This is a genomic window from Spirosoma lacussanchae (assembly GCF_005870035.1).
Taxonomy (GTDB): domain Bacteria; phylum Bacteroidota; class Bacteroidia; order Cytophagales; family Spirosomataceae; genus Spirosoma; species Spirosoma lacussanchae.
In genome coordinates this window covers 1-57347 of sequence record NZ_SWJG01000010.1, presented here as the reverse complement: position 1 = coordinate 57347, position 57347 = coordinate 1, and the positions used below count along the sequence as shown (strand labels likewise).

General features: G+C 53.7%; 56 protein-coding genes (1 of these 56 running past the window's edge). 32 read left to right on the top strand and 24 right to left on the bottom strand.

Translation table 11 applies throughout. The features are described from left to right. Positions 1-110, top strand: the final stretch of a protein-coding gene (locus tag FBR45_RS23355) for an MBL fold metallo-hydrolase (protein WP_138506872.1). It extends 712 nt beyond the left edge of the window; only the last 110 of its 822 coding nucleotides appear in the window; the start codon falls outside the window, past its left edge; its stop codon occupies positions 108-110. A gap of 16 nt (positions 111-126) precedes the next feature. Here the strand turns inward: FBR45_RS23355 and FBR45_RS23350 are convergent, their stop codons facing one another. From FBR45_RS23350 to FBR45_RS23335, 4 genes are all read right to left on the bottom strand, one after another. Then, on the bottom strand, positions 127-906 hold the full coding sequence (locus tag FBR45_RS23350; RefSeq protein WP_138506870.1) for a 3-hydroxyacyl-CoA dehydrogenase: 780 nt from the start codon (positions 904-906) through the stop codon (positions 127-129). 135 nt (positions 907-1041) lie between these two features. After that, positions 1042-1734, bottom strand: a complete 693-nt coding sequence (locus FBR45_RS23345; RefSeq protein WP_138506868.1) for a YjjG family noncanonical pyrimidine nucleotidase — start codon at positions 1732-1734, stop codon at positions 1042-1044. Between the two features lie 69 nt (positions 1735-1803). Beyond that, the gene (locus FBR45_RS23340; protein ID WP_138506867.1) at positions 1804-2109 is read right to left on the bottom strand and encodes a (2Fe-2S) ferredoxin domain-containing protein; all 306 of its coding nucleotides are present in this window, start codon (positions 2107-2109) and stop codon (positions 1804-1806) included. Between the two features lie 111 nt (positions 2110-2220). Beyond that, entirely contained in the window at positions 2221-3264 is a 1044-nt protein-coding gene (locus FBR45_RS23335) for a class I SAM-dependent methyltransferase (RefSeq protein ID WP_138506865.1), read from the bottom strand. A gap of 229 nt (positions 3265-3493) precedes the next feature. Here FBR45_RS23335 and FBR45_RS23330 point away from each other — a divergent pair, with 229 nt between their 5' ends. Beyond that, positions 3494-4018, top strand: a complete 525-nt coding sequence (locus FBR45_RS23330) for an RNA polymerase sigma factor (protein ID WP_138506863.1) — start codon at positions 3494-3496, stop codon at positions 4016-4018. A 7-nt stretch (positions 4019-4025) separates the two neighbouring features. Here FBR45_RS23330 and FBR45_RS23325 read toward each other — a convergent pair whose 3' ends face one another. Both FBR45_RS23325 and FBR45_RS23320 read right to left on the bottom strand, forming a co-directional pair. After that, positions 4026-4718: a hypothetical protein gene (locus FBR45_RS23325; protein ID WP_138506861.1), complete on the bottom strand. Its 693-nt coding sequence runs from the start codon at positions 4716-4718 to the stop codon at positions 4026-4028. 97 nt (positions 4719-4815) lie between these two features. Further along, entirely contained in the window at positions 4816-6267 is a 1452-nt protein-coding gene (locus tag FBR45_RS23320) for a Gfo/Idh/MocA family protein (RefSeq protein WP_138506859.1), read from the bottom strand. Between the two features lie 66 nt (positions 6268-6333). On the opposite strand from FBR45_RS23320, the gene FBR45_RS23315 reads away from it, so the two are divergent. Beyond that, entirely contained in the window at positions 6334-7266 is a 933-nt protein-coding gene (locus FBR45_RS23315; protein WP_138506857.1) for a sugar phosphate isomerase/epimerase family protein, read from the top strand. Positions 7267-7270: 4 nt separating this feature from the next. Here the strand turns inward: FBR45_RS23315 and FBR45_RS23310 are convergent, their stop codons facing one another. The 3 genes from FBR45_RS23310 to FBR45_RS23300 form a co-directional block, all read right to left on the bottom strand. Next, on the bottom strand, positions 7271-7780 hold the full coding sequence (locus FBR45_RS23310) for a hypothetical protein (RefSeq protein ID WP_212748650.1): 510 nt from the start codon (positions 7778-7780) through the stop codon (positions 7271-7273). 127 nt (positions 7781-7907) lie between these two features. Further along, entirely contained in the window at positions 7908-9449 is a 1542-nt protein-coding gene (locus FBR45_RS23305) for a YifB family Mg chelatase-like AAA ATPase (protein ID WP_138506855.1), read from the bottom strand. A gap of 113 nt (positions 9450-9562) precedes the next feature. Beyond that, on the bottom strand, positions 9563-10630 hold the full coding sequence (locus FBR45_RS23300) for a nucleoside hydrolase (protein ID WP_246082356.1): 1068 nt from the start codon (positions 10628-10630) through the stop codon (positions 9563-9565). 54 nt (positions 10631-10684) lie between these two features. On the opposite strand from FBR45_RS23300, the gene FBR45_RS23295 reads away from it, so the two are divergent. From FBR45_RS23295 to FBR45_RS23275, 5 genes are all read left to right on the top strand, one after another. Beyond that, a complete protein-coding gene (locus tag FBR45_RS23295; RefSeq protein ID WP_138506853.1) occupies positions 10685-11857 on the top strand; it encodes a glutathionylspermidine synthase family protein in 1173 nt (390 codons plus the stop codon). Between the two features lie 18 nt (positions 11858-11875). Continuing rightward, entirely contained in the window at positions 11876-12325 is a 450-nt protein-coding gene (locus tag FBR45_RS23290) for a GNAT family N-acetyltransferase (protein ID WP_138506851.1), read from the top strand. Between the two features lie 90 nt (positions 12326-12415). Next, a complete protein-coding gene (locus tag FBR45_RS23285) occupies positions 12416-14275 on the top strand; it encodes an outer membrane protein assembly factor BamB family protein (protein ID WP_138506849.1) in 1860 nt (619 codons plus the stop codon). Positions 14276-14615: 340 nt separating this feature from the next. Continuing rightward, the gene (locus tag FBR45_RS23280) at positions 14616-17423 is read left to right on the top strand and encodes a response regulator (protein ID WP_171044951.1); all 2808 of its coding nucleotides are present in this window, start codon (positions 14616-14618) and stop codon (positions 17421-17423) included. Positions 17424-17457: 34 nt separating this feature from the next. Beyond that, complete coding sequence (locus tag FBR45_RS23275) at positions 17458-17805, top strand: DoxX family protein (RefSeq protein WP_138506845.1); 348 nt, start codon at positions 17458-17460, stop codon at positions 17803-17805. On the opposite strand, the gene FBR45_RS23270 is transcribed toward FBR45_RS23275, so the two are convergent. The 3 genes from FBR45_RS23270 to FBR45_RS23260 all read right to left on the bottom strand — a co-directional run bounded on the left by FBR45_RS23270 (position 17802) and on the right by FBR45_RS23260 (position 21891). Continuing rightward, positions 17802-19913 carry a penicillin-binding protein gene (locus tag FBR45_RS23270; protein WP_138506844.1) on the bottom strand — a complete coding sequence of 704 codons (2112 nt, stop codon included), beginning with the start codon at positions 19911-19913 and terminating at the stop codon, positions 17802-17804. The genes FBR45_RS23275 and FBR45_RS23270 overlap by 4 nt on opposite strands. Continuing rightward, the gene (locus FBR45_RS23265) at positions 19903-20304 is read right to left on the bottom strand and encodes an FtsL-like putative cell division protein (RefSeq protein ID WP_077922533.1); all 402 of its coding nucleotides are present in this window, start codon (positions 20302-20304) and stop codon (positions 19903-19905) included. Before FBR45_RS23265 ends, FBR45_RS23270 begins: the two co-directional genes overlap by 11 nt. Before the next feature lie 93 nt (positions 20305-20397). After that, positions 20398-21891: a M28 family peptidase gene (locus tag FBR45_RS23260; RefSeq protein WP_138506842.1), complete on the bottom strand. Its 1494-nt coding sequence runs from the start codon at positions 21889-21891 to the stop codon at positions 20398-20400. A 192-nt stretch (positions 21892-22083) separates the two neighbouring features. On the opposite strand from FBR45_RS23260, the gene FBR45_RS23255 reads away from it, so the two are divergent. Beyond that, positions 22084-22845, top strand: a complete 762-nt coding sequence (locus FBR45_RS23255) for a hypothetical protein (protein WP_138506840.1) — start codon at positions 22084-22086, stop codon at positions 22843-22845. A 155-nt stretch (positions 22846-23000) separates the two neighbouring features. Beyond that, entirely contained in the window at positions 23001-23444 is a 444-nt protein-coding gene (locus FBR45_RS23250; RefSeq protein ID WP_138506838.1) for a nuclear transport factor 2 family protein, read from the top strand. Positions 23445-23448: 4 nt separating this feature from the next. Here FBR45_RS23250 and FBR45_RS23245 read toward each other — a convergent pair whose 3' ends face one another. From FBR45_RS23245 to accD, 3 genes are all read right to left on the bottom strand, one after another. Continuing rightward, positions 23449-24261 carry an enoyl-CoA hydratase/isomerase family protein gene (locus tag FBR45_RS23245; RefSeq protein WP_138506836.1) on the bottom strand — a complete coding sequence of 271 codons (813 nt, stop codon included), beginning with the start codon at positions 24259-24261 and terminating at the stop codon, positions 23449-23451. Between the two features lie 301 nt (positions 24262-24562). After that, on the bottom strand, positions 24563-25540 hold the full coding sequence (locus tag FBR45_RS23240; RefSeq protein ID WP_138506834.1) for a radical SAM protein: 978 nt from the start codon (positions 25538-25540) through the stop codon (positions 24563-24565). A gap of 37 nt (positions 25541-25577) precedes the next feature. Then, positions 25578-26420, bottom strand: a complete 843-nt coding sequence (gene accD / locus FBR45_RS23235) for an acetyl-CoA carboxylase, carboxyltransferase subunit beta (RefSeq protein ID WP_138506831.1) — start codon at positions 26418-26420, stop codon at positions 25578-25580. Between the two features lie 208 nt (positions 26421-26628). Between accD and FBR45_RS23230 the strand changes: the two genes are divergently transcribed. From FBR45_RS23230 to FBR45_RS23130, 21 genes are all read left to right on the top strand, one after another. Then, entirely contained in the window at positions 26629-28107 is a 1479-nt protein-coding gene (locus FBR45_RS23230) for a UDP-N-acetylmuramoyl-L-alanyl-D-glutamate--2,6-diaminopimelate ligase (RefSeq protein WP_138506829.1), read from the top strand. A gap of 102 nt (positions 28108-28209) precedes the next feature. Next, on the top strand, positions 28210-29418 hold the full coding sequence (gene mraY, locus FBR45_RS23225; RefSeq protein ID WP_138506827.1) for a phospho-N-acetylmuramoyl-pentapeptide-transferase: 1209 nt from the start codon (positions 28210-28212) through the stop codon (positions 29416-29418). A 124-nt stretch (positions 29419-29542) separates the two neighbouring features. Continuing rightward, entirely contained in the window at positions 29543-29986 is a 444-nt protein-coding gene (gene rplM, locus FBR45_RS23220; RefSeq protein WP_077922525.1) for a 50S ribosomal protein L13, read from the top strand. An 11-nt stretch (positions 29987-29997) separates the two neighbouring features. After that, entirely contained in the window at positions 29998-30384 is a 387-nt protein-coding gene (gene rpsI / locus FBR45_RS23215; RefSeq protein ID WP_077922524.1) for a 30S ribosomal protein S9, read from the top strand. Positions 30385-30537: 153 nt separating this feature from the next. Next, positions 30538-31383: a 30S ribosomal protein S2 gene (gene rpsB / locus FBR45_RS23210; protein WP_077922523.1), complete on the top strand. Its 846-nt coding sequence runs from the start codon at positions 30538-30540 to the stop codon at positions 31381-31383. 199 nt (positions 31384-31582) lie between these two features. Next, a complete protein-coding gene (tsf, locus tag FBR45_RS23205) occupies positions 31583-32416 on the top strand; it encodes a translation elongation factor Ts (RefSeq protein WP_138506825.1) in 834 nt (277 codons plus the stop codon). 137 nt (positions 32417-32553) lie between these two features. Further along, positions 32554-33105 carry an RNA polymerase sigma factor gene (locus FBR45_RS23200; RefSeq protein ID WP_138506822.1) on the top strand — a complete coding sequence of 184 codons (552 nt, stop codon included), beginning with the start codon at positions 32554-32556 and terminating at the stop codon, positions 33103-33105. Between the two features lie 177 nt (positions 33106-33282). Next, a complete protein-coding gene (locus tag FBR45_RS23195; protein WP_138506820.1) occupies positions 33283-33876 on the top strand; it encodes an RNA polymerase sigma factor in 594 nt (197 codons plus the stop codon). Between the two features lie 22 nt (positions 33877-33898). Continuing rightward, positions 33899-34102 (top strand): hypothetical protein, encoded by a 204-nt coding sequence (locus FBR45_RS23190; protein ID WP_138506818.1) that lies wholly within the window; start codon positions 33899-33901, stop codon positions 34100-34102. After that, positions 34099-34923 (top strand): mechanosensitive ion channel family protein, encoded by an 825-nt coding sequence (locus tag FBR45_RS23185; protein WP_138506816.1) that lies wholly within the window; start codon positions 34099-34101, stop codon positions 34921-34923. Before FBR45_RS23190 ends, FBR45_RS23185 begins: the two co-directional genes overlap by 4 nt. A 55-nt stretch (positions 34924-34978) precedes the next feature. Next, complete coding sequence (locus tag FBR45_RS23180; RefSeq protein WP_138506814.1) at positions 34979-35929, top strand: DUF3078 domain-containing protein; 951 nt, start codon at positions 34979-34981, stop codon at positions 35927-35929. Positions 35930-36013: 84 nt separating this feature from the next. After that, positions 36014-36334 carry a large conductance mechanosensitive channel protein MscL gene (gene mscL / locus FBR45_RS23175; RefSeq protein ID WP_138506812.1) on the top strand — a complete coding sequence of 107 codons (321 nt, stop codon included), beginning with the start codon at positions 36014-36016 and terminating at the stop codon, positions 36332-36334. A gap of 266 nt (positions 36335-36600) precedes the next feature. After that, positions 36601-36933, top strand: a complete 333-nt coding sequence (gene mscL, locus FBR45_RS23170; protein ID WP_138506810.1) for a large-conductance mechanosensitive channel protein MscL — start codon at positions 36601-36603, stop codon at positions 36931-36933. Between the two features lie 88 nt (positions 36934-37021). Beyond that, positions 37022-38377 carry a UDP-N-acetylmuramoyl-L-alanine--D-glutamate ligase gene (murD, locus tag FBR45_RS23165; RefSeq protein ID WP_138506808.1) on the top strand — a complete coding sequence of 452 codons (1356 nt, stop codon included), beginning with the start codon at positions 37022-37024 and terminating at the stop codon, positions 38375-38377. A 37-nt stretch (positions 38378-38414) separates the two neighbouring features. Next, positions 38415-39536, top strand: a complete 1122-nt coding sequence (locus tag FBR45_RS23160) for an FtsW/RodA/SpoVE family cell cycle protein (protein WP_077922514.1) — start codon at positions 38415-38417, stop codon at positions 39534-39536. A gap of 61 nt (positions 39537-39597) precedes the next feature. Beyond that, positions 39598-40692 (top strand): undecaprenyldiphospho-muramoylpentapeptide beta-N-acetylglucosaminyltransferase, encoded by a 1095-nt coding sequence (gene murG, locus FBR45_RS23155; protein ID WP_138506806.1) that lies wholly within the window; start codon positions 39598-39600, stop codon positions 40690-40692. Beyond that, positions 40689-42074 (top strand): UDP-N-acetylmuramate--L-alanine ligase, encoded by a 1386-nt coding sequence (murC, locus tag FBR45_RS23150; protein ID WP_138506804.1) that lies wholly within the window; start codon positions 40689-40691, stop codon positions 42072-42074. The genes murG and murC overlap by 4 nt, the downstream gene beginning before the upstream one ends. A 37-nt stretch (positions 42075-42111) precedes the next feature. After that, complete coding sequence (locus FBR45_RS23145) at positions 42112-42885, top strand: cell division protein FtsQ/DivIB (protein WP_138506802.1); 774 nt, start codon at positions 42112-42114, stop codon at positions 42883-42885. Then, positions 42882-44297, top strand: coding sequence for a cell division protein FtsA (ftsA, locus tag FBR45_RS23140; RefSeq protein ID WP_138506800.1), 1416 nt, complete (start codon positions 42882-42884; stop codon positions 44295-44297). Before FBR45_RS23145 ends, ftsA begins: the two co-directional genes overlap by 4 nt. 86 nt (positions 44298-44383) lie before the next feature. Beyond that, positions 44384-45841, top strand: coding sequence for a cell division protein FtsZ (ftsZ, locus tag FBR45_RS23135; RefSeq protein ID WP_138506798.1), 1458 nt, complete (start codon positions 44384-44386; stop codon positions 45839-45841). Between the two features lie 76 nt (positions 45842-45917). After that, on the top strand, positions 45918-46616 hold the full coding sequence (locus FBR45_RS23130; protein ID WP_138506796.1) for a DNA alkylation repair protein: 699 nt from the start codon (positions 45918-45920) through the stop codon (positions 46614-46616). Between the two features lie 239 nt (positions 46617-46855). On the opposite strand, the gene FBR45_RS23125 is transcribed toward FBR45_RS23130, so the two are convergent. Continuing rightward, positions 46856-48988, bottom strand: a complete 2133-nt coding sequence (locus FBR45_RS23125) for a S9 family peptidase (protein WP_138506794.1) — start codon at positions 48986-48988, stop codon at positions 46856-46858. A 138-nt stretch (positions 48989-49126) separates the two neighbouring features. Here FBR45_RS23125 and FBR45_RS23120 point away from each other — a divergent pair, with 138 nt between their 5' ends. Further along, positions 49127-49807: a DUF3431 domain-containing protein gene (locus tag FBR45_RS23120; RefSeq protein WP_138506792.1), complete on the top strand. Its 681-nt coding sequence runs from the start codon at positions 49127-49129 to the stop codon at positions 49805-49807. 129 nt (positions 49808-49936) lie between these two features. Here FBR45_RS23120 and FBR45_RS23115 read toward each other — a convergent pair whose 3' ends face one another. From FBR45_RS23115 to FBR45_RS23080, 8 genes are all read right to left on the bottom strand, one after another. Next, on the bottom strand, positions 49937-51424 hold the full coding sequence (locus FBR45_RS23115; protein WP_138506790.1) for a xylulokinase: 1488 nt from the start codon (positions 51422-51424) through the stop codon (positions 49937-49939). Between the two features lie 136 nt (positions 51425-51560). Further along, positions 51561-52064 (bottom strand): ATP-binding cassette domain-containing protein, encoded by a 504-nt coding sequence (locus FBR45_RS26790; protein WP_262709542.1) that lies wholly within the window; start codon positions 52062-52064, stop codon positions 51561-51563. Further along, positions 52048-53748: a peptidase domain-containing ABC transporter gene (locus FBR45_RS23105; protein WP_138506786.1), complete on the bottom strand. Its 1701-nt coding sequence runs from the start codon at positions 53746-53748 to the stop codon at positions 52048-52050. The genes FBR45_RS26790 and FBR45_RS23105 overlap by 17 nt, the downstream gene beginning before the upstream one ends. Continuing rightward, entirely contained in the window at positions 53745-54083 is a 339-nt protein-coding gene (locus FBR45_RS23100; RefSeq protein WP_171044949.1) for a peroxiredoxin family protein, read from the bottom strand. Before FBR45_RS23100 ends, FBR45_RS23105 begins: the two co-directional genes overlap by 4 nt. A gap of 154 nt (positions 54084-54237) precedes the next feature. Then, complete coding sequence (locus tag FBR45_RS23095; protein WP_138506782.1) at positions 54238-54819, bottom strand: hypothetical protein; 582 nt, start codon at positions 54817-54819, stop codon at positions 54238-54240. Between the two features lie 41 nt (positions 54820-54860). Next, entirely contained in the window at positions 54861-55571 is a 711-nt protein-coding gene (locus FBR45_RS23090; protein ID WP_138506780.1) for a hypothetical protein, read from the bottom strand. Positions 55572-55624: 53 nt separating this feature from the next. Continuing rightward, a complete protein-coding gene (locus tag FBR45_RS23085; RefSeq protein WP_138506778.1) occupies positions 55625-55825 on the bottom strand; it encodes a hypothetical protein in 201 nt (66 codons plus the stop codon). A 386-nt stretch (positions 55826-56211) separates the two neighbouring features. Continuing rightward, a complete protein-coding gene (locus FBR45_RS23080) occupies positions 56212-56904 on the bottom strand; it encodes a hypothetical protein (protein ID WP_138506776.1) in 693 nt (230 codons plus the stop codon). Between the last annotated feature and the right edge of the window lie 443 nt (positions 56905-57347).

The following is a 57347-nucleotide window of genomic DNA, read 5'->3' as shown; positions in this document are numbered from 1 at the left end:
GGGCCGCCGGCCTGCGAGAAACGTGGTGGCTACGGGCGTTTACCTCCAACGATGTAAGCGCCTATTACCTGATCCAGTCGATCCTGACTGATGCTGAAAAACCGCTGTAGCACTGACCGCGTCTGCTTATTTCGGCGCCATCCGGATTGCACCGTCCAGCCGGATCACTTCGCCGTTTAGCATTGGGTTTTCGAGTATGCTTTTGACCAGCATGCCGTATTCGGCCGGGCGACCCAGCCGCGACGGAAACGGTACCTGCTGACCCAGCGACAGCCGCGCTTCTTCGGGCAGACCCAGGAGGAGGGGCGTTTCGAACAGGCCCGGCGCAATGGTCATCACCCGAATGCCGGAGCGGGCCAGGTCGCGGGCTATGGGTAAGGTCATCCCCACAATTCCGCCTTTCGACGCCGAGTAAGCGGCCTGCCCCATCTGCCCGTCGTAGGCGGCTACCGACGCTGTGTTAATGATGACGCCCCGCTCTCCTTCGGCATTGGGCTCGTTCTGTTCTATGGCCAGGGCCGACAGCCGGATAACGTTGAACGTGCCGATGAGGTTGATGGCAATCGTTTTCTGAAACACGGCCAGCGAATGGGCACCATAAACGCCGTCTACTTTCCCCAGCGTTTTACGGGCTTCGACAATACCCGCGCAGTTGACGTTGATATGCAGCCCGCCGAAGGTCTCAATAGCGAGGTTGATGGCCGTCTGCACATCGGTTTCACTGGTAACGTCGGTTTTCTGAAACCGGGCAGTATCGCCCAGCTCATCGGCCAGGGCTTTGCCGCGCTCTTCGTTGAGATCTACGATAATAACGTTGGCGCCGTTGGCTGCCAGCATCCGGACCGTAGCTTCGCCCAGACCAGAAGCGCCCCCCGTAACGAGCGCCGTCGCGTGTTGTATCGTCATGTTAGGTATGTTGATTTGTATTGACTGTGGTTTATTGCCGAAGTAGCTATTGCTCGCTGTATTAACGGGACACGGACCACGCCGACCACGCGGACGGATGGTATAACTACTAAGCCCGAAGCGACGGTTTTTGCATTACAAAATAGCCAGCAGCTCTTTCCAGTGTTTGATGTCGTAGGTTGGCTGGTCGTCGACGATCAGGCCCTGCTGGTTGTAGAATACCGTATCCAGGCCAACGCCTTTGGCCCCCATGATATCGGCCTCGTAATTGTCGCCGATCATCAGACTTTCTGAAACATGGGCGCCAGCGGCCGACAGGGCATACTCGAATACCAGCGGATCGGGTTTTTTAGCGTTGGCGGTTTCGCTGGTAACGACTAGCGTGAAGTAATGGGCAATTTCGGCGCTGTCCATCTTCACGGCCTGGATTTCGGCAAAGCCATTGGTAATGATGTGCATGGTATACCGACCTTTCAGGTACTCGAGAACTTCCCGTGCCGAGTCGAGCAGGTGGGGCTTGCGCGGTAACAGCCGCAGGTACTCGGCGTTCAGGTCGTATTTAACCGCCGATGCATCGATACCCAGCGACTGGTACACCAGCGGAAACCGGTGCTGGCGGATGTAGCCGTGCTCAATCAGATTCCGGTCGTAGTCGGCCCAGAGTTTTTTATTAACCGCAATGAAATGACGGCTAAACTCCTCGGCCGACGAGATACCTACCTCGGCCAGCTGAAAGGTATCGTATAACTCAGTCAGCGACTCGGCCGAGTTGCGGTCAAAATCCCAAAGCGTATGGTCGAGGTCGAAAAAAAGATGGCGATATTTCATAAAAGCAAAAGCAGGCCCAACGAGGAACCAGCTGCGATAGATCGGTTCGGGAGAGGGAGTCTGCCAGGGTTAGAAGTCCAGCTTGAGCCGCTCTACGGGCTGGTCATTGACCAGATGACTCTCTACTATTTCTGCTACGTCGGCCAGTTGCACGTTGCCGTAGTAAGTACCTTCGGGGTAAACAACCAGCGCCGGACCAAAGGCGCAGGCGTCGAGGCAACCCGCCCGCTGCGCCCGGATGTCACGCTGTAGGCCGCGCTGGGTCAACTCCTGCTTAAACGCTTCTACCAGGGCCAGGCCATGTTCGGTACCGCAGCTTTTCTTGGGCGCATCTTTCTGGTTGGTGCAGATGAAGACGTGTTTTTTGAATTTCATGGGTAAATCTTGTTTTGAATGAATGCGTATCTGTACCGCTGCCGGTCAGGTTGTGAACTGCGGCAAAGTTCCGAAACTTTACCTGAAGTTAGGCCCGCTGCCGACGGGTCTTTATTTCTTCGCAACGACCATGGCCCGGCCGGGAACGGTGCGGTACCGGACAACCTTGTGTGGTTTGAGACCGGCTCGCTGCTGCCATTCGCTGATTTCATCGATTGAATAGTTGCCCGCTGTGCTGCTGAGGCCGTAAAAAAGATCGGTGCTGCTGCCGAGCAGTTCGGGCCTGGCACCGGTTTCGGGCCGGATAAACTCGTTGACAATAAAAACCCCACCGGGCCGCAGCGCCCGCGCTACTTTGTCGGCCACCTGCTGATTCTGTTCCGGCGTAAAGTGGTGGGCCAGGCTCGAGAGCAGCACAATGTCGTACTGCGCATCGCCAAAATCGTCGGTGAGGGCGTTGCCGGGCCGATGCCGGACGCGGTCGCCCATGTTTTGTCGGGCCAGCAGGGGAGCGGCCTGGTCAATGGCCTCGGGCAGATCGAGAATAACCGAGCTAAGCCCTGACAGCCGCCGACACAAAGCCGCCGAGTGCTGCCCGTGTGAGCCGCCAATATCGAGCATGGTGCGGGCATGTTTGGGGACGGGTGCCCGACGGCCAAACTCGGGCGCTTCGGTATTGCTGGCGGCAACCATCGCTTCCTGATAATAGCGCCATTGTTCGGGCGTCAGTTTGTCGTGGTAATGAACTCCTTCGCCCGTTTCGAGGTAGGTACCCAGCTGACTCATCCAGTCCCAGACGACCCGGTTGTTGAAAATCATCATGCCGTAAACCGACCTTGGGTCATCTTTGAGCGCAAACCGCCGGGCCATGCTGGTCAGGCTGAACAACCCATCCTGGTAGGTGAAATAGCCCAGGGCCGTCAGCAGGCCCAACAGTTCGCCCAGGGCTTTTTTGTTGAGTCGTAGCTCGGAAGTCAGGCTGTCGAGCGATTTTGGCCCGTTCTTTGTAGCTTCAAATACGCCCTTGTCAGCGGCTTCGAGCACGGCTTTGGCCAGTACCGGCATGATCTGAACGTGCAGAATGGGAACCGCAACCAGGTTAGCGCGCAGGGCAAACCACTCAAGCGGGTTCTCGGGAGAAATGGTAAGTTGCATGTAAGGGTATGCTGTATAAAGATACAACCCAGAAAGCAGGCATACGGCCCGGATTGCCAGCTTATTTTTTTAATGAAAGAAGGAAGCTAGTATATAGGTCGAATATGATTAACCTTGTAAAACCTTTCCATTCATACTTAGTTTACTGGTAGCTACATATGACTGGGAAAGGGGCGATAAGTTGATTATTCGGCCTTTTTGCGAAAAATAACCTCAACAACGTACCCCAATGCTGTCACCTGTCTTACGATCGAAGGAGTTTGCGCTGGTTAGCGAACTGAAGACCGGCAAGACGGAAGCGTTTACCCGTTTGTACGATCAATACGCCCCTGTACTGCTCGGCGTGATCAACCAGATCGTGTGCGATGATCAGAAAGCGGCTGGGCTGCTGATTGAAACGTTTACGGATATCCGTTCCGCTATTGAGACCTACCGCCCCGAAAAGCAGCCGTTCTTTGTCTGGCTCCTGACCCGGGCCCGGCAAACGGCAAACGATGCGGTGGCCACTCAGAAGTCCGCCCCTCAGGCTACTATTCAGTTGTCGGCCAGCGGCTCGGTTGCGGTTACCCAACCTGCTCACTCGTTTGCCAAGTCTGTAGCGGTGGCCCAGAGTCCGGAAGAAAAACAAAAGCAGTTTCTAAACTCAGTACTGTTTGGCAATTGTACCCCCGAAGAAGCCGCCGGGTCGGTGGGCTTGCCCGTTGCCAGTGCCCGCCAGCAGCTTCGGGACGCATTGCTGAAGCTCCGCCGGTGAGCGGCTCTCATCGACGTACTTCTTTATACAACGACGCCCAGGCCTGGTTCAGCGCCTGCTCAATCTGTTGCCAGTCGGTTTCGGTGGCCCCGCCCGCCTGCTGCCCTGCTTCATCACACAGGCGCATGGCTTCGGCCCGCTGCCGGGCATAAAGGCCAAACACGGCAGGCGGCTGGTTATACTGAACGGCGGCCGTCTGCGCGAGCGCGTCGGCCAGATCGGCGTAGGTGTAGCGATCGCGCTGCCGGTGTACGATCCACCAGTTGAGCTCAGAAGCCGCCAGCTGGCCCACGTTGAAACGATCTTCGCTCAGGTTCTGAATCGATTCGTAATAATCGACAAGGATCGGTAATGCCCGCTCGTAATCGGCTTGCGACTGACCTTTCTTGAAGACAAACGCGGCTCGGGTTGCCTGAATGGCCAGCCCCACCGACCGCCAGAAAGGCGCATGAAACTGCTGCTGCAGTCCACCCCTCAGCTGTCCGAACAGTAACACCGGTCGCCTATCGTAGTACGAGCGCCACATGGCCGTTTCGAGTCGGGCTACTTCAGCCGGATCGAAACGGCGGATGCTGTGCTGAACCGGCACGAACACGTCGACTAGTATCCACAGCAGTAACGCCAGCAACGCTCCGCGCCAAATCCATCGGCCGGGTTGGCGGTAACGGGCGGTGGTTTGGGAAACAGGGGTTGTCGGCATAGCGATTCGTTCGTTCACAAAAATACGTCACTATGGCCAGCCATCCGCTGAACCACAGTGACGTATGGGTATATACTCCTGAAACGTTCCGGCCGATTTAGGTCCGCTTTGCTTTAGCCGTAACCGGCTTTTTAGCGGTCGTTGTCGAGGCCGGGCTCTTTTGGGTCATGGTAACGGGGTCCCAGTGTACCACTTTCTGCTCAAAATAGCTTTCGTTGCAGGCCAGCACTGGAGCGGCTGCCCGGAAACCGAAGACCGGATCTTCGATGGTGCCCTGGCTACCTTCGCGAACGTTCTTGAAGAAGTCGGCGAAATGACGGGCGTGGCCGTCTTCGTTCTTGGGCGATTCGAACCGAACCTCCTTAACCGGCTCGGCCGTACGGGTTTCGGGTGGGTACTGAGCATCGTACTTTTTCACGAATTCCTGCTGAACCTCCGGGGTGAAGGTAAAGTAGCTGTCGTAATTGCCGTAGCCGGGTGCAACGGGTAGTTTTTTCTTGGTCAGGATCAGGTTCTCTTCCGAAAATTCGATCTGCCCTTCGTTGCCGATGATGCGGGTTACGTTCTGGATTTTGCCGGCATTGGCGAAGTTAACGCGAAGCACCATCTGAAAGGCCTCGTGGGCGTCGGTTTTGGGGTAGTCCATAACGCTGGTCATAACATCGGGTACGTCGCGCCCGTCTTTCCAGTAGGCCAGGTTACCCGACGAGAAAATGCGGGTTGGGCCGAGCGAGTTGGTTACGAAATGAACGCCCGTAATGAGGTGTACGAACAAATCGCCCGCTACGCCGGTGCCGTAATCTTTGTAGTTGCGCCACCGGAAAAAGCGCTTGGCGTCGAACGGCCGTTTGGGCGCGTCGCCGAGGAAACGGTCCCAGTCGAGGGTTGTCAGCGAGGCATCGGGCGGTACCGAGTAGTTCCAGGCTCCGATGGCGTTGAAACGGTCGTTGTTCGATTCGATGTAGTTGATCTGGCCAATGTCGCCTGCCTGAATCATTCGTTTGGCTTCCTGAAACGACGAACTGCTAATGCGCTGGCTGCCGACCTGCATCGTTTTGCCTGATTTTCGCCAGGCGTCGATCACTGGTTTGCCTTCCTTCATATGCTGCACCATCGGTTTCTCGCAGTACACATGTTTACCCGCTTTCAGGGCGGCAATGGTGATATGGTCGTGCCAGTGGTCGGGGGTAACGACCAGTACGGCATCTACGTCGGGTCGGGCCAGCACCTCCCGGAAGTCGCGGGTGGCGAAGAGTTCTTTATCCTTGCCGAAAGCTGATTTGGCGTGGGCGAGTCGGCCGTCGTACAGATCGGCAACGGCTACCAGTTCTACATCCGGGTTGCGCAAAGCCGCCATGGTGTCATAATTGCCCTGGATACCCATGCCGATGGTTGCAATCCGTATTTTATCGTTCGGGCTGATGCGGGCCAGGTTAGGAATATAGGCGGGGGTTCCAACGTTGCCCAGAACCGTTTGAACTCCCCCCGCAGCGGTCAGGGCCGAAGCCGCTGAAAGGGTTTTAATAAACGTACGACGAGTAGATTGCATAAGCGTGACGGGTTTTATTCCACAGATCTAAAGCCGGCTGTCTGCCAGATTTACCCGACTGTATCTATGCCGTTTGTTTCTCGTCGTTACTTTCTGCGTTCGTCGGCTGTGCTGACCGGGGGGCTGCTGACACCGCCTATTCCGGCGTTTCTGACCGAACAAAAACCGTTACGGCTGGGTGGGCCTGTCTTCCTCAGCAGCGACGATCCGGTCGAACTGGCGCGGGAACACCGCCGGTTACGTTATAGCGCAGCCTACGTTCCGGACGTGAAGCTGACCGATACGGTTCGCATCGACGCCATCCGAAAAGCGTTTGCCGACCAGAACGTGATCATCGCGGAGGTAGGCGCCTGGGTGAATATGCTCGATCAGGACGCGACCCGGCGCGCTAAAAATCTGGCGTATGTGACAGAACGCCTGGCTCTGGCCGAAGCCGTTGGCGCACTGACCTGCGTGAACATTGCGGGTTCGTACAATCCTACCCACTGGGACGGGCCCCATGCGCGGAACATGAGCGTGCAGTTTTTTGAGGAGACCGTAGAGAACTGCCGCCGGATCATCGATGCCGTAAAACCGAAACGCACCAAATTTGCGCTCGAGATGATGGGCTGGAGCCCGCCCGACGGGGCCGACGCGTACCTGAAATTTATCAGGGCCATTGACCGCCCGGCTTTCGGCGCGCATATCGACATAGCCAACATCATCAACTCGCCGGATCGGTACTACAACAACACGGCGCTAATCAACGATACGTTTCGCAAGCTGGGGCGGTGGGTGGTATCGGCCCATGCCAAAGATATAACCGGCAAAGACGGTCATTTTGCCGAAACTATGCCCGGTCGGGGCGGTATGGATTATACAGCCTACCTCCGCAACGTAACCTCGCTGCCGCAGTCGGTTCCGCTCATGCTGGAACACCTGCACACGGCCGACGAATACGACGAAGCCCGGCGCTACGTGATCCGGAAAGCCGACGAAGCCGCCATTCCACTGGCCTGACCACCTACTTCCTGAACACGACCCGCTGCAGGTTGTCGACGGCGTAGCTGCTGACGCCGTTGGCTGGGTCAGCCAGTTTTTTGCCCGATGTCACCTCGAAAATCAGCTCGTTGCCGCGCAGTTCGTAGGTAGCCGTCAGCAGTATACCCTGCACCTCGAACACGTTGTACAGCTTGTTGCCGAATAGGTAGTTGGTCAGCACCGTGCCGCCCCCTTCGTCGGTGATGTAAATACCCCTGGCCGCGTCTTTGGTAACGAGGGGGTAGTCTTTGGTCATCGGCTGTTTCGGCGACAGGTAGTCGGTGCGCCAGGTCAGCACCCCGGGTTTATCGGCTGGTGCAATCGTTAGCCGCACCGGCACACTATCGACCAGCGCCTGCTGCCGGTAGATGTGCATGGTGCCCGCCCAGGTTCCGTGCCACTGGTTGGGTAGCTGCGCCTGAACAGACAGGAGCCGGAAGAATAGGAAACACAGGATCAGCACAGGCCGTAGCCAGTAGGGTGTTTGTAGCATAGGTCGATGAGTCAGTTAAGTGAATGTGACGGATTGGTAGAAACCAACGCCGGATGAATCGCAAAATAGCGCACAGAATTGGTTTGGCTATAGGGTCGCTGAGTGGTTTTCTGACGCCGGACTACCGTTAGCCCGCCCAGTTTTCGCGGTCCAGGCTCCGGTACTGGATAGCTTCGGCGAGGTGCTCGATGCGGATTTCGTCGGTCCCGGCCAGGTCGGCAATCGTGCGCGATACTTTCAGGATACGGTCGTAGGCGCGAGCCGACAAACCGAGCCGTTCCATAGCCGTCTTGAGCAAAGCGCGGCCGGCATCATTGATCTGGCAGACCTCTTTCACCATCTGCGAGGGCATCATGGCGTTGGAGTAGATGCCACCTTGGTCGGCAAACCGGGTCGTCTGGATAGCGCGTGCCCGGATAACCCGTTCCCGAATGGCTTCGCTGGTTTCGGCGGGGCGGTTGGCGGTCATCTGATCGAACGAAACAGGGGTTACCTCAACGTGCAGATCGATCCGGTCGAGCAGAGGACCGCTGATCTTGGCCAGGTACTTCTGCACAACGCCTGGTCCGCAGACGCATTCTTTTTCGGGGTGGTTGTAGTAACCGCAGGGGCAGGGGTTCATGCTGGCAATGAGCATAAATGAGGCCGGAAACTCTACCGCCCATCTGGCTCGCGAAATGCTCACCTTGCGGTCTTCGAGCGGTTGGCGCATCACCTCCAGCGCCGATCGTTTGAACTCGGGTAGCTCATCCAGAAACAGAACCCCGTTATGCGCCAGAGAGATCTCGCCCGGCTGCGGAAAACCGCCCCCGCCCACCAGGGCTGCGTCGCTGATGGTGTGGTGCGGAGCCCGGTAAGGACGGGTTGCAATCAGGGTGGCGCGGGTTCCCAGCTTACCCGCCACCGAATGAATCTTGGTTGTTTCGAGCGCTTCCTGCAGGGTCAGGGGCGGCAGTATACTCGGCAGTCGTTTGGCCAGCATGGTCTTGCCCGCACCCGGTGGACCAATCATGATGACGTTATGACCACCGGCAGCCGCTATCTCCATGGCCCGTTTGATGTTTTCCTGCCCCTGAACGTGGGAGAAATCGACTTCGTACGCATTGATCTGATGCTGAAACAGGTCGCGGGTGTCGGTAACGAGGGGTTCTATATCTTTTTTACCTTCGAAAAATTCGGCCGCATCCTGTAAGGTTTCGACCCCGATGATGTCGAGATTGTTGACAATGGCGGCTTCCTGCGCGTTTTCGGCGGGCAAAACGAACCCTTTGAACCCTTGCTTGCGGGCTTCGATGGCAATAGGCAATACCCCTTTAATGGGTCGAAGTCGGCCATCGAGAGATAGTTCGCCCATGATCACATAGTCGGCCAGGTTGCGCTGGGAATTTAGCTGTTCGGACGATTGCAGCACGCAGAGACCAATGGGCAGGTCGTAGGCCGACCCTTCTTTACGGATGTCGGCCGGCGCCAGGTTGACCACAATTTTCTGCCGCGGCATCCGGTAGCCGAGGTGTTTCAGCGACGCTTCGACCCGCTGTTCGCTTTCCTTGACGGCGCTGTCGGGGAGGCCTACCAGGAAGAAGTGAAGCCCCTGACTAACGGTTACTTCAATGGTAATCAGTGTGGCATTGACGCCATATACGGCCGCGCCGAAGGTTTTGGCTAACATACAGAGTTACGAAATTGACTGCTGGAGAGCGTCAAAACTACGGAACAGAGCGGCAATAAAAAACCAGACATCGGCAATAAGTAGGCGCTTTCTTTGATTGTGTTTCCATGCGTTTAGTGCTTCATGGGCTGGTGTTGCATGAGTTCGTTGATGCGCTGTTCGACCTGACGGGCGGGGACCCGTTCAACCAGGTACTGATGCCCCCGCCCCGACGCATCCCAGCCGTTGGAGCCGTCGGGGTTCAGCGTGAGCCGCCCCGTTTGAACGGTATAGTAGGGCGTGTATCCCTCGGCAGCTACCAGTACGGCGGTCTGGTCCCAGCTCATGCGGCCACCGGCATCATTCTTGTCGAGCGGTATGCTGATGCGAAATACGTCTTTGACGGGGCTGTTCCGGATGCGGCTGTTCTGGATGAGGGGTAAACCGCTGTGGATTTTCTCGCCGATCTCGAAGCCACTCAGCAGCATGGGCGTGGGCCAGTCGGTATAAACGATTTTCGAAGCCGGCGTGTCCATGTGGACGTTGAACTCGCGGCCGGTCGGAAACCGGCCAGCCATGCTGACCAGTTGTTTTACTTTGCGACGAACCAACTCCCGACCCGAAAGCGGTGAGTACTGGTCAGGACCGGAGGTCAGCAGGTTGGCCAGATTGGTCAGGAAACCGACCGAAATAAGGGTTACGCTCTGGTCAGGTTGTCGGGCCAGCAGCTGCCGGTACAGCGCAACGGCGTCGGGTGCGTCGCTGTTCGAGCGGATGGTATGGGGGTAGCGGGCCACGAGCGTATCAGACCAGTGCTGCCGGTCCTGGTCGGTTATGGCTTTGCCTTTAGGAACGCCGATGGGAAGATCGGGCCGACCGAAATACGTGTTGAGCACATCGAGTACCCGGCCAACGTTCGGGTAACTGGTGCTGGCTACGGTGGCCAGGATACGGACCCGCCCGCTGTCGGCGTAGGCGTGGAGCAGGGCTATGGCGCCCACATCGTCGTAGTCTGGACCCATATCTGTATCGAAAATAACCGGGATGGTGGTCGAATGGCGGCTTTTGTTGGCGTTAGACACTGTTTTTGGAACAGATTGTGCCTGAGCATGACCGGCCATCAGCCCCATGAGCAATCCAAACAAAATAGCTAGGTGACATCCGGTCGACGTCATTTCTTTGGTAAAAAAGTTAATAGTCATTTGTCTCCACCAGTTGTTGTATACTACTAAAAGGTACTATTCATACCAATACTCATGATCCATCTCAAAACTCTCGCTATTTCGCCTGACGTACAACTGCGCAACCTGGGCTGGGACTGGATGCTTGGCCAGGATACGTTACCTTACCTGAGTAATGAAGCGGTGATCATTACCCCGGCTCAGGCCGACACCTATTACGAGGCTGCCAATGAGTTGTTCGAGATGTTTGTAGCGGCCGGTCAGCACGTGATCGACGAGAACCGATTTGCCGAACTGGGTATTCCTGAGAACCTGATCGAACTCATCAAACTGTCGTGGGACGATGATCGGCACATCCATCTCTACGGGCGGTTCGACCTCGCCGGTGGCGTGGATGGGCAACCCGTCAAGCTGATTGAGTTCAACGCCGACACTGCCACCTGCCTGCCCGAAACGGCCGTGGTGCAGTATGCTCATCTGAAGGCCAACGGTCTCGACGAGAGTCATCAGTTCAACGCCGTGTTTGAGACGCTGACGGGGCAGTTTGAGGAGCTGCTGGCGCTGAATCCGGATTTACAGCCAACGCTGCTGCTGTCGGCCATGCGGGGGTTTCCGGAAGATGACGCCAACGTAGCGCTCATTGGCGAAGCCGCCCGCGAGGCCGGTTTTGAGCAGGAGTTTGACTTTATCGATGCGGTTGAGTTTTCGGCCGAGGAAGGTATTTTCTGGCAGAATCCCAAAAACGGGGAGTTCGAAAAGCTCGACTTCTGGTTTAAGCTCGTTCCGTGGGAAACCATTGCTGAAGAAGAACCTGAGCTGACGGCGATCCTGACCGAGATTGTCCGGAAACGGCTGGCGGTGGTGCTGAACCCAGCCTACACACTGCTTTTCCAGTCCAAATACATGCTGAAAATCCTCTGGGAGATGTACCCTGACCATCCGCTCCTGCTCCAGACCGACAGCCAGCCCCTGGCCGGGAAAGCCTGCGTTGAAAAAGTGCTGTTTGGCCGCGAAGGCGCCAACGTGCGCGTGCTGAACGCCGATGGCAGCGAGCGGCAGGCAGTAGGGGGCGACTACGGACATTTCCCAAAAATTTATCAGCAATACGTCGAGTTCCCGAAGGATTCGGCGGGTCATACCTACCAGGCTGGCGTCTTCTACGCGGGCGAAGCCTGTGGACTCGGTTTCCGGCGTGGCGAACTCATTCTCGATAACGGCGCCGGTTTTGTAGGCCATGTGGTCGAATAGAAACTAAGTTACAGCACCATGATCTCGATACAACGATGTACGTCTGACGACCCGCGCTTCCAGACGCTGGTGGGCGAGCTGGATGCCGACCTTCGGGTCCGGTACGGAGCCAAACAGAGTGAGTACGATGTGCACAACAAGGGCCTGGCCGACGCCCGGGTGGTCATTGCCATGAACGAAGGTGCCGCAGTTGGGTGCGCCTGTTTCAAACCGCTGGATGCCGAAACCATCGAGATCAAGCGCATGTACGTGCAGCCAGGCATAAGACGGCTTGGCGTAGCGCACCATATCCTGGCCGGGCTGGAACAGTGGGGCCGGGAAGAAGGGTACAGGATGGCTAAACTCCAGACGGCCATCAAACAGCCCGAGGCTATTGCCCTTTATCAGAAAGTTGGCTACCGGCCCACGCCAGCCTACGGTCCTTACGTTGATGATGAAGACAGCGTCTGTATGGAGAAGGGGCTGTGAGCCAGTGTTGCCATCTGACAGATAGAAAAAATAGAGCAGTTATAGGCCATCTGGGCTATTCTGGCTAATGTTGCATTTCGATTCTGTCATATGTGTAGACTGGCTGCGTTTTTCCTGCTCAACGTTATCTGTACCCTCTGCTCGGCCCAGACCATTCGGTTTGCCTTCGTTACCGACACCCACGTAGGAGCTCCGGCCACTGCAGCCGAAGACCTGCAGCGAACGGTCAGCGACATCAACGCCCTCCCAGACCTCGATTTTGTCGTCATCACCGGCGATATAACGGACTTTGGCACCGAACAGGAGCTGAACCAGGTTAAACAGATTCTGGACAAACTGACCCGCAAGTGGTACCTGTTTCCGGGAAATCACGATACGAAGTGGTCAGAGAATGGCTGCAACCGCTTTCGGCAGGTGTTTGGAGCCGAGCGCTTCGTATTCGATTACGGTAAATACCGTTTCATCGGCTGCGGCAGCGGACCCAACATGCGCATGTCGCCGGGACTGGTCTCGCGCGAAGATGTTCTCTGGCTGCGGTCCGAAACCGAAAAGCTGGCTGGCACCGACCGACCCGTTATCTTCATGAACCACTACCCGCTGGACGATGCGCTGGCCAACTGGTACCTGCTGATCGACGATCTGAAAAAAACCAACGTGCAGGCCGCCCTCTGTGGGCATGGACACGCCAACAAGGCCATGGATTTTGAGGGTATACCAGCCACGATGGGCCGCTCGAACCTGCGGGCCAAAGACGCTGTAGGGGGCTATAACCTGGTTACCATACAGAACGATACCATGACGTTTGCCGTCCGCACACCCGCCGTTGGTGAGCAGCCCGGCCAAACGGCGGCCCCCTGGCGAAAAATTGCGCTTCAAAATCACCAGTTCGGGCAAAAAAAGGCCATGGCTCCCCGACCTTCGTACCAGATCAACGAGCAGTACAGTCGGGTTCGGCCGGTCTGGGCCAAACAGGATAGCAGCGACATTGGCGCCGGCATCATTGCCGACAAAGAGATGGCGTTCTACCCGAACACCCGGGGCGAACTGGTTGCCTTATCGCTGACCGACGGTTCGGTGCGCTGGCGGTTCATGACCGGCGGGAAAGTCTATTCGACCCCTGCCCTGCATAAGAATAACATCGTAGTGGCCTCTACAGACGGCACCATCTACTGCCTCGACAAACGAAACGGTAAGGCCATCTGGACGGTCAGAACCGGTAAACCCATCGTCGCATCGCCCCGTATCGATGGCCAAACCGTATACATCGGTAGTTCGGAAGGTAAATTTCGGGCGCTGGCACTCCGGACGGGGGCCGAGCGATGGACGTTCGACGGGGTAGAGGGCTTTGTTGAGTCGGTACCGGTAGTTGACAAAAAGCGGGTATACATAGGCTCGTGGGGGTCAACGTTGTACGCGCTGGACCGGAAATCGGGGCAGCCAGCCTGGACCTGGACCAATAAGAAAGGGCGTAATTTCTCGCCTGCTGCCGGTATTCCGTTACTGACCCGCGGGCGTATTTTCCTGCAAACTCCCGACCGGACCCTTACCGCTCTGGATGCTGAAACCGGACGCGAAGTCTGGAAATCGTCGGAGCATAAAGGCTTTGAATCCAGCGGGTTGTCGGGCGATGGATCGCTGGTGTTTATCAAATGCATGACCGATACGCTCTGGGCTATATCGGCCCGCTCTGAGACGCCTAAACCGGCCTGGTTCGTCAACTGCGGATACGGGTATGAGATCAGCCCTTCGCCGGTTACGGTACGGAACGGCATGGCGTTTATTCCGACCGACGATGGGGTTTTATATGCCGTCGATGAGCGGACGCAACAGCTTGCGTGGGCTCATAAACTCTCCAACGCCATGGTAAACCGGGTGTATCCCCTGAGTCAGTATGAGGTTCTGATGACTACGATGGACGGAAAAGTAACCCGGCTCCGGTATACGCCCTAAGCACAAAATTACCTCCTCTGCTCTCCACAACCACACCCGTTATGCGTTGTGGGAGCAGGAGTTGGCAATTTGTGTCTAGTATGTTATTTTTGAAAACTAAAATAATAATCAGTGTCCATTTTCGTATATACTTGATGGTGTAAGTAAATAAAAATATCTCTAAGTAAATATTTGTATAGTATAATTTCTAATTTTAGCCTTCAATACAGCCTCGCCCCTACAATTTCTACATCAGTGATTAACTGTTCAGCTATTCGTAGACGATTTGCGGATGCATTACCACCGTTCTACTCCATATACCCAGTTAAAACATGTTTTTCAGCCTGCTTTTGACGGGTATATGCCACCTGTAAAGGCGTTTGCAGGCTGTTCGTTCAGGAGTAACCTGCCCCGATATACCTACGTTCTGCTTTTATTGACTGGTTTCCTGGGGTTATTGGGTGGCGGTACGGCTGTGGGTCAGCCAGTTGCCCGGCAGGGCGTGTTGGATTTGAGGCAGACAGATCTTTCGCAGGATGATGTGGCGCTGAGGGGGGAGTGGGTCTGGTACTGGAACCAGCTGCGTTTACCCAATCAGCCTGAGTCGGCACACGAGTTTACCGATTTTCCGAGGCTATGGTCGTCCAGCCAATGGCAGAAACATGACATACCCAGCCAGGGCTTCGCAACCTACAGACTAACCGTTCTGCTGCCGCCGGGCTCGGCGCCGATCATGCTGAAAGTACCCGATCACTACTCAGCTTATCGGCTGTTCGTGAACGGCACAGACGTAGCTCATGATGGCAACCCGGCCACTACGGCTGCTAAAACCGTACCTCACTGGTCCACCCAGCTGGTTCGGATGCCAGCTGCCGATACCCTCCAGCTACTGCTTCAGGTGGCTAATTTTCACCACGCTAAAGGGGGCGCTTCACACGCTATACGGATTGGCGCGGCCACGCAGATGGAAGCCAGTATGGCCACAGACCGGGCCCTGGCGCTGTTTCTGACGGGCTGCGTATTGATGATCGGCTTGTTTTTTCTGGGGCTGTACGGCTTCAGCCGGATGGATCATCCCATGCTTTATTTCGGCTTGTTCTGTCTGGTTTACAGCTACCGTCTGGTCGGTACCAACCTGTACGCGCTGCATACGCTGTTTCCGGGTTTGCCCTGGGCTCTTACGCTCCGGCTCGAATACGCATCGCTGTATCTGGCCATTGGTGTCTTCGTTATTTATACGCAGGTGCTGTATCCAAAAGATACCCACCGGCGCATTACCACACCGATGACCTGGATCTGCTTTCTCTTTGCCGCAACCGTTGTGGTGTTGCCACCGGTTGTATTCACGCGGTTGATGAATCCGTTCCTGGTGCTGATGGTCGCTTATATCGGGTATGCCATGTACGTGTACTGGACGGCCTATCGTCGGCAGCGCCCGGGAGCCGCGTATTCGCTCATGAGTACGGGGCTGCTGCTGTCGGTATTCAGCTTGATTCTGGCGCAGTATTTCGGCGTAGCCACTCCCGTTGTGCTCATATTGTTTGTGGGCTATGTGGGCTTTTTCTTCCTGCAGGCGCTTGTGCTGGCCTATCGGTTCTCGTTCGCCCTGAACGAAGCCCGCTATACGGAAAAGCAGTTCCTGGCCAATATGAGCCATGAAATCCGGACGCCCCTCAACGCTATTCTTGGCTTCTCGGCCATGCTCGAAACGACGCCCCTCAATACGGATCAGCAGGAGTTTTTGGGCTTTATTCGTACGGCGGGCAAAAACCTGCTGACCATCGTTAATGATATCCTCGATATTGCTAAAATTGAAGCAGGCATGTTACCCTTAGAATCGATCCCGTTTAGTATTAATTCGCTGACGGACTCGATCCGAACCATGCTCCAGCCCGTGGCTTCGGAAAAGAATTTGCAGCTTACGGTCGATGTTGATCCTTCCTTACCGGCCATCGTGCTGGGCGACCCGACCCGACTTACCCAAATTCTGCTGAACCTGCTCAGTAATGCCATCAAATTCACCAAACAGGGGGGCGTAACCGCCCGAATCGAAAAACTGGACGAAACGGCTGATCTGGTTCGGGTGCGGTTTGTAGTGCAGGATACGGGTATTGGCATAGATGCCGATGTACTGCCCTATATTTTTGAACGATTCCGGCAGGCCAGCGATTTTACGACCCGCTATTACGGCGGTACCGGGCTGGGACTCAACATTGTCAAGTCGCTGACCGAGATGCAGGGCGGCTGGGTAACCGTAACGAGCCGGCTGGGCGAAGGGTCGTGTTTCACGCTGGAGATACCGTACAAGATAGCGCCGAGTCAGGTCGAAACAGCAGCCGATCTGCTGGTAGCTCCATCCGGGCTCATCGGCCAGAACGTGCGTATACTGGTGGTTGAAGACAACATGATGAACCAGAAGCTGGCTCTGCAGGTCCTCAAGCGGCTGGGCTATACGGCCCAGGTGGCCGAAAATGGGCAGCAAGCGCTGGACAAACTACAGGAAGAGCCGTTTGATTTGGTGCTGATGGATATTCAGATGCCCGTTATGGATGGTTACACTACTACCCGCCACATTCGGAACACCCTGCAAAACTCGGTCCCGATCATCGCCATGACGGCCCATGCGCTGGCCAGCGAACGAGAGCAGTGTATCCAGGCGGGTATGAATGATTTTCTACCCAAACCGTTTCAGGTCGAGGAGCTGCAGCGTGTTATGCGGAAATACACCCCAATGGCCCGTCCTGAAGCCGTAACTAATCCGCTGCCTGTTCAACCAGCCCCCGCTCCGCCCCAGCCTGTAGCCACCTCGGCCTTTACGCTGGAACCGCTGCTGAACGCGGTAGATAACGATCCGGGGTTTGCGGCTGAGATTCTGGACCTGTTTCTCGAGCAGACACCGGCTGAACTGGAGCAGATCCGGCAGGCTCTGACCATGCAGGATACAAAAACAATTGGCCGGTTGATTCATACGCAGAAGGTGCCCATCCGGACATTTGGCCTGACGTACATGAGCCCGCTAATTGCCACCCTGGAAGAGCAGATTGCCGCCGGTACCGAAGCGGCCGACGTTGCGCCACTGGTCAGGCAGTATATACAGGCTATCGAAACCGAGCTGCCCGTTATGCGGCAGGCCCTGGAAACGACCCTGAGGGGTACCACGGCCGATTAAGTATAACTATACCGGCTTTGTCGTTTATTGCGGCATGAATTCCTTATCTCTGTATCTACAGGCCTTTTTGTACATCGCAGCCGGGCTGAATCATTTCATAAATCCCAGACCCTATCTGGCCATGATGCCGCCCTACGTACCCGCCCATAGCCAGATGGTGATCTGGAGCGGGGTAGCCGAAGTGGTGCTGGGTCTTGGCCTGTTGCTGCCCGCCACCCGCACCTGGGCCGCCTGGGGGCTTATTCTGTTACTGATAGCTGTATTTCCGGCCAATGTGTTCATGGCAACCAGCAGCCGGTTTCAGAAACTGCCGGCCTGGCTGCGCTGGGGGCGGCTGCCGCTGCAGGCTCTGCTCATCTGGTGGGCCTACCGATACACTTAGCTCAACGTCAGCGTAATTACTTTTTCAGCCAGATCGCGGGCACCGGTGCCGGGGGTTACCGACTGCTCTTTCACCTTGCCCCGACCTTCTACCACAACCCGAAACCCGCGGTTTTCGAGCAGAAAGAGCGCATCGCGCAGGGTTAACCCGCGCACGTCGGGTACCTGATCGGATCGGGTCGGTCGCGATTGCCAGCGGCCCGTGGCCGACTTTTCGACCCAGCCCTCGGTGCTGGGCTCGTTCTGGGTGTTCAGGGCCGTACTAATGGTATGAAGGTCGTCCGAATAACCCGCCAGCATACCGGTGGTAGTGCTGCTGGGGCGGGTGCTGGCCCGGATGGGCGCATGCATACGTATATCATAGGCAACAATCCGGTCGGCTACCTGCTTGAATACCGGAGCCGCTACCGAGCCTGCGTACAGGAGATCGATGTTGTTGCCCTGCGGGCTATCGACCACCGTAATCATGCTGTACTTTGGCTTGTCGGCCGGGAAGTAGCCGATGAACGAGGTGTAGTATTTGCCAACCTGATATTTACCGTCGATGATTTTCTGAGCTGTACCGGTCTTGCCGGCAATGGCGTAGTGCGGATTGTTGATGTGCTTGGCCGTTCCGTGCGCTACCACCCCGCGCAGCAGCTCCTGTGCCTTGCGGGCGGTTTCTACCGAGCAGATGGGCTCGGATGCTACGTAGGGCACGTTGTCCTGGATGAGTTCATTGGCGAGCCTGATTTGCCGAACAATAGTGGGTCGTACCCAGCGGCCTCCGTTGGCCACGGCGTTGTAGAACGCCAGCATCTGAAGCGGGGTAATCTGCATCTCGTAGCCGTACGACATGGAGGTGAGCGAGACCTTGCTCCAGCCTTTCATATCCGGATTTCGAACTACGGGTATAGCTTCGCCTTTCATGTGGATGCCGGTTGGCTGCGTCAGATGAAACCGGCGCAGGTACTGACAATACAGGTCCGGGCGGCTGTAGAAATAGGTGCGCATGAGCATGTGCGTACCAACATTCGACGATTTTTCGAAGACCTGCCGGGCCGTAATGGTACCGGCTCCGCCCCGCTTGGCATCGCGGATATGTAGCCCTTTGTAGATCGTTGAGCCTCCGCCCGTGGCAACTGGCTGCTCGAGTGAAATGGCTTTTTCTTCCATTAGGGCCATCATGGTTGCCAGCTTGAAGGTAGAGCCAGGGTCCGTACGGCCGGCCAGCGCGTGGTTGAAGTTTTCGGTGTAGCCGGTGCGGGTTTTGCTCAGGTTCGCCATGGCCCGGATTTCGCCGGTAGCTACCTCCATCACGATCACACAGCCTTTGGCCGCGTTGTATTTTTCCAGCGCCGATCGCAGCGCCGACTCGGCCATGTCCTGGTAGTTAATATCAATGGTCGTATATAGATCCATACCCGGCTCGGGGCGCATATCGGGTCCATCTTCAACCGGTTTACGAACCCCGCCCGACAGCACTTCGACCAGACCGACGGCATTTTTACCCGCTAGTTCTGGCTGAAACGACGCTTCGAGGCCAATCAACCCCCGGCCGGTTTTGGCGTCGAGGTTGCCGATGGTCCGTTCGGCCATCGATCCGAATGGGTGATAACGTTCGTAGTAGGGCCGTAGCACACCACCCCGGGCTGCTACCTTGGGCGATGATCTGAAAAAGGGCCATTTAAGCATCATCTGCCGCTCCTGAAACGTGACCCGACGTCGGTTCAGGAGTACATACCGGCGTTTGCGGGCGCGAGCGTCACGTACCAGATCCGCATAGTCCCGTGCCGAACGGTCTTTGTAGATACGCGACAGCAGCAACCCCAGGGAGTCAACTTTTTTGGCAAAATACTCGGGTTTGGCCTGGGTGGGGTCGAGTCCGACTACGTAGGTAGGCAGGGAGGTAGCCAGCAGGCTGCCGTCGGCTGCGTAGATATTGCCGCGCATGGCCGGAATCGTGTCGCGCCGGATCAGTGTGGCGGCTACCCGTTCGCGCCAGAATTTGCCCTTGAACGTCTGGAAATACTGGACGTACACCAGCCGCATAATAACGCACATGGCCAGAAAGATAACCACGTAATAAACGTGATTGGCCCGCGCAATGATGTCCTGCTTAATGTTCATCGATCTTGACAACGAGTTTATGGGGTGGTGTCAGACTGCTGTCGGTAAGGCCCAGGGCCGCAACCCGCTTGCTTAGTTCAGATTGCTTGCCGCTGAGGTTATAATCGGCCTGTAGTACGGTAGCCTGGGAACGAAGCTCATCAACCTGCGTTTTGGTCCGCTGAATCCGCCGGACCAGTCGTTCGGCATTGTGATTCAGGCCGATATAGATAATCAGCAGAAAGGTAACCCACAAAATACGGTCGATATGCCGAATCGGCCAGGCGTTATCTTCGCCAAAGAGCCGGTCGAGTCCAATAAAATCGTTGAGCCACGACGCCAGCCTGATCTGCCGCCGTTGCTTTTTCTGTTTGGCAACCCGTTCGGGCTGTTTGAACGTGTTCTTTGCCATGAAGTGGGTAGAGTCTTGACGCAATACGACAAAGTAACGAAATCCCCGGCGCTTGTTGTAGCCCGAAATTGCCTTCGTAGTAAATGGTCCCGGCTACTCTTTCCAGCGCCACTCGTTCGCAATTTGCAGCGGAGTGCGTAACCCCTGGGCAACCAGGTAGTCGCGGGTTTGGGTGTCGGTCTGTCGGCGCGTCGGAATATCGTCTGCATCGGCCAGGGCGTAGAGGAGCATGCTGGCATAGCGCACCGTATTCTTCAGCTGATCGGGGTTGACGAGGTCGATCCGGTCGCAGTTGGCGTGATAACAATCGAGCACCGAACGGTCGAGGTGGCCGTTCATGCCCACAACCGGTACGCCCTCCAGCATAAACGGCTGGTGGTCGGAGTGCAGTCCGGCCTGGTTCAGCATCTGGTTGGCAAAGGCGGGTTCGACCTGTTTCATGGTTTCGCCGACGGTTGTCAGAAACGGCAGTATATCGGTACGGCCGAAGGCATTCAGACCGCTGGGATCGTTGGTCATGTCGAGGTTCATCATGTAACGAACCCGGTCCAGCTGTCCGCTTTTCCTCAGGTTGTCGACGTTGGCCCGGGAGCCGAGCAGCCCCTGTTCTTCGCCCATGAACAGTACGAACTCGATGGTCCGTTTGGGTTTCAGCTTCAGGGCGCGGAAGGTGCGGGCAATGTCCATCACGGCAAACGACCCGATTCCGTTATCGATAGCGCCCGTGGCCAGATCCCACGAATCGAGGTGACCGCCCACAATTATTTTTTCATTGGGGAATTTAGAGCCGCGCAGAGTGGCAATGACGTTACGGGCGCGAATTTTCCGGCTCGTGTTGGTCATGTCGATGACTGCATGAAGCCGCTCGCGTTCTTCTTCCATCCAGCCCCGAATGGCCTGTCCGCTTTCCAGCGAGATGCAGACCGACGGAATAGGAATGAGTTTACCCGTAACCGATGCGGTGCCGGTCAGCAGCACATTACCGGGAACCAGGTTGACCATGATGACCCCCGTAGCACCGTACTGGATGGCGAGGGCGGTCTTTTCGGAGCGGTGCAGGTTACGCGCGCCTTTGGTCGGAGCCGACAGGCCAATGTTGACCAGCACAACCTTTCCCCTGATTTTGTCGCGCAGGGCCGCAAAGTCACCTTCCAGGCCGTTGCCGACATCAATAATTTCTCCTTTGATGTGCGCTTCGACGGGTGAGTGAGCCAGGGCCACTACGGGTACTTCGCGGAAGTTGTCGCTACGGTTGGGCACTACGGCCAGCGTAACGGTATCGCGCCCCCAGGCTTCTACCTCGAAGGGTTCATAGCGCACGTTGTCAAACCCGTATTGGGTCAGCAGCGCATGGGCATACTCTTCTGCACGGGAGCCGTTGGCGCTGCCTGTCAGGCGATGGCCAATCCGCTGCGACGCGTCAGACAGCGTTTCGTACGCTTTGCTGTGCTGCTGAACCTCGTTGTTGATGCGGGTAAAGGCTTTTTCGAGCGGGAGTTTATCTGGGTTGAAGGCGGTTATAAAACCGGCAGAACTGAGGGTGAACAGCACGAGCCGGAGTCGCGGCACGGTAAACGTTCGGTGCATAGAACGAGAGTAAGATTCGTTGCTAAAGATAGAGAAAAAAAGGCTCACTGATTAAGCACAATGGTTTAGACACCGCCTTTCTCAAAAGCGTTCTAGCGAACGGCAAAAAAGTTTGCCGAGCCAACGCTTATTTACCTTTAGGTTTTGATGGTAACCTGGTTGGTTTTATATATTTGATCGATCTATCATCTTATGAAAACGCAGCTTATTTACGTCATCGCCCTACTGGCTGCCCTGTCGGCCTGTACACCACAGGCCCAGGTGGTAACCTTACGGGGCAGCAATGTACAACCCGCTGCCGACGGGTTTGTACTCGATACCGATACGCTCACCCTGCGCTACTCGTTTTCGAGTGAGCGCGGTCAGATGGTTGTTTCGCTGGTCAATAAACTCGACCGCCCGCTGTACGTCGACTGGAAACGGTCGTCGTTTATCATTGGCGAAGATAAAATGGACTACTGGACCGATGTGGCCGATGTCAATCTGGCTACGTCGTCCTATACCAGCCGTTACTGGCGCTACACAGTTGGCTCGGTAGCGGGCACTATTTCGAAAGACGATGCGGTGTCGTTCATCCCGCCCCGCACCCGGCTCGAGAAACGCCGGTTTGTGGTGGTGCCAAACGGGGCCCTGCGGCTAACAGGAACCCCAACGGTCCGTAACGAACGGGCCAACTGGAATCCTGAACGCAAAAAACCAATCGACGTAGCAGTTTATACCTACGAGCCCAGCGAGTCGCCCCTCAGGTTCCGCAATTACCTGACGCTCTCGACCGATAAAGACTTCAGAACCGAGTTTCATCTCGACACCTCTTTCTGGGCAGCCGGGGTTGAGGTGATGCCGAAGCTGCAGGTGCTGGGCCCCATGGTACAACAGTTCAACGGGACGTATTCGGCGCAGCTGCCGTTCAAAAAAAACGACGGCTTTTACATTCCCATGCCGACCCAGCAATAGAAAAACGGGGTTTTAACCTCTTGGCCGCTTTCCCCCGAACCTTTCAGGCATACATTTTACCACTGATACAAACTCAGTTTGGCGCTCAACGGCGTTTTTGTAACCTTGGGTCGGGGCCATTTTCTGGTGCATCACTGGCCGTAACCTTTGTACGTATGAAACCGCTACTTGCTTTGATCGGTCTATTGCTGGCCGCTCCCGCCCTGGCTCAAACCGCCGACGAAACGGCTGCCAAAACCGTTATCACCCAGATGTTCGACGGTATGAAACGAGCCGATTCAACGGCGCTCAAATCCCTCTTCCTGCCCGGTGCCCGACTGCAGAGTGTTGTCAACAAGCAGGGCGAGGTATCGGTCAGCGACCAGGGCATCGACCGGTTTATCACCTCAGTAGGCAAAGCAAAGGCGGGCGCGCTGGACGAGCGGCTCAGCGGTATGGATGTCAAGGTCGATGGCGATCTGGCTACTGTCTGGACACCCTACTCGTTTTATTATAATGGCCAGCAAAGCCATTGTGGCGCCAATGCGTTTACCCTGGTACGGATATCGGGTGCCTGGAAAATTCAGCACATCATCGACACCCGCCGAAAGTGCCAGTAAGTTGCTACCCCCAGTTGGGGAGTCGTTTTTCCAGAAAAGCCGCCATGCCTTCCTGAGCATCGTGGGTTTGCTGAAGCTGCTGAAACTGATCGTGCAAAAAGGCCTGCTGCTGATCGGGTGGCAGGCTTTTCAGTGTCTGGAAGGCCCGCAGACCGAACTGCATCGCCACGGGCGAATACAGCCTGAGTTCGTCGGTCAGGAGCCGGACGGTTGGGTCAAGTCCATCGGCGGGTACGGAGTGCGTCACCAGCCCGATCTCCTGCGCGTCGGCTGCGTTGAGGGTGCGGGCCCGCAGGCAGAGGTCGAGTGCCCGCCGGGCTGGCATGATGTCGAGCAGAACAGCCAGAACCTGAAACGGGAACAGTCCCCGCTTCACTTCGGGTAGGGCAAAGGTGGCCGAATTGGCCGCTACTACGTATGTACTGCCCCCTACCAGCAAAAAACCACCGGCATAAACTGGTCCCTGCACCCGCGCTATACAGGGCTTGTGTAAACCGGCCATAAGCTCGCCCAGCCGAACGGGGCCTGCCGGTTCGGGTACGCCCGCCTGTTCATCACTCCCCGCCGAGAGTGATTTTAAATCCATACCGGCGCAGAACGTGTCGCCCGTAGCCGCCAGCACGACGATCCAGACGTCGGCGGTGTAGTGCGCATAGGCCAGTGCGAAAGCCAGTTCGGCCAGCATGGGCGGGTGTAAGGCATTCTTTTTCTGGGGGCGGTTCAGGGTTATAGTCAGTATATGATCATGAAGAGAAACGAGCAGGTAGCGGAAGGTATCGGTAGGCAGCTGCGCAACTTGTTCAGCGGTGTAGAGCATGGGCAAAAATAAAGAAAAGGCTGGTTACGGAATGTACTTAATCGGTTATATAGTAAAACTACCTTAGCTGCTCGGGATACTGAACCGCCCCTTTTTTTCCTGGATAAGACTGTAGAAACCGATTGTTTGCTCATTCTGTTAACCACAGCTATTCGCGCTGGTGGGTTGGTCGGGTGCAGCTCCGCCATGATCGCTTTCACTGCGTATGATATCGAGGGGGTAAGCTATGCACCGATGAAGCCAACGAAACGACGGCAGGCCGGGGTCGGGACGAGAGGAATGACTGAGAAACAGAAGGGAATCAGACGAGTTGTTTCCAGGTGCCTTTGATCCAGTTGTATTTCAGTGTGCTGGGCAGGGCTTTCCAGAAATATTTCGTCACATCGACCGCAAATGACGGCTGCATGTAGCAGTTGATGGCACAGCCTTCGCAACCGGGCAGCCGACCTTCCTGCGCTACCAGTTGCTGTACGTCGGCTGAGCGGTAGAGGGTGTACAGGTCGTTGTTGATCGGGTGGTCGGAGAGGCCGAGGTGATAGCAGGGCAGAACGAGCTTGTTTTCGGGGGAGATCACCAGGGTTGTGCTGGCGGCCCGGCAAACGGGTTTGTCGATGTGGTTACCGCCGTCGCGCCGGAGCTGGATGAAGCCGTCGTTGAGGTAAACATTAGGTTGTTTGCCCCACCAGGCCATATCGCCCAGGGCGCTGTCGGACAACTGCCCGCCGGTGTCTACGCTGTTATACTCGAAAACCGGATTCAGAATCAGGACCAGATCGTTAGGGCGGCAAATGTCTTCGTACATAGCCCGGATCTGGTGAACGTTATGGTCGAAGACGGTAAACAGAATGTCGGGCCGTTCGCCAAGCTGCCGGGCTATGTCGATCGATTCCATCACTTTATCAAAACTGCGCACCCCCCTGGATCGGTCATGTTCCTCGGCCACCGGCGAATCGAGCGAGAAATGCAGCATATCAACCAGTCCCCGGAGCCGCTCGGCCAGTTTGGGGTAGAGCAGCGCGTTGGTTGTAACGGTCGTGATAAGGCCAAGTTGTTTGGCTTCGCTCAGGAGTTCGGGCAGCTGGCGGTGTAGTAATGGCTCTCCCCCCGTAAAATCAATGACCCGAACGCCCAGCCGCCGAAGATCGCGGAGGTTCGCCCGGGCATTGTCGAGAGTAACATAGGGCGATGGCCGCTCCCAGATATCGCAGAAACTACAGCTGGCGTTACAGCGGTACGTCACGTAGTAGTTACACAGAACCGGGTGTCGGACAAGGCGCATACGAATAAACCAATTTTCTTCCCGTACCGGCCCGTTTCTAGGCGAGCATGGTAAACAGGCTGGACAGCTTGTCTTTCAGGTCTTTTCGGTCTACGATGAAATCCAGAAAGCCATGCTCCAGCACGAATTCGGCGCTCTGAAAATCTTTAGGCAGGTCTTTGCCGATGGTTTCGCGGATAACGCGAGGGCCGGCAAAACCAATCAGCGCACCGGGTTCGGCAATGTTGAAATCGCCCAGCATGGCGTAGGATGCCGTTACACCCCCCGTTGTTGGGTCGGTCAGCAGCGACACATACGGCAGTTTGGCCTGTGCCAGTAGCGCCAGTTTAGCCGATGTTTTGGCCATCTGCATCAGCGAGTAGCCCGCTTCCATCATGCGCGCGCCACCCGACCGCGAAATCATCAGGAAGGGCGTGCGGCTCTGGATGGCGTGATCAACGGCGCGGGCAATTTTTTCGCCAACGACCGATCCCATCGAGCCGCCGATGAAATTAAAGTCCATGCAGGCAATCGTTACCGTTACGCCGTTCATGGGGCCGTAGGCGGTCCGGACAGCGTCTTTGAGGCCGGTTTTAGCCATCGTGGCTTTAACCCGGCCGGGATACGATTTGGTATCGGTGAACTTCAGCGGGTCTCCCGAAGTCATGTTCGGGTCAAGCTCGGTGAACGCGTTCTCATCGAAGAGGATTGAGAAATAAGCGTCGGACCCTATTTTTTCATGATAATTGCAGTGAACACAGGTATACGCATTGATCTTATGCTCCCGCGTGTGCATTACTTTTTTGCAGTTCGGGCATTGATACCAAAGACCATCGGGGGCCTCCCGCTTCATTTCGGTCGGGGTCAGAATCCCCTTATCTTTTCGGACGAACCAAGACATGACGTTTATTTACGGTTTACGATTTATGAGCCGCCGTTGATGAGGGCTTTTCATAAACGGGTCGTAAAGGTACAAAGAAAACGAGTGGTGGGTTGCAAAAGAAAATATAGGTACCCTCGTCCGGCTATCGTTTCGTATTTAGTCCGTTTTTTTGTGGCAGACTAACGAAGGCCAGCGTTTAACCGCTGGTACGAGCCGTATTATCTTCATGCAACTAACCGATCTTCTCTATAAAATTCCGCTGCTGGCTACGTCGGGCAGTATGAATACCGATATTACCAGTATTACCATGGATTCGCGCCGGGTAGGCCCCGGTAGCCTGTTTGTGGCCGTTCGGGGCACCCTGACCGACGGCCATGCGTTTATCGAAACCGCCGTTCGGCAGGGGGCAGCCGCCATTCTCTGCGAAGACCTGCCCGACAATACTGCCGATGGGGTAGCTTACGTACGGGTTCAGCATACCCCGCATACCCTGGGGCTGATAGCTGCTGCCTTTTACGACCGGCCGTCGCAGAAACTACGGCTCGTGGGAGTAACCGGTACAAACGGCAAAACCTCGGTGGCTACGCTGCTGTTCCGGCTTTTTCGGGCCCTGGGCTACCGCTGCGGTCTGCTATCTACCGTGCAGAACCAGATCGATGATCAGGTAATACCGGCTACCCATACCACCCCCGACGTACTTACGACCAACCAGTTGCTTACCCAGATGCTGGCCAACGGCTGCCAATACGTCTTTATGGAGGTAAGTTCGCACGCCGTGGTCCAGGAGCGGATTGCGGGTTTGCAGTTTGCCGGGGGTATCTTTACCAATATCACCCACGATCACCTCGATTTTCACGGTACATTCGACAACTACATCCGGGCCAAGAAAGGCTTCTTCGATCAGTTGCCGGCTTCGGCCTTTGCGCTGACCAACGTAGACGATAAGCGCGGGCTGGTTATGCTGCAGAACACGGCTGCGCGTAAAGAAACGTACTCGCTGCAAACACTGGCTACGTTTAAGGGGAAGTTACTGGCTGATACGCTGTTTGGGCTGAACATGCTCGTCGATGATCGGGAGGTATGGTTCAAGCTGATCGGAAAGTTCAACGCCTACAACCTGTTAAGCGTCTACGGAGCGGCTGTGCTGCTGGGCGAGGACCCGACCGAGGTGCTGACCCAGCTGTCGGCCCTGATGCCCCCGCCCGGTCGGTTCGAGCAGGTCGTGTCTGACGATAAGATTGTTGGTATTGTCGATTATGCTCATACGCCTGATGCACTCCAGAACGTGCTGGAAACCATTGTCGGCCTTCGGCATACCGACGAGCAGGATTACCTGCCGCAAATCATCACCGTGGTGGGGTGCGGAGGAAACCGCGACGCCACAAAACGACCCATCATGGCTGACATTGCCTGCCGGTTCAGCAACCGGGTTATTCTGACATCAGACAACCCCCGCAACGAAGACCCAATGGCTATTCTGGAGCAGATGCAGGCAGGGGTGTCGCCGGTCGACTTCAAAAAAACAAATACCATCGAGGACCGGCGCGAAGCGATCCAGCGGGCCGTCGCCCTGGCCCGGCCGCACGATATTATTCTGGTAGCGGGAAAAGGCCACGAAACCTATCAGGAAATCAAGGGGATAAAATACGATTTTGACGACCGGGCCGTACTGCGCGATGCTTTCGCAGAACGCCGAAATCAGTAACTTTGGCCAATAATAATGGATGAGCGATTGAGTGATTGAGCGAATTAATCATGCACTGGCAACTCGCTCAATCGCTCAACCACTCATTCACTCATTTCGTGTATGCTGTATTACCTTTTCCAATTTTTAGACGAGCGGTATAACTTTCCGGGGGCCGGGGTATTTCAATACATCTCGTTTCGGGCGCTGGGTGCTGTAATTACCTCGCTGCTGATTGCGGCCATTTTCGGCCGACGTATCATTGATAAACTGCGTACACTGCAAATCGGCGAGTCGATCCGGGATCTCGGGCTGGAAGGGCAAATGCAGAAGCGCGGTACACCAACTATGGGCGGGTTTATCATCCTGTCGTCTTTGCTAATTCCGGCGCTGCTGTTTGCCAAGCTGTCGAACGTATACGTGGTGCTGGCGCTGGTGTCGACCGTATGGACCGGTCTGATTGGGTTTCTCGATGATTATATCAAGGTTTTCAAGAAGAACAAAGAAGGGCTGGAAGGGAAGTTCAAAGTAGTTGGGCAGGTTGGTCTGGGATTGATCGTTGGCCTGACGCTGTATTTCAACGAATACGTGAAGATACGCATTTACGCCCCCCGGCTGCTGAGCACATCCAACGTGCCTGACGTGTACACCGACGTTAAGTCGACGCTGACAACGGTACCGTTTCTGAAGAATAACGAGTTCGACTACAGCTCCCTGTTGTTCGGCGTATTACCCGACGACTATACTTGGATCGTATATGTGCTGGTTTGCATCTTCATCATCACGGCTGTATCGAACGGCGCCAATATCACCGATGGCATTGACGGCTTGGCGGCCGGAACATCGGTCATTATCGGTCTGACCATCGGGGTGCTGGCCTACCTGTCAGGTAACAAAGTATTTTCCCAGTATCTTAACATCATGTACATCCCCAACTCGGGCGAGCTGGTGATTTTCTGCGCGGCTTTCGTGGGGGCCTGCGTTGGGTTTTTATGGTACAATTCGTACCCGGCGCAGGTGTTCATGGGCGATACGGGTAGCCTGATGCTGGGGGGCGTCATTGCGGTTCTGTTTCTGGCCATCCGAAAGGAGCTGCTCATTCCGATTGTCTGCGGTATTTTCCTGATCGAGAATATATCGGTCATTATGCAGGTTAGTTATTTCAAGTACACGAAGCAGAGGTATGGCGAGGGCAGGCGTATTTTTCTGATGTCGCCCCTGCACCACCATTTCCAGAAGAAAGGATACCACGAAGCAAAAATCGTTACCCGTTTCTGGATCATCGCTATCATTCTGGCCGTGCTTGCGCTGGCCACCCTGAAGCTCCGGTAGAGGTTTTTCAGTCACTCCCTTGTATTTCAGCAGTATACCGCCTATATTTGCACTCCCGTTTCAGGACGGGAGTGTTTTTTGCGTAAGCAAATCATTAGAAATCAACCAATTAGTCTCCATAACAGTGAATACGCTCAGTTACAAAACCATCTCTGCCAACAAAGAAACGGCGCAGAAAGAATGGGTTGTGGTTGACGCTCAGGGTGAGGTGTTAGGTCGGCTGGCCAGCCAGATCGCACGCCTGATTCGCGGCAAACACAAAACCAACTTTACGCCCCACGTTGACTGTGGAGATAACGTAATCGTCATCAATGCCGAGAAGGTTCGCCTGACCGGTGCCAAGATGACTGACAAAGTCTACGTTCGCCACACCGGCTACCCCGGTGGTCAGCGCTTCGCGTCGCCCCGTATCCTGCTCGAAAAGCATCCTCAGCGCATCATCGAGCACGCCGTTAAAGGCATGTTGCCTAAGAATCGGTTAGGCCGTCGGTTGTTTACCAACCTGCACGTATACGCCGGGGATCAGCACCCGCATGAGGCTCAGCAACCCACAGTCGTTAAATTCTAAGTCACAGCCGAATGGATCGTATTAATACCATTGGTCGCCGGAAGACTGCCATCAGCCGCATCTACATGTCGGCAGGCAGCGGGGCCATCACGGTGAACGGAAAAGACTACAAACAGTATTTTCCCACCGAAGTGTTGCAAATCATTCTGAACCAGCCGTTCGCAACGGTAAACGGCGTAGGTGGCTACGACGTGAAGGTCAATGTTCGTGGCGGTGGTGTAGCCGGTCAGGCTGAAGCAACCCGCATGGCCATTGCCCGCGCGCTGGTTGAACTGAACGCCGAGTTCCGCCCCGCCCTCAAGAAAGAAGGCTTCCTGACCCGGGATTCGCGTATGGTAGAACGGAAGAAGTACGGTCGCGCCAAGGCTCGTCGTCGGTTCCAGTTCTCGAAACGTTAATCAATGGAAAATGTATAATGAACAAGGTAGTTACAGTCCTGTAAGTCTGTATTTCATTACACATTATTCATTTAAAATCGTCCAGACTGCCCTTAGATGATGCCGACGGGCGGTGCTGCGTATTAGTAATAACATTCATTTTCAAAGTCTGAAATGGCACAAATCGAATATAAAGACCTCCTCGACGCTGGTGTGCACTTTGGCCACTTAACGCGGAAGTGGGACCCCCGGATGGCTCCGTACATCTTCATGGAGAAGAACGGCATCCACATTATTGACCTCAACAAAACGGTTGCGGCACTCGACGAAGCCTGCAACGCCATCAAAGGCATTGTACGCTCGGGTCGGAAAGTGATGTTCGTGGCTACGAAGAAGCAGGCTCAGGAAATTGTTTCGGAAGAAGCACGTCGCCTGAAAATGCCATACGTGACTGACCGCTGGCAGGGCGGTATGCTCACCAACTTCGCAACCATCCGTAAGTCGCTGAAAAAAATGCAGACGCTGGACAAAATGCTGAAAGACGAGGAGACCGTCAAGAGCATTGCCAAGCGCGAGCGTTTGACCAAAACCCGCGATAAAGAGAAACTGGAGCGCGTACTGGGCGGTATTGCCGACCTGACCCGCCTGCCAGCTGCTCTGTTCGTTGTCGACGTAAAGCGTGAGCACATTGCCGTATCGGAAGCACACCGTCTGGGTATTCCGGTTTTTGCTATGTGCGATACCAACTCGAACCCCGAGGAAGTAGATTTCGCTATACCAGCCAACGATGATGCGTACAAATCTATCGCTCTGATTACGCTGGCTATTGGCCGGGCCATCGAAGAAGGGCTGATGGAGCGCAAGCAGGATAAAGACGACCAGCGCGTTCAGGAAGAGGAAGAAGCCAAGCGGAACGAAGACGTTGTGCAGGCCCGCGCCGAAGACGAGAGCAAACTGGCTGATCAGCCTGAGGCAACCGGCTCGCCAGCCGCTGTTGCTGAAGATGAGCAGGATGCATAAACTGATTGACGGTATACCGGTTCCGGCGGTTTGTTGCTACGGCTGCTGATAGCCAACTGATCGGTACCCGATATCACCCTGAAAAATAGCCCGTAGCAGCCGCTATGGGCTATTTTCTGATAAAAGAAATATAACCGTCATGTTAAGAACAGGCGGCTTTGTGAATCGAAAAATTAACAACTGAAAACCGTTTTTTACAATGGCAATTACTGCTGCTGACGTAAACAAACTTCGGCAAGAGACCGGAGCCGGGATGATGGATTGCAAAAAGGCCCTCACCGAAGCCGACGGCGATTTTGAAAAAGCCAAAGAGATTCTGCGCAAGCAGGGTCAGAAAATAGCCGACAAGCGGGCCGACAACGCTACTGCAGAAGGTATCGTACTGGCCCACGTTAGCGAAGATGGTAAAACCGGCAAAGTGATTGCACTGGCCTGCGAAACCGAACCCGTATCGAAAGTAGCCGATTTCCAGAACCTGGCCATGGCCGTTATGAGCACGGCTATTGCTACCAACGCTGCGGATAAGGAAACGCTGCTGGCAACCCCCCAGGCTGATGGTCGTGCCCTGCAGGATCATATCACGGATCTGATGGGTAAGATCGGTGAGAAAATCGATGTCGCTTCGTTCGAAACGGTTTCGGCCGACAAAGTGGTATCGTACATTCACTCGAATGGTAAACTGGGTGTGCTGGTTGGCCTGACCAACACGAATGGTACCGACGTAACCGAAGTAGGCAAGGACGTAGCTATGCAGATTGCGGCTATGAAACCCGTTGCTCTTGACAAAGACGGCGTCGATGCTACCATCGTTGAGCGTGAGATAGAGATCGGCAAAGAGCAGGCCCGCCAGGAAGGAAAGCCCGAAGCTATGCTGGAAAAGATCGCGATGGGTAAGCTGAACAAGTTCTATAAAGAGAATACCCTTCTGAATCAGGAGTTTGTAAAAGATAGCTCGCTTACTATTGCACAGCTGCTGGAGAAAACCAGCAAAGGATTGACGGTTTCAGCCTTCAAACGCGTTGCAATAGGATAAAACAAGTAGTTACCTACCGTTTAGTAGATACCCGGCTTTAGAGCCGGGTATTTTTGTTTTTATTCAATCTGATAACTTAATGATCTACGTACATGAAATTATTTAACTAAATTTACCGAGTAACCCACAGTAACTTTATGAAACAAAAGTTAACTGACGAGGAGTTGGTCAACAATTACCTCGAAACCCACCAGAATGACTACTTTGAGCAATTGTATGAACGCTATTGCCATAAAGTACACCGTAAGTGTCTTTCGTTTACAAAAAATGACGTACAGGCTCAGGACTTAACCCAGGATATTTTTCTGCGGTTGATGACCCGGCTTGATAGTTACAAACATCAGGCCCGGTTTTCGACCTGGCTATACTCGGTAACACATAACTATTGTACTGATCAGATTAGGGGCGCCAACAAACGGCAGGCGCTGACTGGCGATAATGATTGGGATACGCTGGATATCAGTGCTGATGACGGTATAGCCGAGCAGGAAGAGCAAATAGCCCGCCGAATTCACCGGGCCATGACCTGTTTGAGCGCCGACGAGCAGACGCTGCTTCATCAGCGGTATCAGGACGGTGTCAGCGTAAAAGAACTGGCCCTGCAGTATGCGCTGACCGAGAGCGCGGTGAAGATGCGTTTGAAACGATCCCGTGATCGCCTGCGTCAGTATTACTGGCAAAACGATTAAACCTGTCAGCCGTCGAAGATCGATGCATAGACAAATAGAATATACTTTTTCGTAAAAAGCCCGGCTGCTCTAGTCGGGCTTTTTTACTGCTAAGCCCATGGGTTTGTTTGAGTATCACGACGTACCAGACCGTTACTTTCCGCCTAATTCAAGTCTTAGACAGGCTACAACCACCTTATGACTAACTACTCGGACGAAGAATTGGTACGTCGCTACACGGAGACCCAGCGCAATGAGTACTTCGAGCAATTGTACGAACGATACTGCGATAAAGTGTATCGCAAGTGTCTGTCGTTTAGTAAATCGCCGGCGCAGGCCGAGGATCTTACGCATGATGTCTTCTTGAAGCTGGTGCTCAAATTGGGCAGCTTTAAGGAACAATCGAAGTTTTCGACCTGGCTTTACTCCATAACCTACAATCACTGTGCAGACTACGTACGGTCGGCGCATCGGCATACGGAAGTACATATTGACGAAGGCTGGGATCGGATCGACAATTCACAGGACGACGAACTCGCTGAACTGGCCGAATATGAAGCCCGGAAACTCAAATGGGCACTGGAGAAAATGCCTTATGAAGAACGGACCATGCTACTAATGAAGTACCAGGATGGGGACAGCCTCCGGGATATTGCGGAGGTGAGCGGTCTGACCGAAAGCGCGGTGAAAATGCGGCTGAAGCGTTCACGTGATAAACTGCGCAAATATTACCTCGAAGCAGTTGTCTTCTGGTTACTTCTGGCACTCAAAATAGCGGTATTGCTCCGTTAACTTATCCGTTGACCAAATCAGTATGAATGAATCTAACCCTTTCCTGGCAATCGAGCCCGATGGCATGTGCCCGCCCAAACTGCGGGAGCAACTCATAGCCGAAATTGATCTGATCCGTAACACAATGACAGTTGTTGAACTGTACGTGGGCGAATTCTTCAAAGCAGCCTCGGTACTGGCTGACCCTTCGGTTTCTACTTCTGGCCAATCATCTTCTCAATCATGAAACAATTACCCAACCTGACTGAGGTTCTTCGGACAACTTTTCAGACACTGATCGATCAGTTCATCCAGTTTGTGCCGCGCTTACTGGGCGCAATGGTTATTCTGATCATTGGCATCGCCGTGGCGCGTCTGACTGCTTTTGTGGTCAGACGAGTGTTGGCCCGAGTTGGTTTTGATAAGATTGGCGAGCGCCTGAACGAGATCAGCATCATTAAGCAACTCAAAACGGAAATAAAGCTGAGCGAGATAGTAGCGAAGATTCTTTACTATTTCATTTTACTCGTGTTCATCACCGCAGCCACCGAAACATTGGGCGTAGCGGCCATCACGGACATGGTATCGTCGCTGGTAAACTTCATTCCCAAACTGATTGCGGCCGCCATCATGCTGCAGGTTGGCGTGTTGCTGGCCGATGCGGTAAAAAGTGCGGTTGTCAGCATTTGTGAGTCGTTCAAAATCGCATCGGGTCGCCTGCTGGGAACGATCGTATTTGTTTTCTTTCTCCTGATTACGCTGATCAGTGCACTGGGTCAGGCTGGGATTAATACCGAACTGCTCGAGTCTAGCTTCAACCTGCTGATCGGTGGCGTCATTTTTGCCTTTGCCTTCGGGTATGGCATAGCGTCGCGGGATCTGATGGCCAATATATTGTCTGCCTTCTACACAAAGAACAAGTATCAGGAGGGGCAAACCATTGAGATCGACGGGGTAAAGGGACAGATTACCAAGATCGATACGACATCAATAACGCTCCGGACGGATCAGACCACAACGGTATTCCCGCTGCAACTATTACAGACAAAAAAAGTAGAGGTTTATTAAGGTGAATCCGTTGCCTTTAGGGTTGGCTGGCGTCCAAACGGCCAAATCTATAAGTATGAAACACTACGTCTATTTACTGCTGGGTTGGCTTGCCTGTCAGTCTGCACAGGCACAGGACTCAACGATTGTGGCTAACTTCAAAGATACGGTAGCCGTAAAGCCCGATACATCCTACTGGCAGCGTTCGTTTAGCGGAGGTATCAATTTTAACCAGGCCTCGTTTAATAACTGGACGGGGGGCGGGGTCAACTCCGTAGCCCTGGGAGCCGTCGTTGCCGCGCGGGCACTGTACGAAAAAGAACGATGGTCGTGGGATAATACCGCCGACCTGCAGTTAGGGTTTGTGACCCAGGCGGGGTTGACCCGAAAAGCCGCCGATCAGATCTTACTAAATTCAGTAGCTGGCTACAAAATCTCACCCAAGTGGGACATGTTTGGGTCGGGTACATTCACGTCTTTTTTCACGTCAGGGTATCGATATACGGGGTTGGCGCCTGGTCAGACACAATTCAAAGTAGCTAATTTTCTGGCGCCCGGTCAGTTAACTATAGCCTGGGGCCTGGCCTACAAACCGAACGGCTGGTTTGCCTTGCGGGTGAGTCCGTTTGCGCCACGGTTTACGTTCCTGGCCGACCAGAGCGTCCGCTTCCGGGAGGGGGCCGATAAAATTCCGGTGCGCGACCCAAATGCGACAGTCTACGGCGTTGAGCCGGGGCGAAGCATTCGTACCGAATGGCTGGCCTTACAACTGCAGGCGGCTCTGACCCGCAATCTGAGCGAGAACGTAAGTATCAACGCTAAATATCTCCTGTTTGCCAACTATAAGACCCTGAATGCCATTGATCATCGCATCGATATCATTCTCACCGCCAAAGTCAGTCGATACATCAGTACGACCCTGGGCATAATTGCCCTGTTCGACAAAGATTTTTCCAGCGACTGGCAACTCCAGCAGACACTGGGTATCGGACTCGTCTATAACGTGACGACGTTTCGCAAGAAATGATACCGTGCGGGGTTGTTACCAGGCTGGTCGGACTCCGTCAAAGAAGCCGTATCTGGCAGTACCACCTAAACCCCCATTTGTCTCATGATAAAGGAATTCCGCACATTCATTGCGCAGGGCAACGTACTTGATCTGGCCGTCGGGGTCATTATTGGGGCTGCTTTCGGCAAAATCACTACGTCGCTGATCGAAGATATACTCAACCCGATTATTGGTCTGGCACTGGGTGATGCCGACTTTAAAGAGATGAAAATCGTGTTGAAAGAAGCTGCCGGTACAGCCCCCGAGGTGGCTATTCGGTACGGTAATTTTCTGAATACAATTATCCAGTTTGTGCTGATCGCCTGGGTTATCTTCCTGATTGTAAAAGCTGCGAACCGAAGCCGCCAGGTACCGAACGCATAAACGTCTATGGCATCTGCCTGTCAACAAACCTCCGCTTAGCCGGAGGTTTTTTTTTGCCGTTTGGTCAACTGCTGATCGGAACGACGCCTTGACAGCAATCAGTACGGGGCAAAACCCGCCCGGGCAGCGAATGAAAGTTGTTGATATGGTCCTAAGGTACCAACTTTTTTAAAAAAGTAATTTTACTTGGTTAGTTGTGCGCAGATGAGTATGTTGCATTAGTACCTTTGATCTATTCAATTAGTAAACTAAAATCAGTCATCTGTATGCTAAGAGAATTTCGCACATTTATCGCACAGGGTAATGTACTTGATCTGGCCGTCGGGGTCGTCATTGGTGCTGCTTTCGGCAAAATCACCACATCGCTGGTTGAAGATATAATTAACCCTATTCTGGGGCTACTCATTGGCGGTATCGATTTCAGCCAGCTTAAGCTCGTGCTTAGAGAAGCCGTGGGGACCAGCCCGGAAGTGGCGATCCGCTACGGTAATTTTCTGAATATTGTTATCCAGTTTGTGTTGATCGCCTGGGTCATTTTTCTGATCGTCAAACTGGCCAACCGGTTGCGGCTGTCCGAGTCACTGGCAGCGAAAGAATAGCTTTACGGCAAAACTTAGGGTAAAAGCTTTCCGGACATTCGGGGAGCTTTTGTTTTATGCGTTATTTTGCCAGTAGTACGTAGTTACCATGTCAGCAAAAAAAATAGTCATCTTAGGCGGGGGAGAGAGTGGAGTCGGCGCGGCCCTGCTGGCGCAGGCGAAAGGCTTTGAGGTCTTTCTGTCGGATAAAGGCTCACTAAAAGACAGTTACCGGGCTACGCTCGAAGCCGCTCAGATCCCGTTCGAAGAAAATCAACACACCGAAGCCCGTATTCTGGGGGCTTCGGAAGTAATCAAGAGTCCCGGTATTCCAGCAACGGTGCCGCTGGTCGAAAAAATACGGGCGCAGGGAACACCTGTTATATCCGAAATTGAGTTTGCTGCCCGCTATACAAAGGCCCGTTTGATCGGTATTACCGGGAGCAACGGCAAAACAACAACAACACTGCTGACATATCATCTGTTGAAAACAGCGGGCTACAACGTAGGCCTGGCTGGCAACGTGGGCGACAGCTTTGCCGCGCAGGTTATCGACGACACGTTCGACTATTTTGTGCTCGAACTAAGCAGCTTCCAGCTCGACGATATGGTGCAGACTCATCTCGACGTGCGGGTATTGCTCAACATCACCCCTGATCACCTCGACCGATACGGGTACGTTTTTCAGAACTACGTAGATGCCAAATTCCGGATTCTGCAAAACACCCGTCCCGACGATACATTCATCTATTTTGCCGAGAGTCAGCCTATACAGACCGAACTGGCTAAGCGGAATCCGGCTATCGCCCAACTACCTATCTCGCTGGAGAACCCGGTGCGGGAAGGTGGGTATTTTCTGAATAACACCCTAACGGCCATTCGTAACGGACGCACGTTTCAGATGCCGCAGACCGAAACAACGCTGCGCGGACCGCATAACGCCATCAATGCCCTGGCGGCTATTCTGGCAGCACAGTCGGTCGGGGTGTCAGACGAGGCCATTGCCGAGGGGTTGCGCACATTCGAAAATGCAGAACACCGTATGGAACCTGCCGGTACGATTCGGGAAGTTCGGTTCATCAACGACTCGAAAGCGACCAACGTCGATTCGGTATACTATGCGCTGGCCAGCATGGACGCGCCAACCGTCTGGATTGCAGGTGGACAGGACAAAGGCAATGACTACAGCCAGTTAGATAATCTGGTTCGCCAGAAGGTAAAAGCACTGATTTGCCTGGGCGTCGATAATCATAAACTGACAGATTACTTTGGCCCGGTCGTACCGTCCATTCAGGAGACCCGGAGCGTACAGGAAGCCGTATCGATGGGCCTGGCGCTGGCAGAACCCGGAGATATTGTACTGCTATCGCCAGCCTGCGCCAGCTTCGATCTGTTCAGGAATTATGTAGACCGGGGCAACCAGTTTAAGGCAGCCGTTAAAAACGTACTGGCCGATAATACGTAACTGAAGCCAACTCGCTCATCCCTCATCCCTCAAACTCATGTTCCTTCGCGACTGGATTCGTACACATCTAAAAGGGGATCGCCAGATCTGGTGGATCGTGCTCTATTTGTCGATCATGAGCGTGCTGGTGGTGTACAGCGCTACCGGCACCAAGGCGTTTCGGGAGCTGGACGGCAACACCGAAGTGTTTCTGCTGAAACATGGTTCATTGCTGCTGGTCGGTCTGGCCTGCACGTACTTTGCGCACAAGATCAACTATGTCTACTACGCCCGCCTGTCTAAGTTCGGGCTCTGGTTGTCTATTCCGCTGTTGTTATGGGCATTTTTCAAGGGGTCTACCCTGAACGATGCTTCTCGCTGGGTAACGATTCCGATCATCAACCAGACGTTTCAGCCTTCCGATCTGGCCAAGCTGGCGCTGATCTCGAATCTGGCTGCTATGCTGGCCAAGCGGCAGCGGTTCATGAGCGACCCCACCGTCCTGTTCAACATTATCATCTGGATTGGGCTGATCTGCTCGCTGATCATTCTGTCGAATACCTCTACGGCCCTGCTGCTGGGTTTCACCTGTTTTCTGCTGATGTATATTGGTCGGGTGCCGGTGCGATACCTAATCATCATGGTGGGCGTTTGCGTGTTTTTTGGCGGTATCGGTCTGTTCTTCGGCGAACGCTTCGGAACGGCTACCAACCGGATGAAGAACTTCATGGATTCTGATACCATTGTCTACCAGGTCGAGCAGTCGTACATCGCCCTGGCCAATGGTGGCCTGACCGGGCAGGGACCCGGCAATAGCCACCAGCGTAACACCCTGCCTAACCCATTCTCGGATTTCATATACGCCATTATCGTGGAAGAATATGGATTGCTACTTGGCGGTATCCCGGTGGTGCTGGCGTACCTGTGGTTTCTATGGCGCGGTATGAAAACATTACAGAAGGCCTCCCGACCGTTTGGGGGGCTGCTCTCTGCCGGACTAACCTTCAGTATTGTTTTTCAGGCTTTTGCCAGCGTTTGTGTCGCTATCGGGCTGGCGCCGGTTACGGGACAACCGCTGCCCCTATTAAGTATGGGAGGAACCTCGCTCATATTTACGGGCCTGGCCATTGGCATTGTGCTGAGCGTGAGTCGGGAGGAAGTAGACGAGAGTAAAATCTAGGCGTGGCAGGCTGTTTTATACTGCTAAACGGCCATATGACCACTACCTGTCAGGAGTAGCTATGAGAATTATTATTAGTGGGGGTGGAACAGGCGGGCATATCTACCCGGCTATTGCCATCGCCAACGAGCTGAGACACCTGGATGCGACCACCGACATTTTATTCGTGGGGGCCGAAGGTAAAATGGAGATGGAAAAGGTGCCCCGCGCCGGCTACCCCATCGAGGGGTTACCCGTTGTGGGGATCAAGCGCGAACTGACACTGGAGAATCTGATTTTTCCGGTGAAACTAGGTAAGAGCCTGTTACGGGCCCGCCAGATTGTACGCACCTTTCGACCCGATGCGGCCGTTGGCGTTGGTGGCTATGCCAGTGGCCCTTTACTGCTGGCTGCGTCTATGGCCGGTGTTCCGACGCTCATTCAGGAGCAGAATTCCTATGCCGGACTAACCAATAAAGTACTGGCCCGCTGGGCCGAACGAATTTGTGTGGCTTACCCTGGTATGGAGGCTTTTTTTCCGGCCGCTAAAATCAGGATGACGGGTAACCCGGTTCGGAGCGATATTCAGTTTGCCGACCAGCAAGTCAGCGCGGGGCAGCAGCTGTTCGGGCTGGAAGCTACCCGCCCCACGTTGCTCGTTATTGGCGGTAGCCAGGGCGCCCGAACCATCAACGAAGCGATGGAGGCCGGACTGACGCAGTTTGTCGATGCCGGTATTCAGGTAGTCTGGCAGACAGGCCCCGCTTTTATTGAGCGCGCTCGGAAGGCCGTAGCCACCGTAGGGTCTTCGCTGGTGAAAGCGTATGACTTTATCTACGACATGGATAAAGCCTATGCCGTAGCCGACGCGGTTGTGTCGCGGGCGGGGGCGCTGTCGGTGTCGGAGTTGTGTCTGGTCGGGCGACCGGCTATTCTGGTGCCGTTTCCGGCGGCAGCCGAAGATCATCAGACCAAAAACGCCATGGCGCTGGTTGATCGGGGTGCGGCTCTGCTGGTGCGTGATCAGGCGGCTCGTACCGATCTGGTTCCGGCTGCACTGGCGCTGCTCAACAATCCGGTCCAGCGCCAGCAGTTGCGAACCGCTATCAAAACCCTGGCCAGGCCAGATGCAGCCCGCGAGATTGCGGAAGAAGTAGTAAATCTAATGAAACGATGAGTCTGGATCAGTTCAAGTACATCTATTTTTTGGGGATAGGCGGAATCGGTATGAGTGCTCTGGCGCGCTGGTTTCGGATCAACGGCTACGAGGTGGCCGGGTATGACCGAACCCCCACCGCCCTGACTAATGCCCTGGAGGCCGAGGGGATGGCCATCCATTTTACCGAGGATACGCAACAGATTCCGGCCGAGTTTCTGGCCAACCCAGCCCAGACGCTAGTCGTCTATACGCCGGCTGTACCCAAGACACATGCTGAATATATCTACCTGACAGACCACGGGTTTACCCTGCAGAAACGTTCGCAGGTGTTGGGCCTGCTGGCCGGTCAGATGAAAACCGTTGGGGTGGCCGGTACGCACGGGAAAACCACTACCTCGTCGATGGTCGCTCATATCCTGCGCGATGCGGGGGTAAACTGCGCGGCTTTTCTGGGAGGGATCACCAATAATTATAATACTAATTTTCTGCTTAACGAACCTGCCGATAACCTGCGGGAGGTGGTTTGCGTTGTCGAGGCCGACGAGTTTGACCGGTCGTTTCTGACGCTATACCCGCAGCTGGCCATCGTTACGTCGACCGATGCCGACCACCTCGATATTTACGGGGCACACGATGCTGTGCTCGAATCATTCGGGCTGTTCGCCAGTCAGATTGCGCCTGATGGTGTGCTCTTTATGAAGCAGGGACTGACGCTGGCTAACAAGACAAATGCTACCGTTAAGGAGTATTCGTTACAAAATGGCGACTATTGTAGTCAGAATCTAAAAATAGAAAATGCAGCTTTTGTTTTCGACCTTGTGTATCCGAACGGTGTTATTCCCGATATTCGCCTGACGGTTCCTGGTTTTCACAATGTTGAGAACGCTGTGGCGGCTGGCGCAGTTGCGCTGGAGCTGGGTGTATCGGCAGAAGCCATCCGTTCAGCATTGACCACGTATCGGGGCGTTCGTCGGCGATTCGAGTACATTCTCAAAACGGACGATGTGGTCCTGATCGATGATTATGCGCATCATCCTGAAGAAGTTAGGGCCTTTTTGTCGTCAGTGAAAGCGTTGTATCCAGACCGGGAGTTGACGGCTGTTTTTCAGCCTCACCTCTTCAGCCGCACGCGTGATTTTGCCGAAGGGTTCGCCGAAAGTCTGTCGCTGGCCGATCACGTGATTCTGCTGGATATTTACCCGGCGCGGGAATTACCGATCGAGGGAGTGACGTCCGACTTGATATTTCGGGCGGTACAATCGAAAACCAAACGCCAAAGTACCAAAGCTGAATTGGCGGGCGTTGTGCGGGATATGAAGCCATCGTTGCTGGTCACGATCGGAGCGGGCGACATTGATCAGCAACTGCCGGTGCTGAAATCAGTATTAATAGACCAATAGATAAAAATAGTTGGATAATGACTTAGCTTATACGCAGATGTTTTCTACCTTTAAATCAACCAGGAAGTGGTTTTACATGGCCGGCGGGCTTGTCACGTTGCTTGGTCTGATCGCCTTCACCGAAGTGCGGCAGGATCAAAAACGGGTTCGTGCGGTGGTTGTAAAACTTAATCAGGTTGACGGTCACCAGTTTCTGACGCGTCGGGACGTGACGGGGTACTTAACAAACGGCGGAGCTGATCCGGTAATTGGTAAACAGTACGAAGAGGTTGATTTTCGGCAGCTGGAAGTTCGCTTACAGCAGCATGGGCTGGTAAAAACTTGTCAGGTATCCCGAGACCTAATGGGAAATCTACTCGTCAGTGTTGAACAGCCCAGGCCCGTTGCTCGTTTGATGACAGACAGCGAAGGTATCCGGACGGTCTCGGGGCAGTACATTAGCGAAGAAGGTCGGTTCTTTCCGATCTCGATGAATTATACCGCTCGTGTGCCTATTCTGACCGGGCCGTATTTTAAACGGAACCGCTCGCTGGCCAGCGAACGGAACCAGCCTTTACTTGGCCTGCTTCGGTACATTGCCGACGACCCGCTCTGGCGGGCGCAGATCGCCGAACTGTCGGTCGATGAGCAGGGCGAGGTAACCATGTGGCCGCAGGTGGGAAACCACCGAATCGAGCTTGGCTTGCCAACCGATCTGGATGCGAAATTTAAGAAATTAAAATTAGTATATACCGACGTTTTACCGGCTAAGGGATGGGATCGCTACAGTCGGGTAAACGTTCAGTACCGAAATCAAATCGTGTGCGAATGACAACAACGGGAAGTGACGAGAAAATTGTGGTTGGGCTCGACATCGGCAGCACCAAAGTGTGTGCGGTGGCTGGCCGGTTGGTTCGTAACAACAGAGAACAGGAAACGCTTGAAGTACTGGGCGTGGGAGAAACCGCTCTGGCCGATGGCGTTACGAAAGGGTCGGTGGTTAACGTTAACAACACAGTAAACGCCATCCGGCGCGCCGTAGCTGAAGCATCGAACCAATCGAACCTGAACATTCACTCGGTCAACGTTAGCTTTAGCGGAGCACACGTGACGTCGATCAAAGCGAATGGCAACATCACGCGCTCGTCAATGGGTGATGAAGTTCAGATTGAGGACATCGATCATCTCCTGAGCGACATGTACCGCAACCGTACGTCAATCCCGGCCGATAAAGAAATTATTCACGTGTTGCCCATGGATTTCATGGTCGATAATGAATCGAATATAAATCAGCCGGTTGGTCGTAACGGCGTAAAGCTAGGAGCCGATTTTCAGCTCATTACAGCCCAGGCCAACGCAGCCCGCAACGTGCGTAAGTGCATTACCCGCAATAACTTGGAGCAGGAGACGATGATGCTGTCAGCCCTGGCATCTGGCCTGGCGGTGCTGACTGATGAAGAAAAATACGCTGGCGTGGCCCTGGTCGATATTGGTGGCGGCACGACCGAACTGGCTATTTACTACCGCAACGTACTTCGTCATGTGGCGGTGTTCCCGTGGGCCGGAAACAGCCTGACGTCCGATATTCAGGCGGGCTGTAAGATTCTGCCCAATCAGGCAGAACAGCTTAAGCGCAAGTTCGGCAGTGCTATACCGGGTGAGTACAATCTCAACGAAGTGGTGGCGGTGCCGGGTCTGAGCAACCGGCGTCCTAAAGATGTTTTGTTGAAAAATGTAGCGGTTATTATCGAAGATCGTCTGCGCGAAATTGCTGCGTTGATCCAGGCTGAAATCATTCGGTCGGGCTATGAAGGCAAACTGCTGGGCGGGCTTGTTCTGACCGGCGGTACGGCACTGATTCCCGGCGTTGAGCAGATATTTGGGCGGGTAACGGGCGTTGAAGAAGTGCGCGTTGGCTACCCCGAACATCTGGAACCCAACGGTCGGGCCGATCTGGTGGGTGACCCTGCCTATGCTACGGCCGTGGGTCTGGTGTGGGCTGGTTATAAGACCATTGATAATCGGATCTCGTTTATCAGCGACCCCAACCGAGCCGCCTATAACGACGAGCCAGCCAACGTGCCAACCCGCCAGCCGACATACGGTCCGCCACCAACGCCGGTGCGCGAAAAGGTAGAGAAAGCACCTGCCCCCGAGAAGGCGCCCGAAGAGGGCGGAGGTTTGCTGGGCTGGCTCCGTAAGGTGACGCGACCTATTCGCGGTAACGAAACCGACCCCTATTAACCGACCCGTAAGGGGAGACCGGCCCCAAGCCGGTTCATTTGCATTCAGGTAGTACCAATTTCGAAACAGACACCACAGACCCACACATGCAAAGTCAGGGCTATAGATTCGACATACCGGATGACAATCCGACAATCATTAAAGTGGTTGGGGTAGGGGGCATGGGCGGCAATGCCGTCAAGCACATGTTTGACATGAAGATGCAGGACGTCAATTTTGCCGTCTGCAATACCGACCGTCAGGCACTTATGAACAACCCCGTTCCAACCAAATTGCAACTGGGCGATGGGCTGGGAGCAGGTACCGAAGCCAAAGCTGGCGAAGATGCGGCCCGTGCCAGCATCGACGAGATCCGAAACCTGTTGGCTCCCCCAACCAAAATGGTGTTCATTACGGCGGGTATGGGCGGTGGTACCGGAACCGGTGCTGCGCCGGTAGTGGCCGAGGTGGCCCGCGAAATGGGGCTTCTGACGGTAGCTGTCGTTACGGCGCCTTACTACTTTGAAGGAACCGATAAGAAAGAACAGGCTCGCGAAGGTATCGAGAAGCTGAAACGCAGCTGCGATACGGTACTGGTAGTCCTGAACGATAAACTGGCCGAACTCTACAGCGAACTGACCTGGACGGATGCCTATGCACATGCCGACGATGTTCTGGCCAACGCGGTAAAGAGTATTGCCGAAATCATCACGACCCAGGGCGATATCAACGCTGACTTTGCTGACGTTAAGAAAGTACTGGAAAATGCTGGTCAGTCGGTAATGGGATCGGCCGAAGCAGCTGGCGAAGATCGGGCCTTACGCGCTATCGAAGCAGCTCTGAACTCGCCCCTGCTCAACGATCATGACATTCGGGGCGCCAAGCGGATTCTGCTCACGATCTCGTCGAGTAAGGAACACGCCATGCGACTGAAGGAGCAGATGGCCATTTCGGAGCATGTAGCCAAGAAAATTCAGACCGAAGCCCGAATGTTCAAGTTCGGCGCTATTACCGACAAAAATCTGGGCGACAGTCTGCGCGTCACGATCATTGCGGCTGGCTTCGACGGTACATCAACGCTGATGGATCAGCTTAAGAACACGGTTGTCGAACCTGAACTCATTACGGAGCCAGAGAAAGAGCCGGAAGAGGTGATCGAAGAACAGCCACAGGATGCGACCGAGCCGACCGAGCTGGTTCCTGCCGACCCTGTACTTATCGACCCGGTGGTAACTCCCAAACCGGAAGGCGTAGTAGTAACGGTCGATGAACGACAGCTGACACCAACCGGCTACAACGGCGCCACCATCGTCCGGCCCGATACACTGCCGGGTGCGGGTATGCGACCTAACCACCAGCATGACGAAAATGGTATTCTGCTGCTCGACGAAGATGAACGCCCGAGCGACGCAGACCTGATTGAACGGATGATCCGGACGTTTGTGGATGGCAAATACACCGCCACCGAGCTTGACCGGCCTACGTTCGAACGGAACAAGACGCTGCTGTATTCGCTGCCGATGCTACCCGAACATGAGTTTGTCCGCTCAAAACTGAACGACTAAGTAGTTATTGTCTATACAAAAGTCCGGGGTTGCGGTAGCGCAATTGCCGGACTTTTGCGTTAAGCCTGCCCCTACTGTGACCCATACCGACGTTAAGACGGCGCTGCTGGCGCTGGAACAACCCGAACGGGCTTCGTTTGTAGCCCGTTTCTTCAAGACCCGACCTGGCCAGTATGGCGAGGGCGATCAGTTTCTGGGTCTCTCGATGCCGCAGCAACACGCGATTGCTCGGCAATTTGGGTCGTTATCGGCCGATGAAGTAGAGCAGCTGCTCCATGATTCGTACCATGAATGCCGGATGACGGCTCTGCTTATCTGGGTGTATCAGGCCCGAAAAACAGGGGTAACCGGTCGGGCTGACCTGGCCGACCGCTACCTGGCTAATCGACAGTACGTCAACAACTGGGATCTGGTAGACGCGACCTGCCCGGCTATTCTGGGCGAATACCTCCTGCACACCGATCGATCGGTCCTGTACGATCTGGCCCGGCAGGATCACCTCTGGAGCCAGCGCATAGCGATGGTGTCGACACTGGCATTTATCCGGAAAGGACAGTTTTCTGATACGTTTGCGCTGGCCGAACTACTCCTGGCCCACAACCACGACCTGATTCATAAAGCAGTTGGCTGGATGCTGCGCGAGGTGGGTAAACGCAGCCCCGAAGCGCTGGAGGAGTTTTTGCACGATCACATCCGGCAGATGCCGCGTACGGCTCTACGCTACGCCATCGAGAAATTTGACCCCACCCGTCGGCAGTATTATCTGAAGCTGTAGGGTAATGGCGAAGTATCTGGCGTGTCTGGTTAAAAACAGGCCAGATACTTCGGGTCGGGTGCGCTTTTAGCCTGGCACCCGACCCAACAAAAAACTAGCAAGAAATTCAAAACGTACTCTTCTTCTGCCAGCAAAGCCCGAAAAAACGCTGCCGGAATAAGTAGCTGCAAAAACGACGTACTGTACTTCAGCCGCGCACAAGGGGACACGCCTGGGCGATGGTTGTGCAATACAGTTATTTACTGCTGCACCCCGACCAGATTTAGCATGAAGGCATACTCCAGCGCAATTTCTTTTAGCGCCTGGAAACGGCCCGAAGCACCCCCGTGGCCCGCTTCCATATTGGTATGGAGCAGTAGCTGGTTGGTATCGGTTTTCAGCGTACGGAGTTTGGCAACCCATTTGGCGGGTTCCCAATACTGCACCTGCGAGTCATGAAGCCCCGTTGTCACGAGCAGATTCGGATAGGCTTTCTTCGTAACGTTGTCGTAAGGCGAATACGATTTCATATAGTCGTAATAAACCTTCTGCTTGGGGTTGCCCCATTCTTCAAACTCGCCCGTCGTGAGTGGGATGGTTTCGTCGAGCATGGTCGTGACTACATCAACGAAGGGGACAGCGGCTACAACGCCCCGGTAGAGCTGGGGCGCCTGGTTAATGACCGCACCCATCAGCAAGCCGCCTGCACTGCCGCCCATAGCAAATAGCTTATCCGGCGAGGTGTATTTCTGGCTGATGAGGTGCTGCGATACGTCGACAAAATCATTGAAGGTATTTTTCTTCTTCAGCATCTTTCCGTCTTCGTACCATCGACGCCCCATCTCCTGACCGCCCCGAATGTGGGCCATGGCGTAAATAAAACCCCGGTCCAGCAGGCTCAGGCGGGTTGAGCTGAAGCCAGGTTCCATGTTAATACCGTAAGAGCCATACGAGTATTGCAGCAGAGGGGCCGAGCCGTCTTTTTTGGTTCCTTTCCGGTACACGATCGATACCGGCACTTTGGCTCCGTCGCGGGCCGTTACGAAAATACGCTCGGAGGTATAGTTGGCCGGATCAAAACCACCCAGTACCTCCTGACGCTTCATCAGGGTGGCGGTCTGGGTGTCCATGTTGTAATCGTAGGTCGAGCTGGGCGTGGTCAGCGACGCATAAGTATAGCGTACTACGTTCGTGTTGAAGTCGGGGTTATAGCCGATGCCTGCCACGTAGGCTGGGTCTTGAAACGGCAGGTAAAAGTCAGCCCTGGCCGGATCGCCGGTTCGTTTCTGGCTGATAATCCGAATGTTGGTCAGGCCTGCTTTGCGTTCGCCCAGGACGAGGTGGTTGGCAAATACGTCGAGGTCACTCAGGTACACGTCGGCCCGGTGCGAAATGACTTCTTTCCAGGCGTTCCGGTCGGCCGTTTTGCCTTCCGGCACTTCCATGAGCCGGAAGTTTTCTGCCTTCCAGTTGGTCCGAACATAGAACTTGTCTTTGTAATGAACGATGTCGTATTCGTGTCCTTTCTCGCGCGGCAGAAATACCGTGAACTCCCCAGTGGGTTTACTGGCGTCGAGCAGCCGGTATTCCGTAGCGACGCCATTATGATCAACGCCGATTGTGATGTATTTCTTTGATTTCGACCGACCTAGCCCCATGTAGAACTGATTGTCCGGCTCTTCATAGACCAGCACATCCTGCTCGGGACTGGTGCCCAGCACGTGCCGGAATACCTGATAGCCGAGCAGCGTCTGCGGGTCTTTTTTGATGTAGAACAGCGTCTTATTGTCAGCTGCCCAGGCAAAGCTGCCTGCTTCGGTATTGGGTATGATTTCGGGGTAGATCTGGCCGGTTTTGAGGTTCTTGATCCGAAGCGTGTAGAGTCGTCGGCTTACAGTGTCTTCGCAGAATACGGCCAGTTCGTCGTTGTCCGACACCTCATAGCCGCCCAGCTGATAGTAGTTATGGCCGCGGGCCAGGGCATTCCCGTCGAACATGACTTCTTCGGTACCGGTCAGCGCGCCTTTTTTGCGGCAATAAATCGGGTACTCGCCACCGGTTACGTAGCGGGTATAGTAGTAGTAGTCTCCTTCTTTGTAGGGAACCGATTCATCCTGCTGTTTGATGCGCCCCTTCATCTCGTCGAACAGTCTGTCCTGCAGTCCTTTTACCGGCGCCAGCACCTGGTCCAGGTAGGCGTTTTCGGCCTTCAGGTAGTTGATTACGTCGGGATTTTCGCGCTCGTTGAGATAGTAGTAATTATCGACGCGGGTGTCGCCATGAATGGTCAGTTCTTTGGGCTTGATAGCGGCCCTGGGGGGCTGTACGTTTTGTGCCTGAGTCATGCTGTGCAGCGTGAGGGTTGTAATAATCAGTAAACACGTTCCCTTCATAGCAGTTCGTTTAAGAGGTCAGTTTGTAAAGATACGTTTTGTTTACGCGCACCGGCGATGCGGCCGATCCGCCAACAGGAAGAAACCAGTCGGCGGATCGAACTTTGCCCAACCTGTGCTGTTCTGCGAGTATCGCCTATGCTAGAACTTGTTGTTGCCCGCTACACTGAAGACCTGGCCTGGCTACGGAAACGCCCTGCCAGTCTGTACGTAACCGTTTATGATAAAAGTGCCGATGGGTCGGCGGGCCCCGATGCGCTTGCGCTTCCCAACGTAGGGCGTGAGGCTCATACGTACCTGCATCACCTCGTTGATCGGTACGACACGCTGGCCGAATGGACAATCTTTTGCCAGGGGAAACCATTTGACCACGCCTTCGACTTCAAGAAAACCCTGCGGGCATTTGCTGATGCCCCTGACGCGATCAGTCCGCTGGGGTTTCGCTGGTTGGGGCATCTGATCGATACCGACGATGATCAGGGTGAGCGGCTGTTCAGGCCCTGGAGTAAGAACGAAGACGGTCGCGGTCTCGAGCTGCGGGGTTTTCATCGGGCGTTGTTTGGCACTGACGGACCGGCTGCATATACCTTTGTGCTGGGCGCTCAGTTTGCCATTCATCGAGATATAGTGCGTCGGCAAACGCGTGACTTTTACGAGCGGGCGCTGGCTGTGTCGATCACGTTTCCCGACGCAGCCCACTGTTTCGAGCGGAGCTGGGATCTGGTATTTGGCCTGATCGGTATTGACCGTCATTGGCTGGCCGGTCGGCAAACGGTTCATCTGAAGCCGATGCGGCACCAGACTCCTGACCTGCTTTAGTGAGTTTGAGGCTACCTACTGTAGCGGTCTGGTGGCGAATGAGGCCCTGCAAAACGACGGCCAGTGATTGAAACCACTGGCCGTCGTTTTGCAGGGATGAGCAAAGAAGTTGTCAGCAACGCCAATCAATTATAAGCCGCTCTTCTCCAGCTGGGTTAACCAGGTTTCGTACGCGTCCCGATACCGCTCCTGATCGCGGATGTTGGGATCGATGGTTTTGGTGACGTGAAGGCCGGTAAATGCCTCCTGCGCGGTTTTGTAATAGCCAAGACCAAGTCCGGCTCCTCGGGCGGCTCCCTGCGCTCCGTCGGTATTGTATAGCTCAATAGCTGCCCCGGTCAGGTTAGCCAGCGTGTCGCGGAAGAGCGGGCTGAGCATCATATTGGCTTCGCCGGCCCGAATCGTTTGCAGACCAACGCCTACGCTTTCCATAACCTGAATGCCGTAATAAAGCGCAAAAACGATCCCTTCCTGAGCGGCCCGGATCAGGTGGGGCAGCTCGTGGCGGGTCAGCTGCAGGCCGTGGAACGACGCGCCCGGATCGGCGTTTTCGAGTACGCGTTCGGCGCCGTTGCCGAACGGCAGGCAAACCAGGCCATCGGCACCAACGGGTGCTTCGTGGGCCAGCCGGTTCATCTCATCGTAACTGATGGTCCGGCGCAGTACCTGGTTGCGGAGCCAGCTGTTCAGAATACCCGTTCCGTTTACGCACAACAGTACCCCGTAGCGTGGGGCCTCGGGGCGGTGGCTGACGTGCAGAAACGTATTGACCCGCGATTTAGGGTCATAGTCGGCCCGGTCGCTGACGCCGTATACCACGCCCGACGTACCCGCCGTAGCAGCAATCTGGCCCGGTTCGAGTACGTTGAGCGACAGGGCGTTATTAGGCTGGTCGCCGGCGCGGTAGGTAACGGGCGTTCCGGCGGCAAGCCCCAGTTCGGCGGCTGCCGTGGCGCTTAGTTCGCCCTGGGGGGCAAACGTAGGCCGGATGGTGGGCAGCAGCGATGCATCGAAGCCGTAATAATCGAGCAGAAACTGGGCGGGCTCGTTAGTCTGAAAATCCCAGAAGATGCCTTCCGACAAACCCGAGCCCGTTGTGACGATCTCGCCCGTCATGCGGGCCGCCAGGTAATCGCCGGGGAGCATGAAGTGGGCTACCTGTGCGTATACATCGGGTTCGTTGGCTTTGACCCAGGCCAGTTTGGCGGCTGTAAAATTGCCCGGCGAGTTGAGCAGATGTTTCAGGACCCGGTCGCGGCCGAGGTCATCGAAGGCCTGGTTGCCATACGGAACGGCCCGGCTGTCGCACCAGATGATGGAAGGCCGCAATACGTTCATAGCCTTGTCTACCACCACCAGCCCGTGCATCTGGTACGAGATGCCGATGGCTTTGACATCCTCGGGCCGAACGCTGGCCTGCTTCAGTACCGCCTGGCTAGCCCGGCAGGCATTATGCCACCACTGCTCAGGCTGCTGTTCAGCAAACCCGGGCTGGGGCGAATCGATGGCCATTTCGGTTTCGGGGAAGAACACCGACGCTACGGCTTTACCGCTTTCGGCATCGAGTAAACACGCTTTGACGGACGATGAGCCGAGGTCGAATCCAAGAAAATACATGCAGATACCAGAATTTGGGAGTCGGAAATTTAACGCGAAAGTACAACCCGAAGGTGACAAATGAGTTAACAAACCGCTCTCAATCCGCCAATTTTTGGTAGAGTAATACCCTGCCGCCGGTCGTATCCGGGCTGGCTCAGGCAACCGTAGGTGTCGTGCTGGTTACCTGAAGAATGCCGTTCTCCATCACATAAACCCGGTCGGCCAGTAAAACGGACTGGCTCCTGTGCGTAACCATGATAATGGCCATCTGCGATTTGATTCGCTGAAGCAGAGCAAGCACAAACTGCTCGGTTTGGCGGTCGAGGGCAGACGTAGCTTCGTCCAGCAACAACAGTTGTGGACGGCGGTACAAAGCCCGGGCCAGACCAACCAGTTGTTGCTGACCACCCGACAGGTTTATGCCTTCTTCACCCACAAGCGTCAGGTAATTCTGTGGTAGTTTCATGAAATAATCGTGGAAACCGTACTCCTGGCAAAACTGTACGACTGCGTCGGCTTCTTCGAGTGTGTTGCTCAGACAGATATTATCCAGCAGGGTGCCGTTAAAGATTTTGATCGGTTGGGGTACGCAGGCGATCAATCTACGCCAATCGGCAGCCGGGATGGCTGACCAGGCAGTATCACCCCCCCCCCGCAAATGAAGTGCCAGGGAGAGCCATTTTGACGCTTAGTTGGTCTTTTTCTTCTGGCTCATAAAACTTCTGTAGAATCTGAAGAAGCATGCTTTTGCCCGAACCGGTTTCACCAATCAGGCCCATAATCTGCCCTCTCTGTACCGAAAATGAGATGTCTTTCAACAGGGCCGGGCGACCCGCAAACCGGTACGATAAGCCTTTTGCCGTCAGCGACTCCAGTACGATTTCTGTTGGCAGGCTACTGTTGGTTAATACCTCCTGACTGTCAGATGCTTCGGCGGGGAGTTCGGTGAACTCACGCATCCGTTGAAACGCCACGCGGGCTTCCTGCAACTGAATATTGGTGGTAGAAAGCCGGGCAATGGCGCTGATGAGCGTACCGGACATGTTCAGAACGGCCATCATTTCGCCCAGTTTCAGTTGTTTGTGTAGCACCATAAACGTACTCACAGCAATAAGCGCAACCAACATCCCGACGCTGATTAACTCACTCAGCAGGCTGTAGCGATTGCCCAGTAAGCCTAACTGATAGAGCTTTTGCTGAAAAGACGTGTAGATGGCCGACGTTACGGCGCTAAAAAACGGCTCTTTCTGGTTTGCCTTGATCACGCCAATGCCGCTCATGCAGTCAATAAAATGACTCTCTGTGTGGGCATAACCGGCCATTGCTTCCTGTTGGCCCGCAATAATCCGGGCGTTGAAGCGCCATACCAGCCAGCCAAACAGGGGCAGGCAAACCAGGCTGAGCAAACCGATCTGCCAGTGATAAATAAACAGGAAACCAGCCGTAATAAGCACCATAAGCACATCAATGACTACGTTGCCTGTCAGGAAGCTGATGGTAGCCTGAATTCGGCGGGTGTCGTTGAGCCGAGCCACCAGATCGCCGGTTTTGCGGGTGTCGAAAAACGATTTAGGGAGCTGTAGCAGATCGCGGAAAAAGTGATTGGCGATGCGCGTATTGAAGTCCCGGCTTTGCCGCAGCAGCAAAAAGCCTCGCAGGTAGCCAATGCCCGCCCGAGCGAGTAACAGCACCGCCAATAGCAATAAACCCAGCGTCAGCTTTTCTACGTTTTGCCGGGGCAGAATCTCATCCAGCAATTTTTGCGAAAACAGCGCCATCGTCAGACCCAAAGCGGCCATCAGCACACCCAGCCCGGCTGCAATGCCCAGCAGGGGCAGGTCGTTGTGTAGCAATTGCCGGAACCACTGCCACTGCTGTTGGCGACTTTGGGTTGTTCTGACAAACGTGTCGGTAGGTTTAAGCGACAGCAACGCCCGCGACTGCCAGATTTGGGTTAGCTCCTCGGCTGGCATCTGCACCACACCCCGCCCCGGGTCGCCAATGGTGTAGTAGCCATTAGCCTGACCATAATAGATAACATAATGCTGTAGCCGCTGCCCAGTAGGGCCGTCGTCGATCAAAACGTGCAGAATAGCGGGTTCGGTAAGTTCGCTTAGGTTGTGGATACCCTCTGCTTCGAGGCCCTCGGCATCAAAGCCCAGTGCCTGCGCGGTTTGGTACAGGCCAAGCAGCGAAGTACCCTGAATGCTTGTGCCGCTGAGTTCGCGGAGCCGTTCCCGGCTGGCATCTCCGCCATGATACCGCAAAATTGACAATAGGCAGGCCACTCCGCAATCGGTTTGGTCGAGCTGGCGGGTGAAGGTCCGGTGGATATGTTTCATAGGTACTTTAGGAGGGCCTCCACTTTTACCTCGCCCTTGTATTCCTTACGGAGTCGCTTATCGGCGCCGTAAATAAAAATATGAGGTACGCTTGTGGGGCCAAAAGCCTGGTAGGCTTCTTCGCGGGTGAGCGCCCCAACGTGCATCATCGAGAGCGTATCGAGGCCGTATTGATGCGCAAAAGCCCGGGCTTTGGTAAGGGATTGCGTAGTGAGCCAGTAAACAGACGTATTGGCAAAGGCTGCTTGTTGCTGGCGTATTTGTGTAGCTTCCCGGTGACATAGCTCACAATCAGGATCAAAGAAAATGACGATAGAAGGTTTCCCGTGAAGCATGGGCTTGAGTGCTGTGAACTTGGCTGATGCCACGCTCGGCAGGGTGTGAATCTTGTGGGACGTCTCTTTGCGTACGGCTAAACGATCAAGAATTTTGTAAGTCATTCCAGTAAATAGAATGAATAATAATAAATACAAATAATTCTTCATGTGATTACATAATACTTAAAAAAACAATCACTGTTATCCATAAAAAGAAAGACACGCCGTATGACTGCACCACAATTGACATTCCATTGCTTAGTGGAATGTTATAAGCCTTCTGTAAACCTATTGCCAGAATAAGCCAAAATAAAAATTCAAAAATATTGAGTTGTTTAAGAGGCCATCTTTGCCATTCCTCGGCATAATCCAGGAGGTTATATAGTGAAAGCGCACTAAAATCGCTGAAATTAGCGTAGGTATAGTCTGTCTTGATAAAGGAAAACCAGCCTAGTTTTAAAAGCAATGGGATGAAAAATACAAATTGAGCAATAGTTACTATATTAATAATACGTATCCACTGAACTTTGAAATCATTTAGCAGAATACCAATTGACAAAATGCTTGTAATGACCACAATATTAAATAACTTAAAAATTCCTTTTAATAGATTTAAAAGTACATAATGGTCCTCTTTGTGCTTCAATAGAGTTGCTATTTCAGACTGTGTAAATTTTTTAGATAAACTTTCTAATACTAACTGTTCAGGTAAGAAAAAGTGATATACGATTGCTCCTAATGTAAAGTCGGTCATTAGAAGTAATGAAAAGAGTAATAAATATCGGGTTAAGCTATTCATGGTATAAACGATTTATCTCTTACCGCTTTATGAACGCGGCCAAAGTTATTATTCATGTAAAGCGTATCACCAGCTACACGATAAATGCTTGCTGGGATACTAGGAATATATAACGGTAGGCTTGTTTCAAATAATAAATGTAGGTGTTGATTTTGTGTAGCCCATTTAGGCTTAACTTTACCTGATTTGATAATATCAGAATTCATTATATCAGGGTGTTTGGCATGGCCAAATTCTAATTTTCCACCTGGATAGAATGCAAAATATTGAGTGTGTATGAGTTTTCCTTGTTTTTCATCGTAATAGACCCATTTCCCAAAAAGTGCCTGGTCAAATTGCTTGTTTTTAGGCAAGTCTGAATCAAAGTCTTTCAGTTTTGACAGGAATAGGTGTTTTGTTAGGCCGTTGTGCGTGATGAATAGTTCAAGGGATTCATCTTTTATAATGGCTTTAATATAATTGTCGGGTTGAGATGGGATAAAATGCCCTGTCAGGGTGTCATTTTGATGCGTGAAGTAGGTGTATTCCTGACCTATTTCAGTAATAAGTATTCCTGAAATAGATTTATTATCGCCCGGTTTTAAAATAAGGCTAACTGGTTGTAAAGTATCTTTTGAGAAGTACGTGCCAATAACACGTTTTATTTTTTGTGCATTACAAAAGTAGGCATAGCAGTATAAGGCACATAAAATCAAATACTTTTTCATATTACTTGAGGTGAAATGGCCAGTAGATAATTCTACTGGCCGTAGATTTCGGATTAAAGCCAGCCCATGCAAGCCATCCATTTTTCGCCTGCAGCAGCTACTCCTAAAGAGGCTGTAGCATAGTCCCATCCTGAAGAATCATCATCACCGATTGCTTTGCCAAGACTTGCTACTGACGAAGCAAAAGAAATAGACTCTCCCGTACATCTTCCAGCGGTTATGCGTTCCAACTGGATTACATTTAGTTTTTTCATGCGTTTTAAATGTTTATTGTTAAATACGTGTCATCCGACACTGAATGACCCTCGCAACTTCGGGGCTTTCACTGAACTGAGAGTTCATCGATATAAATTTTATAGAAATTTCCAATTTATCTTATAAAGCAGCATTAAATCCATTATTTAAAGATGAATTTTAAAAAACTATTCTCTCGGTTCATGGAGCTGGTACTTGCTGCAGCCAAAGACCAGAGGAGGCTGGCCGTCTGGAATTCTTAGCTTAGTTGGCGTTTTCGCATATCCTTATTGTTTGGCTTTCGCTGAAACCCAAATATGATTCGACCTTCTTCGTTGTAGTAGTACATTTTGCGGACTGGTTCATAAGCACACAGTAATATATTTTCCGAAGCTTGAGTTGATCTCTAATCGCATGAGAAACGATTTTTGCTCATGTCTTTGTTTATAACTACATTTTTATAGTTATAAATAGATGTAGAAGTGGGAATGCCATCAATACTAAAGTAGCTTACTTCCGTTAACGGAATATTTATACAATTTATAATTTGGAAATTGGAGTAGTTTGTCTCTTTCTTGGCTGTGCTTATAGTATTGTAAACTATGTCTTTAGAGATGTTGTAAGTTTGACAGTTTATGTAAAATGTTTGTATGAATTTTTTGTCATTATATTCAAGTATATAAAACTCTTCGTCGCTTTCAACTATTTTATTTATAAAAGTGCATTTATCACCAATGTGTACGAAATCATTAAATAATTTTTCATATCTGAAATAAGACTGATTATCAGATAAAATTTTGTTGAGTAGCTTTATAGAATTACGCTCAGGTCTACTACCTAAACAATTAGTGTGACCATCATAATTAAAGTATGTTGTATCTGTGTCGTTAATTCTTTCATAAGAACAAAGGTTCGGAAAAGCTTTGTATATATTAACTATGTACTTGGTTCCTGTTTGACTATCAAATCCATCTCCAGATAAGAAAATGGTGGTGATAGAATCTATACAACGTCGGCTACCAAGATTCTGTAAATACCTCTCATGTATGGATTGTACAGATTGACCATAGCTCATTTGGTGTGCGATGATGAGGACCATTTTGGCAAGACAAAGAGGTGCTTTGCTAACGTATCCAAAATTGTTGCTGGTCAAAATAATCATAATGCACTACGCCTGTATGTTTTGATAGCCTACTGAAATCAGAGATCCAAATGACCATAGGGGGCCAGTCGTCTGAAGTTTTCTGCCGCCTTCCAACTTCTCCATGTCACTATTATTTAGCTTTCGCTGAAACCCAAACACGAGTTGGCCCTCTTCGGTGTAGTAATACGTTTTGCGGACTGGGTCATAGGCGAGGGGCAGGTTAAGGTCATTGACTAACTCGTCACGAATCTTGTGCCAGGCGCGTTCGGTTATGGACTTGCAACAAAACACTGGACAAACTTTTAAGCAACTTGTTGGCACTGCCCACTGTAATAGTCAAAAGGGGAAAGATAGCCTAGCGCCGAATGCCTGCGTTGCCGGTTATACCAAATCTCTAT

Coding starts and splice junctions, on each gene's coding strand:
- FBR45_RS23350 (WP_138506870.1), bottom strand. CDS start 906: ATGACGATACAACACGCGACGGCGCTCGTTACGGGGGGCGCTTCTGGT.
- FBR45_RS23345 (WP_138506868.1), bottom strand. CDS start 1,734: ATGAAATATCGCCATCTTTTTTTCGACCTCGACCATACGCTTTGGGAT.
- FBR45_RS23340 (WP_138506867.1), bottom strand. CDS start 2,109: ATGAAATTCAAAAAACACGTCTTCATCTGCACCAACCAGAAAGATGCG.
- FBR45_RS23335 (WP_138506865.1), bottom strand. CDS start 3,264: ATGCAACTTACCATTTCTCCCGAGAACCCGCTTGAGTGGTTTGCCCTG.
- FBR45_RS23330 (WP_138506863.1), top strand. CDS start 3,494: ATGCTGTCACCTGTCTTACGATCGAAGGAGTTTGCGCTGGTTAGCGAA.
- FBR45_RS23325 (WP_138506861.1), bottom strand. CDS start 4,718: ATGCCGACAACCCCTGTTTCCCAAACCACCGCCCGTTACCGCCAACCC.
- FBR45_RS23320 (WP_138506859.1), bottom strand. CDS start 6,267: ATGCAATCTACTCGTCGTACGTTTATTAAAACCCTTTCAGCGGCTTCG.
- FBR45_RS23315 (WP_138506857.1), top strand. CDS start 6,334: ATGCCGTTTGTTTCTCGTCGTTACTTTCTGCGTTCGTCGGCTGTGCTG.
- FBR45_RS23310 (WP_212748650.1), bottom strand. CDS start 7,780: ATGCTACAAACACCCTACTGGCTACGGCCTGTGCTGATCCTGTGTTTC.
- FBR45_RS23305 (WP_138506855.1), bottom strand. CDS start 9,449: ATGTTAGCCAAAACCTTCGGCGCGGCCGTATATGGCGTCAATGCCACA.
- FBR45_RS23300 (WP_246082356.1), bottom strand. CDS start 10,630: ATGACTATTAACTTTTTTACCAAAGAAATGACGTCGACCGGATGTCAC.
- FBR45_RS23295 (WP_138506853.1), top strand. CDS start 10,685: ATGATCCATCTCAAAACTCTCGCTATTTCGCCTGACGTACAACTGCGC.
- FBR45_RS23290 (WP_138506851.1), top strand. CDS start 11,876: ATGATCTCGATACAACGATGTACGTCTGACGACCCGCGCTTCCAGACG.
- FBR45_RS23285 (WP_138506849.1), top strand. CDS start 12,416: ATGTGTAGACTGGCTGCGTTTTTCCTGCTCAACGTTATCTGTACCCTC.
- FBR45_RS23280 (WP_171044951.1), top strand. CDS start 14,616: ATGCCACCTGTAAAGGCGTTTGCAGGCTGTTCGTTCAGGAGTAACCTG.
- FBR45_RS23275 (WP_138506845.1), top strand. CDS start 17,458: ATGAATTCCTTATCTCTGTATCTACAGGCCTTTTTGTACATCGCAGCC.
- FBR45_RS23270 (WP_138506844.1), bottom strand. CDS start 19,913: ATGAACATTAAGCAGGACATCATTGCGCGGGCCAATCACGTTTATTAC.
- FBR45_RS23265 (WP_077922533.1), bottom strand. CDS start 20,304: ATGGCAAAGAACACGTTCAAACAGCCCGAACGGGTTGCCAAACAGAAA.
- FBR45_RS23260 (WP_138506842.1), bottom strand. CDS start 21,891: ATGCACCGAACGTTTACCGTGCCGCGACTCCGGCTCGTGCTGTTCACC.
- FBR45_RS23255 (WP_138506840.1), top strand. CDS start 22,084: ATGAAAACGCAGCTTATTTACGTCATCGCCCTACTGGCTGCCCTGTCG.
- FBR45_RS23250 (WP_138506838.1), top strand. CDS start 23,001: ATGAAACCGCTACTTGCTTTGATCGGTCTATTGCTGGCCGCTCCCGCC.
- FBR45_RS23245 (WP_138506836.1), bottom strand. CDS start 24,261: ATGCTCTACACCGCTGAACAAGTTGCGCAGCTGCCTACCGATACCTTC.
- FBR45_RS23240 (WP_138506834.1), bottom strand. CDS start 25,540: ATGCGCCTTGTCCGACACCCGGTTCTGTGTAACTACTACGTGACGTAC.
- accD (WP_138506831.1), bottom strand. CDS start 26,420: ATGTCTTGGTTCGTCCGAAAAGATAAGGGGATTCTGACCCCGACCGAA.
- FBR45_RS23230 (WP_138506829.1), top strand. CDS start 26,629: ATGCAACTAACCGATCTTCTCTATAAAATTCCGCTGCTGGCTACGTCG.
- mraY (WP_138506827.1), top strand. CDS start 28,210: ATGCTGTATTACCTTTTCCAATTTTTAGACGAGCGGTATAACTTTCCG.
- rpsI (WP_077922524.1), top strand. CDS start 29,998: ATGGATCGTATTAATACCATTGGTCGCCGGAAGACTGCCATCAGCCGC.
- rpsB (WP_077922523.1), top strand. CDS start 30,538: ATGGCACAAATCGAATATAAAGACCTCCTCGACGCTGGTGTGCACTTT.
- tsf (WP_138506825.1), top strand. CDS start 31,583: ATGGCAATTACTGCTGCTGACGTAAACAAACTTCGGCAAGAGACCGGA.
- FBR45_RS23200 (WP_138506822.1), top strand. CDS start 32,554: ATGAAACAAAAGTTAACTGACGAGGAGTTGGTCAACAATTACCTCGAA.
- FBR45_RS23195 (WP_138506820.1), top strand. CDS start 33,283: ATGACTAACTACTCGGACGAAGAATTGGTACGTCGCTACACGGAGACC.
- FBR45_RS23190 (WP_138506818.1), top strand. CDS start 33,899: ATGAATGAATCTAACCCTTTCCTGGCAATCGAGCCCGATGGCATGTGC.
- FBR45_RS23185 (WP_138506816.1), top strand. CDS start 34,099: ATGAAACAATTACCCAACCTGACTGAGGTTCTTCGGACAACTTTTCAG.
- FBR45_RS23180 (WP_138506814.1), top strand. CDS start 34,979: ATGAAACACTACGTCTATTTACTGCTGGGTTGGCTTGCCTGTCAGTCT.
- mscL (WP_138506812.1), top strand. CDS start 36,014: ATGATAAAGGAATTCCGCACATTCATTGCGCAGGGCAACGTACTTGAT.
- mscL (WP_138506810.1), top strand. CDS start 36,601: ATGCTAAGAGAATTTCGCACATTTATCGCACAGGGTAATGTACTTGAT.
- murD (WP_138506808.1), top strand. CDS start 37,022: ATGTCAGCAAAAAAAATAGTCATCTTAGGCGGGGGAGAGAGTGGAGTC.
- FBR45_RS23160 (WP_077922514.1), top strand. CDS start 38,415: ATGTTCCTTCGCGACTGGATTCGTACACATCTAAAAGGGGATCGCCAG.
- murG (WP_138506806.1), top strand. CDS start 39,598: ATGAGAATTATTATTAGTGGGGGTGGAACAGGCGGGCATATCTACCCG.
- murC (WP_138506804.1), top strand. CDS start 40,689: ATGAGTCTGGATCAGTTCAAGTACATCTATTTTTTGGGGATAGGCGGA.
- FBR45_RS23145 (WP_138506802.1), top strand. CDS start 42,112: ATGTTTTCTACCTTTAAATCAACCAGGAAGTGGTTTTACATGGCCGGC.
- ftsA (WP_138506800.1), top strand. CDS start 42,882: ATGACAACAACGGGAAGTGACGAGAAAATTGTGGTTGGGCTCGACATC.
- ftsZ (WP_138506798.1), top strand. CDS start 44,384: ATGCAAAGTCAGGGCTATAGATTCGACATACCGGATGACAATCCGACA.
- FBR45_RS23125 (WP_138506794.1), bottom strand. CDS start 48,988: ATGAAGGGAACGTGTTTACTGATTATTACAACCCTCACGCTGCACAGC.
- FBR45_RS23120 (WP_138506792.1), top strand. CDS start 49,127: ATGCTAGAACTTGTTGTTGCCCGCTACACTGAAGACCTGGCCTGGCTA.
- FBR45_RS23115 (WP_138506790.1), bottom strand. CDS start 51,424: ATGTATTTTCTTGGATTCGACCTCGGCTCATCGTCCGTCAAAGCGTGT.
- FBR45_RS23105 (WP_138506786.1), bottom strand. CDS start 53,748: ATGAAACATATCCACCGGACCTTCACCCGCCAGCTCGACCAAACCGAT.
- FBR45_RS23100 (WP_171044949.1), bottom strand. CDS start 54,083: ATGCTTCACGGGAAACCTTCTATCGTCATTTTCTTTGATCCTGATTGT.
- FBR45_RS23095 (WP_138506782.1), bottom strand. CDS start 54,819: ATGACCGACTTTACATTAGGAGCAATCGTATATCACTTTTTCTTACCT.
- FBR45_RS23090 (WP_138506780.1), bottom strand. CDS start 55,571: ATGAAAAAGTATTTGATTTTATGTGCCTTATACTGCTATGCCTACTTT.
- FBR45_RS23085 (WP_138506778.1), bottom strand. CDS start 55,825: ATGAAAAAACTAAATGTAATCCAGTTGGAACGCATAACCGCTGGAAGA.
- FBR45_RS23080 (WP_138506776.1), bottom strand. CDS start 56,904: ATGGTCCTCATCATCGCACACCAAATGAGCTATGGTCAATCTGTACAA.